We start from the raw sequence: 57188 nt of genomic DNA on the forward strand, positions 1-57188 counted from the left end.
GAACTCCACCGGACGAAGACGGTAGTGCTGATCTCAAGTACGTTCTCACTGTGGCTGCCACCATTGCCGAACATATGGAGCAGAACCAAATTATCATTAACAAATCCACCGTACCTGTAGGTAGTGCTGACAAAGTGCGTGACGAGGTGGAAAAAGTGCTGGAAAGGCGCGGACGCCATGATATCGCGTTTGACGTGGTGTCTAATCCTGAGTTTTTAAAAGAAGGTAGTGCGGTCGTAGACTGCCAAAAGCCTGATCGTATTATTATCGGCACAGAGTGCGATGCCACGATTGAAGTCATGCGCGAGCTATACGCCCCCTTCAATCGTAATCACGACAAGATCATAGTGATGGATGTAAAAAGTGCCGAACTGACCAAGTATGCAGCTAATTGCATGTTGGCTACCAAAATCAGTTTTATGAACGAAATGGCAAACCTAGCTGAGCGTCTGGGTGCCGATATTGAGGCGGTGCGTAAAGGAATAGGCTCGGATCCACGCATTGGTTACGACTTCATTTATCCCGGTGTGGGCTATGGCGGTTCGTGCTTTCCTAAAGATCTGCAGGCTCTTATCCACGTCTCGAATACCATTGATTTTGACGCCAAATTACTCAAAGCAGTGGAGTCGCGTAATAAAGAGCAAAAAAACACGCTATTCAATAAGATAAGCCAGCACTTCCATGCTGAATTAAAGGGTAAGACCTTCGCCATTTGGGGGCTTTCATTCAAGCCCAACACTGATGATATGCGCGATGCCCCCAGCAGGGTACTAATGGAGGCACTTTGGGCAGCTGGTGCCAAGGTGCAGGCTTATGATCCGGAAGCCATGGAAGAAGCTCAGCGTCTCTACGGGAGTCATGATCACTTAATCCTTTGTGGAACCAAAGAAGCAGCTTTAAAGAATACTGACGCCTTGATTATCGTCACGGAGTGGCAGAACTTCCGTGCACCTGATTTTGATCTTATTAAAGAGAAATTAACTGAACCCACTATCTTTGATGGGCGTAATATTTATGAGCCGCGCCGAATGAGGGCGAAAGGATTTACTTATTATTCAGTAGGTAGGCCCAGCCCATTAGAATCTTCATATCTAGCTTCTAATTAAATATTCCATGTATCACATGGTTTTGTTTATATTCACTACTTTAAGGATGCATTTATGTTATGCATGGGTCTTTATTATAAGTAGGCGTTTATATTTTAGAATTTATATGTTTTTAGCTGGTAATTTTTTTACTATCTGGTGTTCGTTGAGGAGGCAGCATGAACTCTAAGCTTAATAAACCAAAACGTCGCTTTTTGCTAGTGTCGGGCTCTAGCTATTCCTTAGTCAATTTTCGAGGGCCGCTCGTACAAAGCCTGATTAGTGCAGGATTAGAAGTACATGCGGCATCACCAGGGTTACATGATGATCCAAGGACATGCCGCCAGTTAGAGGCTTGGGGAGTATTTGTTCACGATATCCCCATGCAACGAACAGGCCTTAACCCGTGGTATGATTTTTTGACGCTAAAAGCACTTTACTTGTTGATGCGTAATATACGACCCGATGTCGTTCTGGCATATACCATCAAGCCGGTGGTGTATGGGATGTTGGCGGCTTGGCTGGCGAAGGTTCCTCAACGTTATGCATTGATCACTGGCCTGGGATATGCCTTTGCCGGAGAGGCACGCGGTAAGCGCGCTCTGGTTTTCCATCTGGTGCGTAGGCTGTATTCGGCAGCTTTGAATAAGGTGGATAAGGTGTTTTTCCAGAACCCCGATGATGAAAGCTTATTTCGTGATTTGGGAATACTACGCGATCGCGTACCTTCCCAAGTACTCAATGGGTCAGGGGTCGATATGGCGCATTTTGCTGCAGCCCCTTTACCTGATGGGCCGCCACGTTTTTTATTGGTTGCTCGCTTGTTGGCAGACAAAGGTGTCCGCCAGTACGCTGAGGCAGCTAGGCGAATCAAGCAGCAGCGCCCTGAGGTAGTATTTCAACTGGCTGGTGATATCGACAGCAACCCCGATACGATTTCGCAACAAGAGCTGGATACTTGGGTGGGGGAGGGATCGCTTGAACACTTGGGTTGGCTGAATGATGTGCGCCCGGCACTTGCCGAGAGTAGCGTTTTTGTACTGCCTAGTTATTACCGAGAAGGCACGCCGCGCTCAATTCTGGAAGCCATGTCTATGGGGCGAGCGGTCATCACTACCGATGCACCTGGATGTCGAGAAACCGTCACTAATGGCGATAACGGCTACTTGATACCTGTAAAAAATGTCGATGCGCTTGTTAAAGCCATGCAACACTTTATTGACAGACCAGCTTTAGTTAAAACCATGGGACAGCGCTCCCACGAGATTGCTAAAGATAAATACGATGTGCATAAAGTCAATGCCGTTATGCTTGAAGCAATGGGTATAGGAAAACCAGAGCTTCGTAATAGGGTGCAAAAACCATTTGATACTATTACTGCTAAATAAAATTGTAGCGTAGTACTGCGTGTTATCTACATTATACCCTGCAAAAGTACTAACAGCCTCGATACTAATTTCCTGATTTTATCTAATTTAATAGCTGCGGCATCTCTGATGCAATAGGTATTTCGATTGGTGGTCACCATATATCTATCTGTATCAGCTAAATGGGTGGTAGATAGCTGTTGCTGAAAATATTGAGCGAGTTGTCGGAGAAAACTTAATGCAGATTCAGTTCAAGTCATATGGTGATCTCGGCAGGGATATTACAAAGAATTTTGAAAAATTTTCTGGTGACTGGGACTTAGTCGTAGGGGTACCAAGAAGTGGTATGGTTCCCGCCTACATGATTGCACTTGCACTAAATATAAATTGTACGGATATTTCATCCTGGGTTAATAATTATCCATTGAAAAAAGGGCTTACGCGATGCGTGAGAAAAGATTTGAACTCTCCCTGGGAGGCACAAAAAGTTCTTATTGTAGACGACAGTATAATGACCGGAAATTCAATAAGAAACGAAATTAACGCGCTTCCCGATTGGTTAGCAGCACGTGCATCGACACTGGCTATTTACTCAGGCAAGCCAATCAGAAGTGATGTAGATATTATTCTTGAATTTCTTCCCCATCCAAGAGCTTTTGAATGGAATATATTTCATCATAATGTAATGAGTAGGTCTTGTATTTGTCTTGAGGGGATGATGTCAGAAAACGAACTTGGTGATGATACAGGTACTATACGCTTTCGTTACCTTCCTTCAAGAGATATCGATACAATCGTTACGTCTCAGAGTGAGTCAAACCGACATAAGGTAGAAGCTTTACTGATGGATAACGGGGTTTCGTATCGTAATCTCGTTATGAAGAAAAATAATAATAATGTCATGACTATTGATTCGCAGGTGAAATTCAAGGTTGAGACTTTTGTTGCATCCACGGCGGACTTGTTTGTCGAGTTTAATTCTTATCAAGCAAAACTAATTTGTCGAGAAGCAGGTAAGCCTGTTTTCTGTTTTAGTGATAGCCGTATATATAACCCTGAAGATAAGCTTGGGGCTCGTTTTGCCAAGAATAAAATAAAATTATTGATATGGAAAGTAGTCAATATGAAATTTCGCCGATAGAAAAGAGATATAAATTATTTTCTGGCTAAATAAATTGTTAGTTCTTTAGTTAATATGCTAGTGAGTTTTTACTGTCTATTTATGCTAATTATTATTAATAGAAAAAATTCTCATCATCAGCTTGTCTGATGCCATGGAGGTGGCCTAATGAATCAGATTGATATTTCTGTCATTATGACTGTGAAAAATGGATCCAAATACCTGGAATCAAGTCTTTCTTCCGTTTTTTCTCAAACCTATCTACCTAAAGAAGTTGTTGTGGTCAACGATGGGTCAGACGATGATACCTGGGAAGTGCTCAAGAAGTTACGTCACATGGCCCCTGTCCAGGTTCAGTTAGTGGATACGCAAGGTGTTGGTCGTGCGCGGGCGCTTAACCTTGCTGTCAACCATACTCGTTATCCGTGGCTGGCCAATATCGACGCAGACGACCAATGGCTACCCGAAAAATTGGCGCAGCAGGTCGCTACTATAAGCCTATTTCCAAATGTGGAGCTTGTCGTAACAGCTAGCCAGATCGTTTATGGAGAAGGGGAAGGGGAGTTAGTTATTAGTAGAGGATTCTCAGTCACACCAATGGGGTGTGATAGTTTTTATGTTAACAATCCAATAAATCATAGCTCTATATTGTTCTCTCGACGATTTTTTGATGAGGTTGGAGGGTACGATGAAGCATTGTTTAGACAGGTCGATATAGACCTGTGGGTACGCGCTCTGAGAAAAGGTTTTATATTTTACCAAGTGGATTTACCGCTAACAGTTAAACGACTTCATGAAGGACAGAGCTTTGAAGTCGGAAATCGATTGAGTTATACATTTAATTCATTGAAAATTAGTCTAAAAAAATTACGACAGCTTAAAGCTCCTTTCTACTATTTTCCAATTGCTTTTGTTAAATTTTTTTATAATAACATTCCAAGAAGCATCCGGCGCCGCTTGAAAAGGGTGAGCCTTTGGAAATTATAATGATGCTCATCTTTGATATGCTTTAGGGATCGCACCTGGAATAGCATAATCCTAAATAATTAGCGACATAAAGTGTGTATGTTCTCCATTTGCATTTTACGAATGCACGGAATTCCAGGCTTCTCTTTATACCAAACAAAAATGTTTATTATATTAAAATGGTAACTAAGGTCAGGTGCTGCCGTATTAATCGCATGTATATGTTAGCTAATAATTAAACGCTGTATTGAGTTTTCAAGGGCATGATTATGCAGGGGACACTATGAGCAAGGTGATCGCGGTGATACTCACCTACAATCGGCAGGATTTGCTACAGCTATGTTTAGCTGCCATTTATTCACAAACATGCATTTGTGACCAGGTGATTGTGGTCGATAATGCTAGCGATGATCATACACAAGAAATGCTAAGTAAATTGGACTATTCGAATCTAAAAGTGTATTTGCTGTCGCAGAATGTAGGTGCAGCAGGTGGATTCAATGCTGGGTTTCGTCTCGCATATAAGGAAGGAGCCGATTATATCTGGATGATGGACGATGATGTCATTCCGGAGCCGTTTGCCTTGCAAAGATTGATTGAAGCAGATAATACCTTGGATAAAAATGGTATTGACAGAGCCTACCTGATCTCTACTGCTTTTACAGAAAATGGTTATGTAACTAATTCACCTTCTATCAACAAAAAAATTAATCATATTGGATATAAAGATTGGCCAAAATTTGCTCAATATGGTGTTGTCTCCGTTGATCGAGCAACTTTTGTATCTATTCTTGTTCCCCGCGGTACCATTGACAGGTATGGTTTGCCTATTTCCGATATGTTCATATGGGGCGAGGATACTGAATATACATTAAGAATAACGGAAGATGTTCCCGGGTTTGTTGTGGGTGCCAGCAAAGTGATACATTTACGGCAGGAGAAAGGAGTGCTAAATATTATTTCTGAAAATAGTGAGGTGCGTCTTAAGTATTATAAACACTTAATAAGAAATAGAATATTTGTCACAAAAAAATATCGTCCAGCTCATGTCGTAGTAAAAATTATGTGTTTAGATTTATATATGATATTAAAATTATTACGAAGAAGACAGTTAAAAAAAGCTGGTATTGTAACAGCTGGGTTGGTTGAAGGTTTTTTGTTTTCACCTGAAATTGAATACATTGATTCACCGGTTAAAAGTCAATGTCTTCCATTGAGAATTTATAAATGTGAAAGTTTATAGTTTTTTGGATAAAGTTGGCTAATAGCTTAAGACGAGGTGAGTTTATGTATAAGTTTTCTGTCATAGTGCCTGTTCATAACAAGGCTTCAACTTTGTTGGACTCTCTCTCGTGTCTTTATAATCAGACCTTTAAGAATTTTGAAATCATTGTCGTTGATGATGCCTCTACAGATGGGTCTCTCCAGATTTTATTACAAGAGGAACGCAAGGGTAAGCTGCGACTGTTCCAGCGAGATAAGCCTGGCCCAGGCGGCTACGCAGCACGCAATTATGGAGCACAGCAGGCAACAGCTGAATGGTTGGTTTTTTTTGATGCAGACGACCTGCTTGTGTATGACCACCTTTCAAGGTTTGCTAATGCTATTTCCGTAAACCCATCTGTTAATCTTTTTGTAAATGCATTTCGGAAGATGGAAGGAAATATAGTAATTCCGAGAAGTGAACCTTTAAAAAATGGAGTCATGAGTCGACAGGAAGCTTTAGCAGCGTTCTCACGTTCTGATTTCATTCACATGAACGGCGCTTGCATACATAAAAATACATTCATGGCCCTTGGTGGTTTTCCTGTTGATCGATACCGACGTGCTGGGGATGTTTATTTTTGGTTAAAAGTTATATGCAGTCTTAAAATGGTTCACTATGATCCCATCGTTACGAGCATGTGGTTGCTTCATAATAGTGGCGTGGTAAGCGACAAAAATAATATGATTCAAATTCATCCTTGCTTAGACTTAAAGAGTGAATGTGAAGTTGGCCTAACGTGGCTTGAAAAACATTATCTAAATGCCGCCATTAATCGTAAAATATTGTCATGGGCGGTTGAAAAAAAGATAGTTGGAAGGTCGGTTAAGAAAGATATATGCTCATTAATACTATTGAGTATGCGGCCCCGCCAGTGGATGACCTTGGCGACTCTAATAATACCTCAGCCATATTACTGTAGATTACGGGATCGTGTGCTAAGTGGTTAAAAACCGTATCTTCTTTTTTATCGCAGAGATTTTTTTCGAAATTAAAGTGATAAAGTAAAGTTGACTATCTAAATAACGGCGCAATTCTCAGATGATTCGCGGGAACTGTTGTGTCGCTAACACTAACTACCCTGTCTGACGTCAGCATATCTCAGCGAATAATAATAAATCTATGCAACATCTTCCTTATTAGGTGATTAGCCATGACACAATTAGAATTCATCGCAAAAAACTGGTTAGGTCGACTGCGTACTTTTGAGTATGAGGCACATTTTTTTGTGAAAGGTGTCTTTGATTATCAGATAGAGAACGCAAATAAATCACTTTTTATAGAAGTTGTAGGGTGTCCAGGGGGGGGGAAAGAGTACTCTGATAGATTATATGGAAGAAAAGAGGTTAATTAAAGATTTTATTCGTGCAAGATTGTGGATTGCCAGACTACAACGTAATACGAACATCGATAGTGCTTATAAAAGAATTTTAGATTACAAGTTAATAAGTTTAGAGAATGAAAAATCAAGGTTTAAGTATTCCCAGTGCGCTATTACTCCAAGAGCAATAGATAAATATGTTGAAGATAAAAAAATCCCGACTGTCTTGCTAATAGACGAAGGCCTTTTTCACCACTTCAAATATGAAATTAGTGATAATTGGGGAAAAGATAAGACTTTATTTAGTAAGCTGATGGAAAAAAGGGTTATTGTGCATATGACCGCTCGGCCAGAAATTATAGCGGAGCGCATTCTTAAGCGTTATAGGAAGACTGGTAACCTGTTGCCATATTATAAAAATAAACATGAATATGAAATTGCTGAATATTGTAGAAAAGCTCAAAAAAAAAGAAATAAAATGATCGGGGAATTTGAGAAAAGAGGAGTACCAGTATTAACGGTTAATGCTGAAGATGGTGAGCAAGCGAATACGAAACACATAGATGGTTTTATCAAAATACTAATGAATGATTACTTAGGAGCTAATTGATTTAACTCGAGGTTGGTTTTTCTAGAAAATACCCGTTGATGAGTAAGAAAATTATCTATTTTTGCCGAAACTCCTTTAAGCAGACTTTAAACTCTCCTCTGGAGGCCCTCAAGGGTATCTGTGGGTAGATGTATTGAATGTTTTTGCTATTTATTAAGGAGGATAGAAGTGAACAAAACGTTTGATGTTTATACTCTCGATAACAAGTATCGTAAGGATATTCAAGGAGTTCGTGCCATCGGCGCGATGCTGGTGCTTGTTTTCCATATCTGGTTTCAGAAGGTATCTGGAGGTGTCGATGTATTTTTCGTTGTATCTGGTTTTCTAATGACCGGAATGTTGCTTCGTCAGTATGCAAGGGATGGTAATATAAAGCCCTTTCATTTTTGGGGAGGAATTATTAAACGGGTGGCTCCATCCGCTTATGTTGTACTCTTAACGACTTTCATTCTCAGTTATTTTTTCGTACCACCTGTTTACTGGGTGGCTACAATACATGAATTTATTTTTAGCGCAGGGAATTTAGAAAACTTATTGCTAATAAGAAGAGAGGTTGATTACTTACAAATTGGAGACCCAGCAAGCCCTTTTCAACAGTATTGGGCACTATCAATTCAAGTGCAATTCTATGCCTTTCTCCCTTTGCTTATTGGGCCACTATTGTATATTTCAAACAAAATGAAATCATTGATACCTTTAATGTTGGGAGTTTCTATAGTTTTTTTTATTTCTTTTTTTTACTCGTTGGTCTCTACGCATTTTACTCCTAACACAGCCTATTTTAATCCTTTGGGAAGAGTCTGGGAGTTTCTAGCCGGCGCCTTGGTTGCTATATTTATCCCTTATGTTAAGTTGAATAAAAAAACGGCATCAATCATCTCTTTTCTAGGTATTTTTATTCTCTTTAGCATCGGTATAGCATTTCCTAGCGACTGGAATTTCCCTGGATATGTCGCGCTATTTCCTGTTGTTTCAGCTGCTTTTATCATCATTTCAGGAAACGAATCTGAAAAACGTACACTGGTGAATAGGTTATTGTCAAATCGATATCTTGTCATGTTGGGTGCCATGTCTTTTACCATTTACCTTTGGCACTGGCCGATATTGGTTTTTTTTCAGCACTATTATGAAACAACAAACTTAGGCGTTGTAAAAGGTATGACCATTGTTGTATTAGGAGTTTTGCTGGCTATTATTACGACCTGGTTGATTGAAAAGCCTTTTAGGAAAATACCCAAGTCTAGGGTTTGGATCTCCTATATTGCAGGTTTTTCATTTTTCATTCCTTCGGTTACGCTTGGGTTGGGTGCTAAATACTATATTGAAAATCTGCATGATGTAAAAGTTGATTTTAAAAGATCTGCATTCGAGGGCGATGAGATTTCTATACAAGACGATGCTTCCAATTTGAACTATTGGTATGTTACCGCCATTTCTAATGACTTAGGCGAGACCATGGACAGAGATAATGGTTGTGCTACGGTCATTACAGAGTCCAAAATTTCATCTTGTGATTTTGGAGATACCTCTTCAGGAAATGTAGTCGCACTCGTAGGCGGGTCGCATATAGGTCAGTGGGAACCTTTTTTCTCGAGTCTAGGGAATGAATATGGATTTAAAGTGGTAAGTATCATAAAGAATTCTTGTTCCCTTGGCTACGAAATTGTGGAAGGTAATGATACTTGTAAGTTATGGAATGAAAATATCGTTGATTATTTAAGTGACCTGTCCCCTGATCTTGTTATAACAAATTCGACGAGGTCGAATCGTCCCCGTGAGAATAGATTAGTAGTAGGGAATCCTGTTGAGTTTGTTCCTTCTGGACATGTGGAAAAATGGAAGGAAATATCTGCTTTAGGTATTCCTGTAATGGGTATAAGAGATAACCCTTGGTTTGAAAGTGATCCAAGCTATTGCGTTTGGAAGAACCGTCATGAGGCAAGCCTATGCGCTCGACCCATTGAAGAGGTGTTGCTATCTGTTAATCCTGCAGATGCGTATGTAGGTGAAATACCTCTGTTTATCTCAATAGACTTTACCGAATTAATTTGTGTTGAGGGATTATGTCCGGCATATTTTGATGAAAGATTGATGTGGTCTGATACCCACCACCTGACACGAAATTATCTGGAATATATCACCCCAAGCCTGAAAGCTTCGCTTGAGCATCAGACGTCAATTTTTCAGGTTTTTAATAATTACGGGGAGAGCAACTAAATGTCCATTTATGAATTTGAAAAAGCGGTGAAATGTAAAAGTGCGATAGAGGATGCAGGTGGGGTTACGAAGGTTCGCAGCCCAAGAGCTTCAGTAATTGTGCCTACTTATCATGATTGGGATCGATTGAAGCTGTGTGTTAATGCTTTGAAAAACCAAACATTTCCCCAGGATGATTTTGAAGTTATTATTGTAAATAATGCACCAGAAGATACACCACCTGTTGATTTCTCTTTGCCTCACAATTTCTGTATCATTAAAGAGAGAAAGCCGGGATCATATGCTGCAAGAAATGCAGCTTTAAAATTGGCGAAAGGTGAAATTATTGCTTTTACTGATTCTGATTGTATTCCGGATCCTTACTGGTTGGAAGCTGCTGTTAACCATTTTGATAAAGGTGTAGAGCGAATAGCAGGAAAAATAGAGCTTTTTTTTAAGTCTGATAAGCTCACTCTAGTCGAAATTTATGAGAAGGCTTTTGCCTTTGATCAGGAAAAATATGCTCAGACTGGAGGAGCAGCAACTGCCAATATGATTACATTGGCGAAACACTTTGAGACGGTTGGGCTTTTTAACGATGCATTAATGTCAGGAGGCGATAATGAGTGGGGCTGGCGAGCAAAAGATAAAGGTATATCTATTGAGTATGCTCCAGACGTTATTGTAAATCATCCTGCTCGTGCCGATATGAAAGCTATGCTAAAAAAACGCAAAAGGGTGATCGGTGGGGAAGTATGCAATAAAAATAATGCTTCTAAAAATACCTTTTTGTTAATTCTTCTTAAAGGCTATTTTCCTCCACGAAGACAGTTAAATATTTTTGGTAGAAAAGGACTCTCATTTTCTAGAAAGTTTTTGGCATATTTGTTGTGTTATTACTTTAAGATTTACTCAACTACTTATAAGTTAGCCTTGCTAATAGGTATTGCAAAGCCCGAGAGATCTTGATCAATAAAATGAAATATTGTTGACTTTGTATAAGGTTCATAAAATATAAACTCTCCATAAATCTTGGAGGGTTTTTTTTGGTATAAATTTTTCTTTAATTTTTCAAGTGGTGCCTGAAAAGTAGCTTACTGTACTGTTGATCATACTCTATAGAGCGCATGGCGTCGTTGGAATCTATACTTGCACCCATTGAGCTATCGCGGTAATAAACAGATAATCTCCAATTACGGATAATGCGATGAAAATGCTACTGCGTTGGCTTCATAGTCTAGTGGCGCTGTTAGCGTTGCTGTTAGCGGGGCCTGTTTGGCTATTGGCGAGTAATCAGGTGGCGACCGATGGGCATTGGTCGTCGCTGGATCGGTCATCTGCTGGCATAGCGCCTGATCCAGCGGTGAACGCTGAAGCCGTCGTTCAGGTATATTCAGCCCGGGCTTATAACTGGCGCGGAGCGTTTGGCGAGCATATCTGGATTGCGACCAAGACTGAAAACGCCGATAGTTACCGACTGCATCAGGTGTTGAGCTGGCGGCGTCCCACGGTGGTGTCTTCAATCGACACGCCTGATCGAGCCTGGTTTGGCAGTCCTCCTACACTGTTGGCTGACTATCGCGGCGAGGCGGCTGCACAGATAATACCGCAGATAGAGGCCGCCGCCGCTGACTACCCACAAGCTGAGCTTTATCGAGTGTGGCCTGGCCCGAACAGCAATAGCTTTATTGCCTGGGTTATACGCGAAGTGCCAGGCTTTGAGGTGACGCTCCCGGTAACTGCTATTGGTAAGGATTATATTTTCAATGGCGTTTTTGCTGCTGCGCCCAGCGGCAGCGGTTACCAGCTGTCTTTGGGTGGGGTGGTTGGCATTATGTTGGCGCTTGAGGAGGGCATTGAACTTAACCTCCTGGGCTTGAGCTTTGGTATCGATGTCATGCGACCCGCTTTGAAATTGCCGGGCATCGGGCGGTTGGGGATGCCCGTCAAGGTAACAGAAGGTTGATCAATAAGAGTAAAAAACTGTGTTTGCAGATACTTTTTATTAAACTAGTAACTACTGGGCGCTGATGACACCAAGCTGCGTTGCTGACATTATCCAAACCACTTATTTGGAAATGATTTGGAACGGCGCCATTACCCAGGCGAATCAATTGCGTTTTTCCCATTGAGGACGAGCAGCGGGTTTAGTTGTTTTGCTGCTGTTCGGTAAAGCGCTGCATGATAGCGAGGGTTTCGTCGCTCACATGGTGCTCCATGCCTTCAGCGTCAATACGCGCAGTCGCATCTCTCACCCCAAGGGCGCGTAAAAAGTGCAGCACGATATCGTGGCGGGCGCGTGACGTTTCCGCCATTTTTTGACCCGCTTCGGTTAGAAACAGCGAGCGATAAGGCTTGCTAGTAACCAACTCCAGCTCATTTAAACGCCGAATCATTTTTGAAACCGTCGCCTGGCTGACCGCCATACGGCTGGCAATGTCCGCCGCGCGCGCTTCGCCGCGGTGTGCCAGCAGGTCGCCAATTAGCTCAACATAGTCTTCAATCAGTTCGGTTTCGTGGGCATTTCGCACCGTTGCATACTGCTGGGCATGCTGCTCCACAGGGGGCAGGGCATCTCCAGGAATGCTTGGGGCAGTCAATGAGGCGTTCGGATTAGAATCAGTCATTGGTAAATTATATCGGAAGCAGTGGGAACAATCATTGGATAGTCGGGGGGATAGTAACGTATTTTTGTGTAATATTGTTAGCCAAGGCTAAACTGTTCGCACAAAGCTTTCTTGCAGAGCTAAAGTCCACGTATCGGTCATGAGCAAAAAGTGAGAGGCAACGAGTAAGGACAATCTAGGTATGGCCCTGTTGGTCTTTATGGCGCTGCTGTTCTCGCCCAAGCAAGGGGTGCCTGATGCGTTTTTTTGGCGGCATCGTCACATTAAGTTAACACCACTTACTCAAGCGTCTACAACGGCGGCGACTGCAGGCATTCCCAGGTTTTCTCGGCAATACCGATGCCAGCACCGGTCATCAGCAAATACGTTTGATCTACTCCAGCGGCATGCAGCGGTTCGGCTTCATCCTGGAAGTGGATGCCCGCAATAATGTGGCCAGTGAAGCCCGCTTCGCGTAGTTCGCGGGTGGCAATAAGCTTGCTCTCAAGTTCCGGAGTGGCTAGCGTAACAGCTGTTATTTGCGCAATATCAAGATGGTGCCAAAAACCCACATCCTCGATATCACCATAAAAAACATGCCGTTGAGTATTTATTTTATTGGGATCTGAATCAATGCCCACTGCCGCCAAGCCCTTATCGGTAAAAAAGTCGTAGGCGGCGTTACCGGTTCGCCCCATGCCTAGCACTAAGATGGTGGCGTTGCCTAAATCCACAGGCTGTTCGTCAGGATGTCGGGCGTGCCGCTCAAAACAGAGCAGGTGTTTCTCCCAGCGATCAAAAAGCTGATGGGCAATGCGATTCAGCGGTGCGGCGATGACAAACGACAAGGCAACGGTAATTGCCAAAGGAACAAGCCACTCTTGCAAAATGCTCGCAGCGACGATCAGGCCAAACTCACTGTAAGCCGTCAAGCTTAAGCCTCCCAAAAAGGCGTTGCGTGCCCTGATTCGGAAGGCAATGAGTAGTGCAAAAAACAGGATCCCTTTAAGCGGAAGCAGAACTGCTAGGATAACCGCAAATAGCAGTGCGTCTTGATCAGGTAAGCCAGCCATGCCTATCTGCAGAAAGAAGCTGATTAACAATACTTCTTTCAGCCCCCAGAGCGCCTTGGATAATTCTTGCGCACGGGGGTGTTTGGCCAGCAGCAGGCCCATGACCAGGGCTCCTACTTCTGAGCTTAAACCCACTGCTTCAAAGCCCATGCCGCCAACGGCAATAGCTAATACGGCGCCTAGTAGCACCAGTAATTCATCGTGCTGCGCCGCGTTCATAAGCCAATAAAGTACCGGCCTTAATAACGGTACCAAAAAAACCAGCACGGCCCAGGGGCTAGGGGAGTTGCCGCTGTAGATGCTGAGAACGGCTAAAGCCACAAGGTCTTGAATAATCAGAATGCCAATCGCAATTCGGCCATGTAGGGCGCGTAATTCGCGTTTGCTTTCAAGGACTTTGGCCGCTAATACTGTGCTTGAAAAAGACAGCGCAGTGGCCAGCAGAATTGCTTTGTCCAGGGGCAGCGATAGAAAAATGACAAAACCAGATGTAAACAACAGGCAGGTAATTGCCAAGTGTATAAAGGAACTTCCTAGCACAACGGGCTCTGCCAGGCTGCGGATATTGAGTTTAAGACCAATGGTGAACAACAGTAGCAGAACCCCTAGATGGGCAAGGTGTTCAAGCATTGGGCCCGCATCACTTGGGAGGCCAATACTGGGCCCAAAGGCATTGAGTGCAAACCCTGCTGATAAGAACCCCACGAGTGGCGGTAAACTTAGCTGTCGTGCTGCGATACCAAAGATAAACGCTACCGATAGAATAACCACTTCAAACATGCCGGATCCCTAGAGCGCGTAACGAAGCTGATTATCTTCCAACTCGCCAGTGCTTTTGCATTTCTATAAAAGTGAATGATGCTGACCAAGTGATCAATACAAAGCCTGTTAAAGCCAGCGTGCCGTACAGAAAACGTACCGGCCCAATGGCATATATATCGCCATAGCCCACGGTGGTATAGGTCACCGCAGAGAAGAAGATATAATCAAAAATGTTGAAGCTGTCGTACCCATGTAAAGCACCAATGCTTAATTGCTCGGTAAGCCACCAGCCAGTGATGCCAAATAGCCAAATTTCGACAACGTGGGTCATCAATACTCCAAACGCCATCGCCAGGATGCGTTGCCGATGTGGTCTTCGAGATTTTTCTATTTGGTGCGAGATAAGCCACAGGGCTTCATAGTGAAGCAGCACCGCAATGACCACGGTAATAAAAGTGGTTACCACCACGGTGACATGCTCAGGGTAAGGAATAGTCATCTTAGCAAGTAGTCAACCTTTGCTCGTTAGCATAACCGGGTTCCCATCAGTAGCAAGGCAGCATCCATATGCTGCCAGCCCCACCATGCGAGTATTAAACAGCTAAACAGCAGAGTTGCCACCATGGCCTTGAGTAAATTATTGCGTGTCATGGGATCACCGTTGTTGACTGCGAGCGCTCGAGCGGCTTTTCATTGATAAACCAATGCAGTGCAGCAGCGACGACCGAGAGCACAATAGCAATTTGCCAGACCGTATTGTAGTTGCCAGTAAGGTCATAAAAATAGCCACCCAGCCATACACCCATAAAAGAGCCTAACTGGTGAAACAGAAATACGATGCCGCCCAGCATGGAGAGGTGACGAACACCAAACACGGAAGCCACAATGCCGTTGGTTAATGGCACGGTAGAGAGCCATAGAAGCCCCATGACGATACCAAATAGGTAAGCGCTGGTTGGGCTTAACGGCAAATAAACAAACGCCGTAATCACTACGCCGCGAATCAAATAGAGCCAGGTTAGCAGCTTGGGTTTTGACCAGATGCCGCCCATCCAACCCGCGGTATAAGTGCCAACAATATTAAACAGTCCCACTAAGGCCAGTACCGTCGTGCCCACCTTTACCGCCAGGCCGTTATCGAATAAGTAGCCGGGGAGGTGCACGGCAATGAACACCACCTGAAAGCCACAGACAAAAAAGCCTAAACAGAGTAGCCAGAAGCCTTTTTGGCCTGCTGCTTCGTTGAGCGCATCTTTGAGGCTTAAATCGGATGCCGTTTTGGGGGAGGGTTTGTCGCGCAGTATTGCCCCCAGGGGAATGATGATGGTCGCGATAGCTGCCATCGCCATCAGTGCTGCGGCCCAGCCGAGCCACTCGAGCAAACCCAGGGTGCCAGGCAGCATGGCAAATTGCCCGAACGAGCCCGCTGCGCTAACGATCCCCATGGCCATACTGCGTTTTTCAGGCGCCACTGCGCGCCCCACAGCACCTAAAATAACCGAGAATGTGGTACCGGAGAGGCCAAGGCCAATCAACAGCCCGGCGCTGACCGTCATGCCTAGTTCTGACGTAGAGAGGCTCATAAACAGCAGCCCCAAGGCATACAGCAAGCCGCCAACAACGATAATCCTGGCCGCACCAAAGCGATCCGCGAGCGCCCCGGTAAAGGGTTGCGATAAGCCCCAAACCAGGTTTTGTAAGGCTAGTGCAAAAGCAAATACACCACGCCCCCAGCCGAGCTCGCTGCTGAGGGGCTCCATAAAGAGCCCGAAACCATGGCGTAAGCCCATGGCCGTGGAAATAACCAAGCTTCCCAATATAATCAGCAGTAGTGAGTGGCGAAGAACGAAGGCCATGATGTTCTCTTTGTTGGCAGGCTAACAGTTAGCTCACTATCGCATGCGTTGTGCGCTTTTAGAAGCTAGGAATAGGTAAGTAAGGCAGTATTAGTTTTATGCTATTAATCTGCTAAAATCCGCCCCCTTCGCCGTTAATGACCTCTCAATAGCTCTAAGGATTTTCATGAATGCAGTAATTCTTGCGGTGCTGGTGATGGTGGCGCTATCGCTGGCGCGTGTCTCGGTGGTATTTGCGTTAGTGGTGGGCGCTTTAGTCGGCGGTTTAGTGGGCGGGTTGTCACTAGAACAAACTCTGGAAGCCTTTAATACAGGCGTGGGCGGCGGGGCCCAGGTGGCGCTGGCCTACGCCACTTTGGGGGCCTTCGCTGTGGCGATCTCTCGCTCTGGGCTACCGGATATGCTGGCTAATCGTTTGATTACGCTGCTGGGTAAAAAAGAGGCAACCGTTGCGCAGCAGACGCGGGTCAAAATGCTGTTGCTAACGGCTGTGTTGTTGGTGGCTATTTCTTCTCAGAACGCTATCCCGGTACATATTGCCTTTATACCGGTGCTGATTCCGCCGCTATTAACCGTGATGAACCGCTTAAAGTTGGATCGACGCGCGGTGGCCTGTGCGCTCACCTTTGGTTTAACGGCCCCTTATATGCTGCTGCCGGTAGGGTTTGGGGCGATCTTTCTAAACGATATTCTTTTGGCCAACTTAAATAGCGCTGGGGAACCGCTGGGTTTAGAGATCACCCGTGGCATGGTGCCGCTGGCCATGGCAGTACCGGTAGGGGGGATGGCACTGGGGCTAATCGTTGCGCTATTTTGGAGTTACCGCCGCCCGCGTGAGTATCAAGCCGAAGATATCGCTAACGCCAACGTTGCCGAAGGCCATACGCCCGCCAAACCGCATAGGCTGGGGCTTGTGATGTCGGGGGTGGCAATCGTCGCAGCGCTCGGCCTCCAGCTTTACAGTGGCTCAATGATACTGGGGGGCTTGGTAGGGATTGGCCTGCTTTCAATGGGGGGCATCTTTAAGTGGCGCGAAGCAGACGATCTATTTACCAGCGGTATGCGCATGATGGCGCTGATCGGTTTTATCATGATCTCCGCAGCGGGCTTTGCTGAAGTCATGAAAACCACGGGAGAGATTGATGCGCTGGTGTCGGGTGCTTTTTCACTCTTTGGCGATAACCGCGGCTTAGCGGCGCTGGTGATGCTGTTGGTAGGGCTATTCATTACCCTGGGTATCGGCTCGTCGTTCTCAACCATTCCCATTATTGCTGCCATCTTTGTGCCCTTGGCGGTACAGTTTGGCTTCTCTCCCATGGCCACGGTGGTGCTGGTGGGTACGGCAGCGGCGTTGGGTGATGCAGGCTCGCCTGCCTCTGACTCTACCCTGGGCCCCACTTCAGGCCTTAACGTTGACCGTCAGCACGATCATATGTGGGACAGCGTGGTGCCAACGTTTCTGCACTACAACATTCCGTTAGTCGGCTTTGGCTGGCTAGCGGCAATGATGCTCTAAAAGCCTTATCTTCAAACTAAAAAGGGACAACTTGGTTGTCCCTTTTTAGTCGCTTTAACTCTATCACTATTTAGGCAGATGGCTTTCAAACGCGCTTAATAGCCCCCGCAGAAGCGAAAGCTCTTTGCGGCTGGGTTGAGCACGGGCGAAGAGCGCCTGAAGTTGCTCTTCAGTGCGGGCGTGGGGCTGGGTTAAAAAGCCACTTTCCTGCATTAAGCGGCCCAGATGCGCTTGAAAGTGTAAGAACTGTTCGCGGCTGGGTGGCGTTGCCTCCAGCGGGCGCTGATAAGTAAAACCGCTCCCATCACCTTTACGCCAGGCGCGATGTACTTCATAAGCGAGTATCTGTACTGCCTGGGATAGATTCAGAATACCGTAATCAGGGTTGGCAGGAATGCTGACCTGATGCGTGCAGCAGCGAATCTCATCGTTAGTCAGCCCCGAACGTTCACGCCCAAATACGAGTGCCACCGACGCCGTTTGAGCGTTCTGGATGACGTCTGTTGCCATCTCATCCGGTTCGTCAAAGTGGGGAAGGGGCAGGCTGCGCAAGCGTGCACTGGCACCCACGACCTGCACGCAGTCGTTAACGGCTTCTTCCAGCGAGCTAACCACCCGCGCACTCTCCAGGACAGCAGTGGCACCTGCCGCTAGTCGAGTTGCTTCTTCATCGGGAAACAGACGTGGATTAACCAGCACCAGCTCGGTTAAACCCATGGTTTTCATGGCCCGTGCCGCCGCGCCGATATTGCCGGGGTGGAAGGTCTGAACGAGTACGATACGGATATGCTGCAACATGCGCTGGTGCCCAGTAGTGAAAATGTAGCTTAAAAAAATCGCCCAGATAGTAGCACGTTCGGCCCTGGAAATGGCTGACAAAACGCTATCGACAACCTCACGCCTGTAGGCGCCTCAAAACGCAAGAACCCCGCACAAGGCGGGGTTCTTGTTGACAGCTAAATGCTAGCCGTCGATAGAGCGAAGGGCTCAGGGTTGCATTACATCATGCCGCCCATGCCACCCATTCCGCCCATGCCACCCATATCAGGTGCAGAGTCTTTCTCTTCCGGATCTTCTGCGATCATGCACTCAGTGGTGATCATCAGGCCAGCAACAGAACCAGCGGACTGCAGTGCAGTACGGGTTACTTTAGCTGGATCCAGGACGCCCATTTCGAACAGATCGCCGTACTCGCCGGTTTGTGCGTTGTAGCCGAAGTTTCCTTCGCCATCTTTCACACGGTTAATCACAACGGCAGGCTCTTCACCAGCGTTGGAAACGATTTGACGCAGCGGTGACTGCATAGCGCGTAGCGCCATGTTGATACCGTGATTCTGGTCTTCGTTATCGCCAGTAAGGCCCTGTACTTTGGCCATTACGCGAACCAGTGCTGTACCACCACCAGGCACCACGCCTTCTTCAACTGCTGCACGAGTAGAGTGCAGAGCGTCTTCAACACGGGCTTTCTTCTCTTTCATTTCCACTTCGGTGGCAGCACCGACGCGGATAACGGCAACACCGCCTGCCAGTTTGGCAACGCGCTCTTGCAGTTTCTCTTTGTCGTAGTCAGAAGAGGTGTCTTCGATTTGCGCGCGGATCTGGCTAACGCGTGCTTCGATATCGCCTTCTGCACCAGCACCATCAATGATAGTGGTGTTTTCTTTAGACATCGTCATGCGCTTAGCGGTACCCAGGTGATCCAGGTTGGCTTGCTCAAGTGTCAGGCCGACTTCTTCAGAAATGACCGTGCCGTTAGTCAGAATAGCGATATCCTGCAGCATGGACTTACGACGGTCGCCGAAGCCCGGTGCTTTAGCAGCGGCTACTTTAACGATACCGCGCATGTTGTTCACAACCAACGTTGCCAGGGCTTCGCCTTCGATATCTTCAGCGATGATGGCCAGTGGCTTGCCTTGCTTGGCAACGGCTTCTAGCACTGGCAGCAGCTCACGGATGTTGGAGATCTTTTTATCCACTAGCAGGATGTAGGGATCTTCCAGTTCAACCGTCATGGTGTCCTGGTTGGTAACGAAGTAGGGCGAGAGGTAGCCGCGGTCAAACTGCATACCTTCAACGACTTCCAGCTCGTCTTCAAAGCCACGGCCTTCATCAACAGTGATGACGCCTTCTTTGCCGACTTTTTCCATCGCTTCGGCGATGATTTCACCGATGCGCTTGTCGCCGTTTGCAGAGATGGTGCCAACCTGGGCAATTGACTTGGTGTCGGTGCAGGGGACAGACATTGCTTTGATTTCTTTCACCGCTGCGTTGACCGCTTGGTCGATGCCGCGCTTAAGATCCATCGGGTTCATGCCCGCCGTCACGCCTTTCAGGCCTTCAGCGATAATGGCCTGGGCCAGAACAGTAGCGGTAGTCGTGCCATCGCCTGCAGCGTCAGAAGTCTGTGAAGCGACTTCTTTCACCATTTGCGCGCCCATGTTTTCGAACTTGTCTTTCAGTTCGATCTCTTTGGCAACAGAAACACCGTCTTTAGTAACGGTGGGGGAGCCGAAAGATTTTTCCAGTACTACGTTACGGCCTTTCGGGCCGAGGGTAACTTTTACCGCGTTGGCGAGAACGTCGACACCACGGGCCATGCGTTTACGAGCATCATCGGAGAACTTAACTTGTTTAGCTGACATATCTGCTACTTCCTAATATTGAATGCAAAAACGTGAAAGTAAATAGTCGAAGCACTGGTTAAATAAGTACCAGCTGCAACGATGCTTAGCCTTCAACAACGGCAAGAATATCGGCTTCACTCATGATCAAGACTTCTTCGCCGTCGATTTTTTGCTTCTCGACGCCGTAGCCATCTTTAAAGATCACGTTATCGCCAACCTTGACGTCTAACGGGCGGACATCACCATTTTCCAGAATGCGACCGTTACCGACGGCGAGGATTTCACCGCGTGTCGGTTTTTCTTGTGCATTGCCCGGAAGCACGATGCCGCCTGCAGTTTTCTGCTCTTCTTCAACGCGACGGACGATGACACGATCGTGCAAAGGACGGATATTCATTCACGTTCTCCTGAGTATGGTTGAAGCCCTGGTGAGGGCGGTTAGCCTAAAAGTGTTCTCGAGGGAGTAACCCGCGAGAAGTGAAGACCTCACGCTCTTCTTTGTTAATGGCAGCTACCGTATAGATCGCCGCCGAATTTGTGTGCTGAATGAAAAATGGGGGCTGCGGATGACCTTTCAAGGGGGCGGGTAATAAAAAAATTGCTTTTTCGTTGATTTTCTACCGAGGGAAACCTTAACGACGGCGTCGGGGCTCATCGCGACTGATAAAATCTCCCTCAATGGGGCCATCCTGTTGTGACGATTGGCGATTTTGATTTTGATTAGTCTGGGCCGATGAATCACTTGGGCCTTGCTGTTGCCCAGCAACTTTTTTAAGCCCCAGCCAAGTTAGGGCCTTGAACATCAACTGGCGTGCGCTGGGAATTAAGCATGCCAAGCCTACTGCATCAGACAAAAAGCCTGGGGCCATTAATAAGGCACCGCCGAAGATAAGTGCAGCGCCAGTTAATAGCTCGCTGGAGGGGAGCTCACCAGCCTCCATGCGCTGGCGTGCCCGCGCAAAGGTGGATACACCCTCTTTACGAATCAGGTGTAGCCCGACAAAGCCGGTGCCGAGCACCAAAAGTAGCGTCGTGAGCAGGCCAATCTGGCTGCCAATCGAAAACAGAACCACAAAATCAAGTAGAGTGAAGAGTGATATGAAAATAAGGATTGGCATGGCTAACTCCTAGCAAAAGCGACTCGAAAACCGTCGTAATTGCGTAATATGGTGACATAAATATAAATAGCAAGCAGCTGACATGGCGTATTCCAGCGATGATGTAGCTCGATTTATGTCCATAATTCTTCTATGCTGCGATGCACAATGAAGCTGGTTTAATCTTTTGTAAGGAGTCTCGAATGGTACTTACCGATAAAGTCATTGCAGTCACGGGTGGGGCGCGAGGGTTGGGTTATGCCATGGCGCTGCGCTTGGGCAGGCAAGGTGCACGCATGGCGCTATTGGATATGAGCGCTGAAGCGCTTGATCAGGCAGTATCGCAACTTGCCGCGGAAGGTATCGATGCCCAGGCGTTTGTGGTGAATGTCGCCGAAGAAGCCTCCGTGACTCAGACGTTTGCCGATATTGCGCAACGCATGGAGACTATCAGCGGTTGTGTCAATAATGCGGGCATTACCCAGGATGCGCTGCTGGTAAAAGCCAAAGAGGGGCAAGTGGAAAAGCGCATGTCCTTAGAGGCTTGGCAAAACGTTATTAATGTCAATTTAACTGGCGTTTTCCTATGTGGTCGCGAAGCCGCCACTCAGATGATTGAAGCCGGACATGAAGGCGTGATCGTCAATATCTCCAGTATTTCCCGGGCAGGCAATATGGGGCAAAGCAATTACGCTGCCGCAAAAGCGGGCGTACATGCGTTGACCGTCACTTGGAGCCAGGAGTTGGCACGCTATGGTATTCGTACCGGCACCGTAGCGCCTGGGTTTGTGGCTACCGAAATGACCGCTGCGATGCGTCCTGATATGTTGGAGCGTATCTCGTCAAGCGTGCCGTTAAAGCGTTTGGGTGAGCCCGATAATATTGCCCAAAGCGTTGCCTTTATTATGGAGAACGACTACTTCACTGGGCGCATCATTGAGTGTGACGGCGGTTTACGGCTGTAGTTTCTTGGCCGTGGTAAGACAAAGGCGTGTTGCATAGATGGGCGGCTCTAAAAGGCCGCCCGCGTTGTGTGTGTAGATGAGCGCGTGAACTCACTCATCTGTACATAACGCTTAAAAGTAGTCGCGGTTAATTTTGCGCTGAAAGTACATCTCAAGGCGCAGGGTCATCGCCCAGCGTGGGTCGTAGCTGGCATCGCGCTGGAAATGTAGCTCCGGAATCACATCGGCGAATAAAATACCTTTATGAAGATCGCGGCGGTAGCGCGTCTGAAGATAGTAATTGGTCATGCGAGGATTGGACACACTTTCACCGATGGCGATAGCCGAGTAGCGCAGTGCACTGCGGCGGTTGATGCGGTGATTGATTTCGGCAACCTCGCTGTACTCGAGTTTGTCTTCTTCCTCACGCCACTGGACGGTAGAGATAAAACGTAAATGGCGGCGTTTGCTCAACGGTCGGCCGACATCCCAGCGTGTGCGTGCTGAGTAGCCTTCATTGTTGAACCATGAAACGCGGTTATTTGACTCAAGCTGCCACGGCCCTTCACCCAGTTGCCACAGGCGCTCGCTGGTAAAACGCACGTAGGGGTCAAGAGGGAGGCGTAGGCGAACACCGGCACCCACTCGATTGCTCCAGTTTTCGCGTTTATCGCGGCTTTCTAGCCAATCCAGGCCGAGCGTAGAGCTGCGACGGTCACGCTGGTCATTGGCAAGGCGCCCAGAGCCCTGCTCTTCTAGGGTGCCTTGCGACTCTTCCGGGTCACTCTCGATGACCAGTCGCAGGCGATCTTCTGAGGTAGGTAGGTCAATACGGTAACGAAGGGTGGTGTCGCCGCGAGTGCCATCTCCCTCCATCCAATCAATCTCTTGGCCGAAACGCAGATAGGACTCGTTGTTGACCTGCATATGGTCGTCAGTGCCAAAGAATCCATCGATGCGGCGCGACGTGTTATCAACCCAGTTGCCTACGCTTTCACGAAACGGCTCAATGCGCTCTTCCGCCCACTCGGGTAAGTCACTATCTTCCTCTTCGGCATACACATTCGTCGAGACCGTAGTGAGTAGGCCAAGCCAGCAGAGGGTTAACAGTTTATGCATCGTCGATAGTCTCGGTAATGGGGCGTCGCCGCTTAACAATAGCGTTTATTTAGCGTGCTTTATGGGTCTCAATCTCTTTTGCCCACTCCAGCACACGCTTGCGTTGGCCGCGGCTATTGAGTCGATCCGTATCGACGCTCGCCGGGATAAGCTGATGATTGGGTGGCGCGCTAAGGTCGAGGTTAAAGGTTCGTGACGCGCCTGTCGGCATATCCTCGGAGCCATAAATAGCGATAACGCGAATTTCAAGCTGAATATTCTGCTCTTGCAGTAGATTATCATCGATTTCCCAATAATCTTTAACCTGATTCACAATATCACCAAACGATTGAATGTTCAGATAATCCCCGGAAGCTAGCGGGCCTTGATGAGTGCGGTAGCTGGGTTCTTGTTGCTCACCTTGTTGGCTACCCGTTTGCTGTTCACCACCGTGCTGCTGGTACTCCACTACGTCAAGGGAGTAACTGCCCTTTTGGGTATGCAGTACCGCTACCAGGTGTTGAACATAGATCGCTTCGCTGCTCATATTGCTGATTAAGCAGATGGAGTCCGCGCCGATACCCTTGCCGCGATTAATGATCACGCGGGGGCGACGCTGTCGCACATAGCCGTTATAAAGTAGCTGGGCGTAAAATACCCATACAAAGAGTGTGCAAATGCTCGCTACAGCCGAGATTGCCTGAGCATTATCGTTGAGCCATTCCATTATATGAGATCCTTCTCATTGTTATTGGTGTTAATCCCTGACGCGGGCTTTTGATGATAGCCATTGAGGGAGGTTGGGTAGCATTATTTAGGAATAGAGACTAGCGGAAAAGTGGGGGTAAGTCAGCCAAACCGGCCTTTGATAGAGGTAGTATTGAGCAAATAACAGACACCAAAAAAATGGCATTAAGCCATTGGTATTTTTCAAACGAAGAGAAGGTATTTTGCGAAGAATACTGACCAAAAAGCTATCCAGGTAGCACTAACAAAAAGCTGTTTGGAAGCTATTCAAAATACAAGGGGGTTGTGCTAACTTCTTGAAAACTAACAAGTAATTGGTGCGGATGGGGAGACTCGAACTCCCACACCTTACGGCACTAGAACCTAAATCTAGCGTGTCTACCAATTCCACCACATCCGCTAAGACGAGGCGTATATTATCAACTTTGTGATGGAAGTCAATCAATGATTTGATATTAATGCATATGGCAGTCAGGAGAGGGCATGGCATTAAAGGGGTGGCTACAGTGGGGTAGTAATTGGGTAAAGCAGGCCATGCCCGGCTACTGCGCATTTTGTTTGGCGCCGGCATCCGCAGGGCAAGGGTGGTGCGCAACCTGTTTGTACGAGCTGCCGTGGAACCTACATGCCTGCCGCCAATGCGGTGACCCCGTTGCTCATGGTACGAGCTTGTGTGGGCACTGCTTAGTTGACCCACCGGCATTTTCGACCACCCAAGCGGGGCTGTTGTATCAAGGGGCGATCAAACAGTTGGTGCATGATTTTAAATTCCATGCTTCTCCGCGGGCGGGCACGCTATTGGCTGAATTGATGCTCTTAACCCCGCCGATAGACCTGGGAAACGCACTTCTATCAGTGCCTATGACTACCACGCATGCGTGCACCCGAGGATTTAACCAGTCGCACTGGTTGGCCGAACATCTCAGCCGCCAGCTTGGGGTGCCAATGGTGACTGCCAAGCGAGTAAAGGATTCCCCCTCTCAGCGCACGCTGAACCGCCGCCAACGGGCTGCCAACCTGGCGGGTGCCTTTGTCTTTGAATCACCGCCCCCGGCGCATTTGTTAATAATCGATGATGTGGTCACCACCGGATCCACAGGCAACGCATTAGGGCGCGCTGCGCTGGAGGCAGGTGCCAAACGTGTTGATATTTGGGCGGCCGCACGGACACCGTTAGGTAAGGATTGATAGAATAGTCTTTTCGCTTATTCATTAGCTCTTTCGCCAACCCAGGAGTGGCCTATGTCACACCCGTTTAGCTCTCTTTCGCCTGATTTAGTGATGTCTGCAGTGGAGTCGCTGGATATTTGGCCTGCAGGCGAGCCTTTTGCGCTAAATAGCTATGAAAACCGTGTACTGCTATTTCGCGATGACGATGGCAAGAACTGGATTGTTAAGTTTTATCGGCCTGATCGTTGGTCAGACAGTGCGATTCAGGAAGAGCATGATTTTCTGCAGGAGCTGGTAGATCAACAGGTGTCGGTCGTTGCCCCTTGGCGTGATAAGGCGGGGACGTCTTTACACTATTTTAAGGGCTTTCGGTTTACGCTGTTCCCCCATTGCCCCGGCCAGGCGCCAGAGCTTGATAATCCATCGCACCTATTTGCCATGGGGGAGTTGCTGGGGCGGTTGCACCAAGTGTCAGCTAAAAAAACCTTTCAGCATCGCCCGCGTTTAGAAATGGCGAGCGGTATTCTTGATGCTCAGCAGCGCGTGCTGGCCAGCAATTGGATGAGCCGTCATCAGCGCCGGGCCTATGACCGTGTGATCGAAAAGGTTCACCAGCAGCTCCTAAAACATAATGTGCCCGCCAGCAGCATGATTCGCTGCCATGGCGACTGCCATTTGGGGAATGTGCTGGGGCGTGACGAGCAGTTTACCCTGGTCGATTTTGACGACTGCACCATGGCGCCCGCCATGCAGGATATTTGGATGCTACTGCCCACCGATGACCCGCAGGGATGGCGATCGCAGTTAAGTGAAATTACCGAAGGGTATGAAGAGACGTGCCCGTTTCCTAGCGAGCAGATGGCGCTTATCGAGCCGCTTAGGAGTTATCGGCTGATCAGGCACTCAGCGTGGCTCGTATCACGTTGGGAGGATCCCGCTTTTCCTCGGGCGTTCCCCTGGCTGGCGGATAGTGGCTACTGGGATCAGCATATCCGCCAATTAGAGCAGCAGTGCCTGCAGTTAGAGAACCCACGCTGGCTGGCGTAATGAGCTTTCAGCTCACCACTGACTTGTTATGGCGATATTAGAACAAGGTCAATCAGGCACGGCTTCGTCGCGCGGCACAGGGTTGGCGATACCTTCTCCGTCTGCTTGGCGACGCTGTTCGTTAAGCTCTGCAGACGGATTGTCCAGTTCTTCAATCTCTACGGGTTGATCCAGTGTGAGAAGGAATGTCTGACCAGGGGAGAGTGCGCACTGTGAACCTTCGCAGGCGATACCATATTGGCCATCTTCGCCATAAGCGCTGGCGCTAAATTCGCCAGTGAAAATATCGCTGTCAGCGTCGTGTGTTTCAATACAGGTCGCCTCTTGGGTGGTAACGCGAATGCGCTCATCAACCCGTTGCGCCCTGCCTACGATAACGCAGTATTCCGGTAAAGAGTGTGAGGCGCTAGCAGCCTGAGTAGGGTGTAGCAAAATATCGTTAAGGCGCGTTTGGTTTGATTCAAACGCAAGCTCTTCCACAACCTCTACGCCGACGGTTGCTTCATTGGGCAGCGAAAGCGTAGCGTCTGCAGCGGTAGCCAAGAGCGGTGTAGCAAGAAAGGGGGCTGCAAGGGCGGTTAACCACAAAGGCGTTGGCTTGAATGACATGGCGAGCTCTCAATGTTGGCGCCTGCAATAAAGGCAGTTAAATAAAAACGCTTTATTATATCACAGGCATTGGGGGGACAAATTGAGTGGCGCGGCGCTCTGACGCAGTTCAAGGCTGCGCAAAAAAGCCCCTGAGTGAGGGCCAGCAGTTTTCGTACAAAGCCTGGGGAGCCACAGGCAGCCTAGATGCGGTAAAATACACTCTTTGCTTAATACTCATTGTGCAGTGCTTTTTTAAAGTATACCTTTTGTACAATGAAGGTGGTGGATGACGCCGATTAATGTCCTCCTAATAATGATGTTACTTTTCATGCGCAAAAGGGGATGACCTTGGTGACCGCCTGGAAGCGATTGCGCATCGTTTTTGAGATAGCTATTGATGAGGCTAAATATGTCCGATGATATCGCCGAGCACTACCGCCAGATAATCTCAGCACTTGGGGAAGACCCCGCCCGGGAAGGTCTGCGAGATACGCCTAAACGTGCGGCCAAGGCCATGCAGTTTCTCAATGCGGGCTACACTCAGTCATTGGACGACATTATCAATGGGGCGGTGTTTGAGTCGCAAACGGATGAGATGGTGTTGGTAAAAGACATTGAGCTCTACTCAATGTGCGAGCACCACCTGTTACCGTTCATAGGCAAATGCCATATCGCCTATTTGCCTAACGGCAAAGTGTTGGGGCTATCTAAATTTGCCAGAATCGTCGATATGTATGCTCGCCGTATGCAGATTCAGGAGAACCTAACCCGCGAGATTGCAGAGGCGGTGCAGGAAGTGACCGAGGCAAAGGGCGTTGCTGTGGTTATTGAAGCGCGGCACCTCTGCATGATGATGCGTGGCGTGGAGAAGCAAAACTCCAGCATGACATCGTCTGTCATGCTGGGTGGATTTCGTCAAAACCAAGCAACCCGGCAAGAATTTTTAATGCTCATTAGCTAACGTTTACGGCTGTCATTGACCGATTATGCACGCCGTAAATTTGGTTTAAAGGGGTGTTTCGTCTTAGCATGAAGACGTTAATGAGCCTACAAGGCCATCATTTTTGGTCAGGAGCCTGTCATGGAAGCGCTTAAAGAAACACAGCTATATTGCCCCTTTGCCTATATTGACGGCAGTTGGGTCGCGGCAGATAGCGGTGAGCAGATCACGGTATTGAATCCGGCCACCGGTGAAGCGATTGGCGATATACCTCGCTTGGGTAAAGCCGAAACCGAGCGGGCCATTGATGCGGCGGACGCTGCGCTACCGGCTTGGCGGGCGTTGACTGCTCAAGAACGCGCTGACTTGCTGATGAAGTGGCACGACCTGATGTTGGAGCATCAGCAGGATTTAGCCATGCTGATGACATTTGAGCAGGGCAAGCCACTTAAAGAAGCTGCGGGCGAAATTGCCTATGCAGCCAGCTTCTTACGCTGGTTTGCCGAAGAGGCGCGGCGCGTTTATGGCGAAACGATTCCCGCTGCGAACGCCAATCAACGTATCGTCGTCACCAAGCAACCCGTTGGTGTTGTGGGTGCGATTACGCCCTGGAATTTCCCGGCGGCGATGATTACCCGTAAAGCCGGGGCTGCATTGGCCGCTGGCTGCACGATAGTGGTGAAGCCCGCTAGCCAAACGCCATTTTCCGCAACGGCCTTGGCGCTGTTGGCTGAGCGGGCAGGCATCCCACGCGGTGTCTTTAATGTGGTGCCAGGTAGCGCTAGCGATATTGCCCAAGCGATGACCCAATCGCCCAAAGTGCGCAAGATCACCTTTACGGGTTCGACCGAAGTGGGGCGCAAGCTGATGGCCCAAGCGGCGGAACATATCCAAAAAATATCGCTAGAGCTAGGCGGCAATGCGCCCTTTATCGTGTTTGAGGATGCCGATTTAGACGCCGCTGTGGAAGGCGCCATGGCCGCTAAATTCCGTAACGCCGGGCAAACCTGTGTCTGCACTAATCGCTTCCTGGTTCAGTCCAGTGTAATTAACGCCTTTTGTGAAAAGCTGGCTGTTGCCATGAACAGCGAGCTGCATGTGGGTGATGGCACCAAGCCCAATATTAATATTGGGCCGCTCATCGATGAAAATGCTGTTAAGAAAGTCAGTGAGCATGTGCAGGATGCCATTGATAATGGCGCTGAGCTGCTGTTAGGTGGGCATCCGCACCCGCTGGGCGGTAATTTCTTCACGCCTACGCTGATCAGTTTTGCCACTGACAAGATGAAGGTGGCCCACGAAGAGACCTTTGGTCCGCTAGCCGCTGTCTTCCCGTTTGATGATGAAGAGACCGCTATTGAGATGGCCAACGATACCCAGTATGGCCTGGCGTCTTATTTCTACTCCCGTGATCTTGCTCGCGTATGGCGTGTTGCCGAGGCGCTGGAGTACGGTATGGTGGGTATTAATACTGGCGCCATTTCTAACGCTGCTGCGCCCTTTGGGGGTGTAAAAGCCTCGGGCCTAGGCCGTGAAGGTGGTCATCAGGGCTTGGAAGAGTATCTGGAAACCAAGTATCTGTGTATTGATCTGGGCTGAAAGGCTCAATATTGGCTAGAAACTCGATATTGAGTTGATAGGCAGTGATCCATTAGCGTTTATTGAGATAGTAAGAAAGCCCCTTAGGCATGCTCCTATCAAAAGAGCGCCTAAGGGGCTTAGTGTTTCTAATCTGGGTTACTTGGGCTTAGTGGCGGAAGTGGCGCATACCGGTAAATACCATGGCAATGCCTGCTTCGTTGGCGGCGTCGATCACTTCCTGATCACGCATGGAACCACCGGGCTGAATAACCGCGGTAATACCTGCCGCTGCGGCAGCATCGATGCCGTCACGGAAAGGGAAGAAAGCATCAGACGCCATCACCGAGCCGGGAACCGAAAGTCCTTCGTCTGCGGCCTTGATGCCTGCAATTTTAGCCGAATAAACACGGCTCATTTGACCCGCGCCAACGCCCACCGTTTGGCCCTCTTTGGCATACACAATGGCGTTGGACTTAACGAATTTAGCTACCCGCCAAGCAAAAGCAAGGTCACGCAGTTCCTGCTCGCTGGGAGCGCGCTGACTGACCACGGTCAATTCGTCGCGGGTGACCATTCCGTCGTCACGTTCCTGCACCAGCAAGCCGCCGTTGACGCGCTTAAAGTCTAGTGCAGGCTGTTGCTCGCCGGGCCAGTGAGCGCTGACGTCCAGTAAGCGTACGTTTTGCTTATTAGCCACGATCGCGGCGGCTTCATCGCTGACGCCCGGGGCAATAATCACCTCGACAAACTGGCGGTCAATAATCGCCTGGGCGGTTTCGGCCTCTAGCGGCGTATTGAAGGCGATAATGCCGCCAAACGCGCTGGTAGGGTCGGTGGCAAAGGCTTTGTCGTAAGCTGCTAAGGCGGTTGCACCAATGGCGACGCCGCAAGGGTTGGCGTGCTTAACAATTACGCAGGCCGTCTCGCTAAACGCTTTTACGCATTCAAATGCAGCGTCAGTATCGGCGACGTTGTTATACGAGAGGGGTTTGCCCTGAAGCATTTTTGCTGTGGCAACGCTGGGTTCGCTTGCCTGGGGGTCAACGTAGAAAGCTGCCTTTTGGTGCGGGTTTTCGCCGTACCGCATATCCTGCTTTTTATCGAGCTGCAGGTTAAAGGTGCGTGGGAACGCTTCATCAGCGGCATTGACCTTACGGCCTAGGTAGTCAGCAATCGCACCGTCATAACCGGCGGTGTGCTCAAAGGCTTTAACCGCTAAGTCAAAGCGCGTAGCGCTACTGACCTGACCATCTTGGGCGGCCAGCTCGCCCAGCACTCGCGCGTAGTCACTGCTATTGACGACGATCGTGGTGTAGGCGTGATTTTTGGCGCAGGCGCGAACCATGGTGGGGCCGCCGATATCGATATTCTCGATAGCATCTTCAAGTGTGCAATCGGGCTTGGCTACCGTGGCGGCAAAGGGGTAGAGATTGACCACCACCATGTCGATCGGCGTGATATCGTTCTCAGCCATGACTGCATCATCCTGGCCGCGACGAGCCAAGATGCCGCCGTGAATTTTCGGGTGCAGCGTTTTAACGCGGCCATCCATGATTTCGGGGAAGCCTGTGTGCTCAGACACTTCTTTCACGGCAATAGCATTTTCTTGCAGTAGACGGAAGGTGCCACCAGTGGAGAGGAGTTCAACACCGTGCTCAGTGAGGCCCCGAGCAAATTCCACAATGCCGGTTTTATCAGAAACGCTCAGCAGGGCGCGGCGGACGGGAGTGGCGTTGCTGTCAGTCAGGGAAGGATTATCAGCCATGAGAGGGGTATCAGCCATTAGAGTGCTCGTGTGCAGAGTCGAGAATTAAAAACAACAACGCCCCTGGTTATGGGGCGTCACCTTCGATAAGTCCGTATAGCTTGAGTTTTTTGCGCAGGGTGCCACGGTTTAGCCCTAGCGCATCGGCGGCACGGGTCTGATTGCCGTCGGTGTGCTCCAAGACGCAGGCAAGTAAAGGCGCCTCAACTTCGGCCATCACCATGGCGTATAGATCGGTCGCCTGGCTGCCATCTAAATGTTCAAAGTAGCGTCGCATGGCCGTTTCCACTGCCTCCCGAAGCGGCTGCGGCGGTGAGTTGGCCGCAGGATCCGCTAGCGTGCCTGCTAAATGGGAGTAACTATCGCTGGAGCCGACATCATTGGAATAGCTATCGCTTGAATAGGTGTCGCTAGAGAGAAGATCGCGTTCGGTCATGCAGCAAGGTTTCCTTTGGCTAGCAAACGCGAGGCGGCGCCGGGGGCCATCGCGTTGTTGATCCAATCAAATTGCGTTTCAGGTGACGCTAACGCATTGAACTGCTGCTTAAGCGCGCGCTGTTGGGGCGGCGTAAAGCGTTGGTCATCGCTGAGGTACCAGCCGACATGCTTGCGCGCGATACGTACACCCATGGTGGTGCCATAGAACTCATGCAGCGCCTCAACGTGCCCATGGAGCACTTGGTGACGCTCCGAAAGACTTGGCAGTGCCATCCGCTCTCCATGCTGGAGGTAGTGGCTGATCTGTTGAAATATCCATGGGTTGCCCTGCGCAGCGCGGCCTACCATCACGGCATCAGCGCCGGTATAAGCGAGTACCTCGGCGGCTTTTTCCGGACTTGTTATGTCGCCGTTGGCAATCACCGGGATCGATAGGTGAGACTTAATCTCGGCAATTGTGTCGTACTCTGCTTTTCCAGTATAGCGCTGCTGGCGATGACGGCCATGTATCGCTAACGATTGAATGCCGGCTGACTCGGCGAGCCGGGCAATGCGCAGGGCGTTGTTGGATTCGGCACACCAGCCCGTGCGTATTTTTAGCGTCACGGGTATATCAACTGCTGCCACTACTGCATCGAGAATTTCGGCCACCAAGGCTTCATCTCGAAGGAGCGCCGACCCTGCCGCCTTGTTACATACTTTTTTAGCCGGGCAGCCCATATTGATATCGATAATCTGGGCGCCTAACTCGGCATTCAAGCGCGCTGCCTGGGCGAGCATTTCAGCGTCGCCTCCGGCAATTTGCACCACTCTCGGGTCAGGTTCACCGCGGTGATCCATGCGCAGCTGCGATTTACGAGTATGCCACAAACTAGGGTCTGAAGTGACCATTTCGCCCACTACCCAGCCAGCCCCAAGCCGTCGGCATAGCTGGCGAAAAGGTCGGTCAGTGACGCCAGCCATGGGCGCAAGCATTACTCGATTAGGTAATGCAAACGGGCCAATGCTGGCAGGTAGTGTGGTTAACGTCATGGCGTCAGACTTTGTTGGTTTTAAGCTATGGGTGCAGTGCTAACGGCGAGTAGGCGTTTCAAGGAGGCGTATGATACGCCTACTCGGTGGTGGGGTGAAGGCCAATTGCCGCTTTAACGTGGACGCAAGCCACTAAGCCGCACCCAGCCTTCGCGAATCACCGGTTCATCCATAGCAATGCCTTGCGCTGCATAGGCCTCGTAAACCTCATTGGCCTGGTTTGCCAACACCCCCGATAGCGCAATGCGCCCACCTGGCGCCACGTGCCCGGCAATCATTGGCGCTAGTTCGACCAGCGGCCCCGCTAAAATATTGGCGGTTACGATAGGATAGTCACCGCCGTCGCTTAACTGCTCAGGGTAGTAGAGGTTTAGGTCCGATTCGGCAATACCATTCCGTTCGGCGTTGTCTCGGCTGGCCTGCAACGCCTGGGGATCAATGTCGGTGGCGTCGGCGTGGCTAGCGCCCAGTTTGAGCGCGGCGATAGCGAGAATGCCAGAACCGCAGCCCACATCCAGTACGGTTTGCTGGGCCAAGTGGCCAGCCACGGCGAGCTCGTCCAGCCACTCCAGGCACAGCGCTGTGGTTGGGTGCGTACCGGTACCAAAGGCGAGGCCTGGGTCGAGTATCAGGTTAACGGCGTCGGCCTCGGGTGGTTCGTGCCAGCTGGGTACAATCCACAGGCGTTGACCCATGCGCAGCGGCGTGAAGTCATCCATCCACTCGCGCTCCCAATCTCGATCAGCGAGCAGCTCATACTCGATGGTCGGGCAGGGCTCACCAGGCATCTGCTCTGACCAGGCGGCCTCGATACGCTCCAGCATGCTCTCGACCCCCTCCAGGTCATCGTATAAGCCGGTAAGGATGGTATCTTCCCACAGCGGTGTGGTGCCACGCTCTGGCTCAAATACCGGATCATCGTGGGCATCCTGAAGACCAATAGCCGTTGCGCCTTCGTCAAGCAGTAGTTCTTCTAGGAACTCTGCCTGTTCGGGGGCGACGTGGGCTTTGAGTTGAAGCCAGGGCATGGAGGTTCTCCGCAAGGCGAATTAAAGATAAATACAGTACAGACACATGGAGTAAAGACACATGGAGTAAAGACAAGGACGGGGTGGACATGGCCACCCCGCTGGGTATCACACAGTGCGCTGGAAAGCGCTTGGCTGCTGCATTAGCTGCCGAGTTTCTTTTCCAGGTAGTGAATGTTGACACCGCCTTGACGGAAGTAGCTGTCGCGAACCAAATCCTTTTGCAAGTCGATATTGGTTTTAATGCCTTCCACCAGTAGCTCGTCGAGGGCGTTACGCATCCGTGTCAGGGCTATTTCACGATCCGCGCCCCAGGTGATCAGTTTGCCGATCAGAGAGTCATAGTGCGGCGGCACGGTGTAGCCGGTATAGAGATGGGAATCCATCCGCACGCCGAGGCCACCCGGTGCGTGAAACAGCGTTACCTTGCCGGGAGACGGCATAAAGGTACGCGAGTCTTCGGCGTTAATACGGCACTCGAAGGAGTGGCCGTTGAGTTGCACATCTTCCTGGCGAATCGACAGCGGCAGGCCTGAGGCAATACGCAACTGCTCTTTGACGATATCCACGCCAGTGACCATTTCGGTGACCGGGTGCTCGACCTGAACGCGGGTATTCATCTCGATGAAGAAGTATTCGCCATCTTCATACAAGAATTCAAAGGTGCCCGCACCACGGTAGTTGATCTTGATACATGCCTGGCGGCACGCTTCAAGCACCTGAGCACGGGCGTCTGGGTCAAGACCTGGCGCCGGGGCTTCTTCAAGCACTTTCTGGTGACGACGTTGCAGCGAGCAGTCGCGGTCATAAAGATGGATCGCGTTACCCTGGCCGTCGGCTAATACTTGTACTTCCACGTGGCGCGGCTTCTCAAGGAATTTTTCCATGTAGACCGTGCCGTCACCGAAGGCGGCGTGGGCTTCAGTGCGAGTAACGGTAATCGCTGAAAGCAGATGGCCTTCAGTGTGCACCACGCGCATACCACGACCGCCGCCGCCGGAGGCAGCCTTAATGATCACCGGGTAGCCAATGCGACGTGCCGTGGCAAGATTAGTTGCGTCATCATCACCCAAGGGGCCGTCTGAGCCTGGCACCGTGGGAACACCCGCTTCCTTCATCGACTGGATGGCGCTGACTTTGTCGCCCATCAGACGAATCGTCTCGGCGCGGGGGCCAATAAAAGTAAAGCCAGAGCGCTCAACCTGTTCAGCAAAGTTGGCGTTTTCAGACAAAAAGCCGTAGCCGGGGTGAATAGCGGTCGAGTCGGTGACTTCGGCTGCACTGATCAGGGCCGGAATATTTAAGTAAGACTGCGCTGACGATGCCGGGCCAATACACACGGCTTCATCCGCCAGGCGAACGTGCATCAGTTCACGATCAGCTTTGGAGTGTACCGCTACGGTTTTGATGCCGAGTTCTTTACAGGCCCGTAGGATACGGAGGGCAATCTCGCCGCGGTTGGCGATAAGTACCTTGTCCAGCATGGGAGAGTCCACCCGTGTTGAAAATGAAAGATTAAGCGATAACGATCATGGGTTGATCGAATTCTACAGGCTCGCCATCTTCCACCAGGATGGCTTCCACTACACCGTCACGGTCAGCTTCAATCTGGTTCATCATTTTCATGGCTTCAATGATGCATACAGTGTCACCTTGTTTGACGCTATCGCCGACTTCCACAAACGATTTGGCGCCCGGCGCTGGGCTGCGGTAGAAGGTGCCTACCATGGGAGAGTTGACTGCCTCGCCACGGTAGCTTGCGCCCTGAGGCTCTGCTTCAGCAGCCGGTGCTGATGCTGGAGCGCCCGCTGCGGGGGGAGCAGGCGCATAGCCAGGTTGCTGCGCATACTGCGGCATAGGCTGTGGCTGCCACGAAGCGCCATTAGGGTGACGGCTGATGCGTACTGACTCTTCGCCTTCCTGAATTTCAATCTCGCTAATATTGGACTCTTCGAGTAGCTCAATCAGTTTTTTAACTTTGCGGATATCCATGGCATAGCCCCATCAATGTCATAAAGGTAGTCACAAAGCGCGCGAGCATAAGTGCAGGAAGCTCTTTATGGCGCGTACGTTGCGCAGTAAACCAAATTTAAAAATGAAGAGAACGCTGCATGTTAGCGAACGTTACCCCGTTCTCACCGTTAAAAAAGCAAGTTTTTAGCTAATATGGGAGCGGAGTTTGCCGAAAAAGTGCCAGGATGTCCAGCAACTGCCTACGCCAACATCCAAGCCACCCTGTAGTTAAGAATTAAACAATTGTTTGACGATATTCGCGTCAGAAAGCGGCAGTAGTGCCTCAATGAGTAGCCAGCGTAGGGTTTGAACTTAGCTATTTGCTAGCCACTGGCTAACTGACTCCAGATGTTCGCGCAACTGATCGGCGGTCACTTCGCCTTGAATGCGTGCATCGCGAATCTCCTCACCCTGGCTGAAAAAGAGCAGGCTGGGTGGGCCGAAAAGATTATATTGGTTGAGCAACTCACGGCTTTGAGAGTCCGTGCGGGTGACGTCGGCGGCGATCAAGGTGTAATCATTAAGCGCTGCGACGACCTGCGGGTCGGGGTAAACATCCCGCTCCAGCAGCTTGCATGAAATACACCAGTCGGCGGTAAAGTGGACAAAGACGGGCTGGTTGGCGTCTTCAGCTTGTGCAATAGCCGCTTCAAGCTCAGTTAAACTGTTTACCTCGATGAAGTCGAGTGCTTCTGCCTGAGGTTCGCCGGAAATGCTGGAGGTTGCCGCCAGGGGGCGCAAGGGGTTACTGCCCCCCTGAGCGGCGCCAATCACCAACACTATCCCCCAAGCTAGCAGCATAAGCCCCAGCGTTTGGCGTGCCCGCGGCCACCCCTGCGGCTGATTGAAATTCAGCGCCCCAAGTGCCAGTGCCGTGCCGATCGCAAGGGCTGCCCATAGCAGCAGCGCAATAGGCGCGGACACTAAACGCTCGACCATCCAAATCGCTACGCCCAGCAGCAAAAGGCCAAAGGCAATTTTTACGCCGTTCATCCAGGCGCCGGAACGGGGCAGCAGTGTGGCACCAAAGGTACCGACCAAAAGCAGCGGCACGCCCATGCCCATGCCCAGCGCAAACAGCACTGCGCCGCCCATCGCGGCATCCCCTGTTGAAGAGATAAACACCAGCGCACCGGCCAAAGGCGCCGTTACACAGGGTGATACCACCAATACCGAGAGGGCACCAGCCAGCGCTAGGCCGGCCGGGCCACTGCGCTGAGCGCGTGCCTGCCAAGCGTCAACACGGTTGGCTAAACGAGGCGACAGATTGAGGTTAAATGCCCCAAACATGGCCAGGGCAAAGAGCGTGAAGAGCACTGCAAAGATGATCAATACCGGTGCTGACTGCAGTCGCGCCTGAAGATTAAGCCCGGCGCCAAACAGTCCCATTAACACCCCGACCAGGGCGTAGGTCAGCGCCATGCCAAGCACATAGCTTAACGAAAGGGCAAAGGCGCGGGGGCGGGTGGGGTTCTGGCCAACCACGATCGATGACAAAATTGGAATCATCGGCAACACGCAGGGGGTAAAGGTAAGCCCCAGGCCAGCAATAAAAAACAGCCCCAGCGCCAGTGGTAGGCTAGCATCGCTAATCAAAGCGCTAAAGCGGCTATCTTCGCTTTTGGGAGCGGCGAAACCAATCTGTTCAGAGGTGTTAGCGGCTGGAGTGTTGGCTGCTGGACTGGATGCCGTACTATCGGCTTGCCAATCGGCAAACTGGCTGGGGGGTTGGGTTTCGCTGGCCTCTAGGGTTGTTTGCTCTGGAGGGTAGCAGAGCCCGGCATCTGCGCAGCCTTGAAAGGTCAGGGCAATATTGAGCGGGCCTGAGTAGGGTGCTTCCAGCGGTACTTCAAACACTACCTGATCGCGGAACACATACACATCGCCCATAAACTCATCGTTGGTAAAGATGCCTTGGGGGATAATGGGGTCGCCGAGACTGACATCCTCAGTTTGGCTGACTACCGCGAACTGGTGGCGATATAGGTAGTACTCATCTGCGATATCCATGCCGATATAGAGCGTATCGCCATCATGCCAAGCAGTCGGCTGAAAGGCTTCCATAACCGGCAAAAATTCGTCTTGGTTGCTAGACGATGAAAACCATTGGGCGTTTGCACTTAGCGGTAGCAAGCCAAGAAAGAAAATCAATAATGTAAACAGGCTCAGGCGTTTAAGAGATAACACGGTGCGTCCTTAATCAATGGCATCGCAATGAAAGGCGAACAGCATACCGCAACCTTAAGTCCCTGGCGTATACGCTGCGGTGACGTGACGCGGCCGTTAATAATGCGTTAATCCTGCGCATATAAAAAGACCGCCCAGAAGGCGGCCTCTTATCCCATTGGCGGCGGAGAAATACACCGCAAGGAGATTTTTACGCTTTTTGATAGGCGGTTACGGACTTTTCAATCGCCTTACGCGCAGCGTCAGCACCTTCCCATGACTCAACCTTTACCCATTTGCCTTTCTCGAGATCTTTGTAGTTCTCAAAGAAGTGAGCAATTTGCTGGCGCAGTAGCTCAGGCAGGTCGGTAACTTCGTGGACATCGTCGTAGAGCGAGCTTAGCTTGGCATGGGGTACGCAGATCAACTTCGCATCTTCACCGGCTTCGTCGGTCATGTTCAGAATGCCTACCGGGCGCGCGCGAATAATGCTGCCAGGTTGAACCGGGTGCGGGGTAACCACCAAGGCGTCCAGCGCATCGCCATCGTCGGCGAGGGTATGCGGGATAAAGCCGTAATTGGCGGGGTAGAACATGGGAGTGGCCATAAAGCGGTCAACGAGTAGCGCGCCCATGTCCTTATCAATTTCATATTTGATCGGGTCGTGGTTGGCTGGAATTTCGATCACCACGTAAACGTCGTTGGGGAGATCCTTTCCAGCAGGGATATTATCGAAGTTCATCGTTGATTCCTTGGTAGTGCTGTGGCTAGAGTCGTGCCGTGGTTAGGCAAACGTGTCAGAGTCGTTTATGGCGGAGAATTATACGAACATGACTGCACGATTACCAATGCGACATAGGTTGTTCGTGGGTGATCATTCATATGTCCTGCCATTTGGACGAATACGATAGAGACGTTTGGTGGGCATCGTTTCTGTTCCGCTGCGTGTATCATAGCCAGAGTTTATCAATAGTGTTGGTTGGCAGTGATGTCCCTCGATCGAGTCGGCAGCCTAGGAGGATGACTTGTCGCACGCCCAGTTGCTCATTAGTTATGGTCAAGCGTTTGTCGCGCCCGATCGGCGCCTGCATCGCAGCTCAATGTCAGTTCGCTTTCCTGAAGCGCCGCTGCTTCGCGCCAAAGGCGGCTGTGCGGTGATCAGCGACTCCATTTCACGCAATACCATGGCCAAACAGGCCGGTGATATCAGCGTGCGCGGCTTCCTGGCCGATTACTTCTCCACCCCCGATCACTGGGACGTAAAAACCTCTGCCACCCGCGTACTGCGCGCGCTTAATAGCTGGTGCTACAGCCAAAGCCAGCATGTGAAAGAGGGGAGTTTTGTTTCATCCATGTCGGCGATGGTGTTTCGTGGCCGTGAAGCCCACCTGTTCCATATGGGGGATACGCTGGTCTTTCGCTTACGGGGTGCCGAGTTTGAACAGCTAAGCCGCGACCATGTGACTGATTTAGGCGGCTATCGTTACCCTTCACGGGCACTGGGTCTGGATGGCAGTGTCGATATCGATTACACCCACATTGCGCTTAAGCAGGGCGATCTGTTCCTGTTTACTACCCAGGGCGTGCGCGGCACGCTGCTACCTTCCGACTATGTGCGCTTGATTCGCCAGGATGCCAGTGATCTGGATGCCGCCTGCGAGCGGCTAGCTGATGAGGCGAAGCAGCGCGCCCAGGAGCGTGGCTATGGCGGTGATCAGTTCTGCTTTCAGCTGGTACGTATCGATGAATTACCCGATGAGGTCGCCGAGCACCCGGGGCAGCTCTACGGTGATCTACCCATTCCCCCTGAGCTGGCGCCGGGTGAGCGTTTAGATGGCCTGGAGGTTCTCGCCGTGCTATCGCGAACGGCGCAGTCGCGGGTGTACCGTGTCCGTGATGTGCATAGCGAACGGGAAATGGTCATGAAAGCGCCCAGCCCCGAGCTCTCGTTGCGCAATGCCTATCTTGAGCACTTTCTGCTCCAGCAGTGGGTAGTGGAGCGGGTTAACTCGCCCTTTGTGGTTAAGGTGATGGAGCCATCTCGGCCACGACGCTACCTCTATTATCTGATGCAGCATATTGAAGGCGAGACGCTGCGACAGTGGGCAGAGCGCCATCCTCAAGCCAGCTTGACCCAGCGCCTGGACATTGCCAATCAGTTGGGTAAAGCGGTGCAAGCGCTGCATCATCGGGACATTATTCATCAGCAGATCAATCCCGATAATATTTTGATCGACCCACATGGCAAGCTCGTGCTCACCGATTTTAGTGCCTGCCATATGCGTGATGGGGAAGGGCATCGCCACTCAGGTGAGTTGCTCAGGCAGATTGGCTTTAACGAACACAGCGCACCTGAGTATGCCTTGGGCGACAGCATCGGTCGGCGTAGTGATCAGTACTCGCTAGCCTCCACTACTTACTGGCTTTTGACCGGCGCGTTACCTTACACACTGACACCCAACAGGCTGCGCAGCCATACCGACCTCGAAGAGTTGACCTATCGTAGTGCGCGAACAACCAATCCTGAAATCTCCCAGGAATTAGACGATGCACTACGCCGCGCCTTGGATCCACAAAGGGCGTTGCGGTTTAGGCGTATGTCTGAGTTTTTGCATGCGCTTAGGGTGCCGCTCGGGCGGCTGCCCAATCGGGAAGAGAGCCGCCAGGAGCCGCGGCGTTTCTGGCAGGGTGTGGCGGGAATTCTGTTATTGCTGTTAGTGCTTTCCTGGTTGCTACGCTAACTCCAAGTAGTAAAGGTGGATAAATAAGATTATGTCATTGCGAGGAGCGAAGCGACGCGGGAATCTAAGTGTATTGTGGCAGCCAACCCCGAGATTGCTTCACTGCGTTCGCAATGACATAAGGGTAGGTCATTGCGAGGAGTGAAGCGACGAAGCAATCTCAGTTCGCAATGACCGGTGATCCGTTAACCGTTTACAGCGTAAAAATGGGCAACTTGCGTTCTGCTTTGGCCAGTTTCAGTTTGGCGACTTTGGGTAGGCCATTCTCGAACGGTGGGAAGTCCTCGCCCTGAATCAGCGGTGAGAGGTAGTCCCGGCAGGTCTGGGTAATGGCAAAACCGTTTTCGCTGATAAAGTCCCGGGGCATAAACTTCTCTTGGTTGGCCACCTGGGAGAGCGGGGCAGAGATCACATCCCACTGGTAGGGCGCCTGAGAGATGCGGCGAATGGCGGGCATCATGGCGTTTTTACCCGCCAGCGCCAAGGTTACCGCTTCGCGACCCACCGCATAGGCTTGTTCAACGTCGGTTTTAGACGCCAGGTGACGCGCCGCGCGCTGCAGATAGTCGGCCACTGCCCAGTGATACTTGTAGCCCAAATCCTGCTTGATCATACCGGCAAGTGTTGGTGCCACGCCGCCAAGCTGGCGGTGGCCGAACGCATCGGTGTTACCTGCATCGGCCAGGAAAGTGCCATCTTCGTAGCGAGCGCCTTCAGAGACCACAATAACGCAGTAGCCATACTGTTTAACGCTCTCTTCAACCCGCGCCATGGCGGCCTTACGGTTAAAGGGGATTTCCGGGAAGATAATCATATGCGGCGGCTCGCCTTCGGCTTCGCCGGCTAAACCACCTGCAGCGGCAATCCAGCCCGCGTGGCGGCCCATCACTTCGAGCACAAATACCTTGGTGGAGGTAGCGCACATGGAGGCGATATCCAGCGATGCTTCCAGCGTTGAGGTGGCAATATACTTGGCTACGCTGCCAAAGCCCGGGCTGTTATCGGTAATCGGTAGGTCGTTATCGACGGTTTTAGGCACGTGGATAGCGGTCAGCGGATAGCCCAGCTTCTCGGAAAGTTGAGAGACCTTTAAGCAGGTGTCGGCGCTATCGCCGCCGCCGTTATAGAAAAAGTAGCGAATATCGTGGGCTTTGAAGACTTCGATCAAGCGCTCGTACTGGGCACGGTGGGTGTCGATGTCTTTGAGCTTATAGCGGCAGGAGCCAAAAGCGCCGCCCGGCGTATGGCGCAGCGCTGCAATTGCCTCATCACTCTCCTGGGTAACGTCGATAAGGTCTTCCGTTAAGGCACCGATAATGCCGTTATGACCGGCGTAAACCTTGCCTATTTGATCGGGGGCTTGACGGCAGGCTTCGATAACGCCGCAGGCGCTGGCGTTGATCACGGCGGTGACGCCACCTGATTGGGCGTAAAAGGCATTATGCTGGGCCATGGAAACGTCTCATCTCCTAAAAACGGATAGTTTTAATCGATATATTTATCACCGCCAAATACCCGCTACCCGGCATTGTCGGTGCTAAACCAGATTGCTGTAATGGGGCGAAGTTTAGCGTAAAGCCCAGTTCTCTGCATCAATGGCTCTCTGCATCAGCGGCTACGTTGTTGACGGCGAGGTGTTAATCCGCACCATCCATCTCTTGCTCGCGCTGGGCAAGCTGCCAGCCACCCAGGTCTTTATAGCGATTAACCATCGCGCAAAACAGTTCGGCAGTGCGCTCGGTGTCATAACGAGCGGAGTGAGCGGCTTTGTTGTCAAACTCGATGCCTGCGGCACGACAGGCCCGGGCAAGTACCGTTTGACCATAGACCAGGCCTGCAAGGGTGGCGGTATCAAAGCTTGAGAATGGGTGAAAAGGATTGCGCTTAATGCCGCAGCGATTGACCGCCGCGTTCAAGAAGCCTTGGTCGAACGCCGCATTATGGCCGACTAAAATAGCGCGCGTGCAGTCGTGGGCTTTGATCGATTTACGAATCGGACGGAAAATTTCGCCCAGCGCTTCAGACTCGCTCAGCGCCACCTGGCGACGCAGGGGGTCGTCCAGGTTGATACCGGTAAAATCGAGCGCAGACTGCTCTACATTCGCCCCTTCAAAGGGCTGAATGTGGTAGGCATAGGTGGCATCAGGAAGCAGGTTGCCCTCCGGATCCATGGTCAGCGTGACGGCGGCTATCTCGAGTACAGCGTCGCCTTGGGCATTAAATCCCCCGGTTTCTAAATCAACGACCACAGGCAGGTAACTGCGAAAACGTTGGGCCATTAATTCGCGGGCAATAGCCTCGCTCATGCAGCTCTCCTTGGTTTAAAGCGAGTAATAGTAAAGCGAGTCATCAGTCAACATCAGCGGCAAACCACCGCTTTGAATGGGGAGATTCTAGCAGCTTTAGCCCCCAGGCGTCGTTGACGGTATTCGCTGGGCATTGAGAACGCTATACTCAACGTCAGTCTCAACGGTTTACTCCAACGAGCTATCAAATACGAGCTATCACATTCGCCAGGCGCTAGTGGCAAGTGTAGTTTTTACTAATGAATATCTTATGGTCAACGAGGAGCAAAGAATGTCCGATGTCAAAAAGGTTGTGCTGGCATATTCAGGCGGCCTGGACACATCCGTTATCGTTAAGTGGTTGCAAGAAACCTACAACTGCGAGGTAGTGACCTTTACTGCCGACATCGGTCAGGGCGAAGAAGTCGAACCGGCGCGAACTAAAGCGCAAGCGCTTGGCGTGAAAGAGATTTACATCGAAGACTTGCGTGAAGAGTTCGTGCGTGACTACGTCTACCCGATGTTCCGCGCCAATACTATCTATGAGGGCGAATACCTGCTGGGTACCTCTATCGCTCGTCCGCTGATTGCTAAGCGGTTGATCGAAATTGCCAATGAAACGGGTGCCGACGCTATTTCCCATGGTGCTACGGGTAAAGGCAACGACCAAGTGCGTTTCGAACTTGGCGGCTATGCCCTGAAGCCCGGCGTAAAAGTGATCGCCCCTTGGCGGGAGTGGGATTTAACTTCCCGCGAAAAGCTAATGGCGTATTGCGAAGAGCATAAAATTCCGGTCGATTTTTCTAATAAAAAGAAAAAATCGCCCTACTCAATGGATGCCAACCTGCTGCACATCTCCTATGAGGGCGGCATTTTGGAAGATCCCTGGGCCGAAGCTGAAGACGATATGTGGCGCTGGAGTGTCTCTCCTGAAGCCGCGCCCGACCAGCCCACCTATGTTGAGCTGACGTTTGAAAAGGGCGATATCGTGGCCATCGACGGCGAGCCGTTGAAAGCCCATGAAGTGCTCGAAAAGCTCAACAAACTGGGTGGCGACAACGGTATTGGCCGTTTGGATATTGTTGAAAACCGCTACGTGGGCATGAAATCTCGTGGCTGTTATGAAACGCCAGGGGGCACTATTATGTTGCGTGCTCACCGTGCCATTGAGTCGCTCACCCTAGACCGCGAAGAAGCCCACCTAAAAGATCAGTTGATGCCGAAGTACGCAGAAGTGATCTACAACGGTTACTGGTGGAGCCCTGAGCGTCGCATGCTGCAGGCGGCCATTGACGAGACCCAAAAGAATGTAGCGGGTGTCGTGCGTATGAAGCTCTACAAAGGCAGCGCTACCGTAGTGGGCCGCAAGTCCGATGAGTCGCTGTTTGATGAATCAATCGCTACCTTTGAAGATGATGCTGGCGCTTACAATCAGAAAGATGCCGAAGGCTTTATTAAGCTAAACGCGCTGCGTTTGCGCATTGCCGCAGGCAAGGGTCGTAAGCAGAGCTAATTAAGCGCTGATAAAAGCAGCTTATATCTTGCAGGGTGGCCATCTCCTTGCCGCCCTGCAAGCAAAGGAGCCATTATGCTTAAGAAATTATTTTCCGGTCTCTTCGGTAGTGATCGTCAGGCTGAGCCAGGTGCTACCACCAAAGCTGCTGAGCCGGTGGAATACAAAGGTTACGAGATTGTCTCTCAGCCAGACAATCAGAGCGGTCAGTACCGCGTCAGTGGCTGGATTCGCAAGGCCGACGCCAGTGGTGAAACTCTTGAGCACCGCTTTGAGCGTTCCGATATGCTCCCAGGGCGAGAGGCCTGTGATGCCATGATGATCACCAAAGCGCAACGCTATATTGATGAAGTAGGTGAAGCGATGTTCGAGCCAGACCCGCGCAGGGCAGGCGAGGGCGAGTAGCAACAACGCCATCATATCATTCTAGTAAAGGAGAGGCGTATGCGTTTAGTACACCAAGCCTCACCCTGGCGCTCTCTGTTCCATGAGGATGGAACGTTTAATGCCTCGGCGCTTAATGCGCCGTTAGATCATCTCTTCTCGAAACTCTTCTCTACATTCCCCTCGCCGCAAACCTCATTAGCTGACGTCTATGCGTGGCAACTGCCGCTGGTCGAAACGTTGGTGCATTATGATTTACCCGCCTGGCGTATTAGCCAAATCATCAGCGACCACAATGCTTTACTTTATCGTCAGGCTATTGCGCAATCCCTGGACGAAATGCAGGCGCAGGGGTGGGGCGCTCCGCCAGTCGACTACTGCATACTGCTACTAGGTTCCGCGGCGCGTTTTGAGAGCCTGCTAGGCCCCGACCAGGATAATGCGCTGATTATTGACGATTATCCTGACCATCGCCACGTAGAGATCGACGGCTACTTTCAAGCGCTGGGTGAGCGGTTTACCCAGCGCCTGGATGAGGCCGGTATTCCGCTCTGCAATGGCCATGTCATGGCGCGATGGCCGATGTGGCGCAAACGGCTGAGTGAGTGGCACGCGCAGCTAGACATTTGGAGCGCTGACCGCCGGGTAAAGCGCGTACAACAGACTAATATCTTACTCGATTTTGCCCCGATCGCTGGTAATCCGGCGCTTGCTAAGCAGTTGGGTGAGAGCATCGCTTCGACACTTCCCAAAGCGCCACTGTTTATGGATGAAATGGCGGCGCTACTGGATGAGTTGCCGGTGGCGCTGGATCGCTTTGGGCGGCTTGCCTCAAGCCCGGGCCTGGATGCCCCTCACGAACAAGCCCTTAATCTTAAGCATCAAGGCTTGTTGCCGTTGATTAGCGCTGCACGCTTACTCTGCTTGCGGTACGGGCTGCGCGATATACCCACACGCGAGCGATTGATCGCGCTAAGCCATGCAACGGATGCGCTAACGTCGACTGAATCGGCGTTGCTTGTAGCCGCTTTTGAGCGACTGCAGCAGCGCCTATTGGATCAGCAGCGGTATAACAAAGCTCGCGGTCAGGCTGCAGATGGCTGGGTTGACCTGCGGCGCCTGCGCGAAGACGAGCGATTACTGCTGAAGTTTGATCTACAGCAGATTAAACGTTTGAGTGCTAGCGCTCAAAGCAGCGTATAAAATAAATCAGCTAGCGTCGGTATAAACAAGCGAGCGCGCTTTAGAAGCCGCTTGGAGCATGACGTCGGATGGAAAATCTAGAGGAGAAAATTGACTCTCTGCGGCCTCCACATCATTAAGTAACTTACCTAATGAGCCTATACGCTGATTGATAGCATCTTCAATAAAGCGCCCAAGCCTGATTTCATTCTTCATGAGTTCGGCACTAATCCCCAGGATGGTAGGCATTAGCGAGAATAAACCCGCGATAAAGCTTTCCTGTTCATCGAGTCTACGTTGGTCGGCCATCATTTCACATGCAAATGCCCGGGTTAACCCTTTGATAAGGTTAAGTTTGCTCACAGGGCTGTTGTTAGCGAGCATAACAATGGTAACCAGGGTACGTAGCTCCCTCAGCCCTATAATATGTAAACAATCAATCAGTTTCGTCGTGGGACGACGTGAGCCCTTCTCCGCGGAGTTTGCGCGCTTGAATATTGCGCTCAGTAAGTAAGGATCCCTAGCCACTAACGTACTGATTTCAGAGAGACGCACATTGTCACTATACAGTGCGGAGAGTAGCTGCATTTGATTGGCGCGTGACGTTGAGAGACGAGCTGTTTGAGTTAGTTGGGTTTTGGGGCGCTCATAAAAATAGCCCTGGAAAAGAGTAAAACCTAGCGCTTTACACTGCTTGAACTCTTCCTGTGTCTCAACTCGTTCAGCCAGAAGCGTAATCCCTTCTTTGTGTAGCTTTTTTATTAGGTTTTTAGGTAAGTCGTTGGATATGTCAAATTTGACGATGTCGCAGAAGGGCAGAAATGCATGGTTATGTTCATCTAGGATAAAATCATCTAACGCTAATTTATACCCTTGGCTTTTAATGTAGTGCAAGGCATCAATAACTTCTTTAGTAGGCGAAGTATCCTCGAGAACCTCAATGACTATTTGTTGACTAGGTAGCCCAGTCAGGTCTGGATTGGTGAGCCAGTCTGCAGAAGCATTAATAAACAGCTGGCGTGTGCCGCAAAGTTTATCCAGGCCAATTTCATAGACAGCAATAGCACATGCTCTGGCGGTGGCTTGGACATTATCAAAAACGTTAGCAGTCTGATTCGTTTCATTAGCCCGATAAAGAAGTTCATCGGCGACATGACGTAGCTGAGCATCCACTATTGGCTGGATCGCAATAGTGTACTCATTTGTGTTCGCTTTTTGAGGAAGGTGACACTCATTTTTCATCGGCTCATCCACGACATGCTTCTTTAGGCGAAAGTAGAACTCTGGAGTAAAGAATAACTTAGTTTTAGTGAGCAAGGCTAGCCGTTGTCACCAATAAGGAATCAACGCTTTATGTTGGAGGCGCAGCGGGGAGTTCTAGCGTTAAGCAGGCACCGCCTAAGGTTTTAGCATCTTCGACCCAAAGCCGTCCCCCCAGGTGGGCGATAATGCCCCGGCTAATCGGTAGCCCTAAGCCACTGCCCCTTGGCCGACCACGGGGAATATCATCGCCTTGCTGAATTTGATGGAATTTTTCAAATACCCGCTCACGCTCATCTTCGCTAATACCCGCACCGTTATCCTCTACACTCAGACGGAAATGACGCCGATGACGATAAAGCGTGAGGCGCACTTTTGGCTGCTCCCGATCGGCAAACTTACCCGCGTTATCAAGCAGGTTAATAATCACCTGTTCTAAACGGTCATGATCGCCAACCACCATCGCAGGATCAGCTTCTAAGCTAACGTCTAGCACTATGCCGCGCTCCTCATGCAGATGCGCAATAGCATCAATGCTATGCCGAGTCAAGGCGGCAAGATCAAGAGGAACGGGGTTAAGCGTTAAACGGCCGCTCTCCAGACGGGCAAGATCCAGAATTTCTTCAATTAAACGTGACAGGCGCTGGCTCTCGTGGACGATCACGCCAAGAAAATGCTGACGTTTTTCATCAGGCAGTTGGCTGCTATCGCGCAATATTTCGGCAAAGGCGCGAATCGAGGTGAGCGGCGTGCGTAGCTCGTGGCTGACCATGGCGACAAACTCATCTTTCAAGCGATCCAGCTCACGCAGGCGCTCATTGGCACTACGCAGTTCTTCGCCAATTTGCACCAGCTCCTGAGACTTCTGCTCCAAGCGGCGGTTGTACTCCAGAGTTTGTGAGGTCGTGTCCAGAATGCTCAGAATCGACTCAATATCCAGTGCTTCGCCGCGTACCACCGAGTTGATCAATACTCGCGCTGAGGAGCTACCCAACGCCCCCGCCAGTGCCTGTTCGGCGCGAGTAATCAGCTCCGCGGTGGCGGGCTCGTCCGCTGCATAAGCGCTTTTGGCTCCGCTATGGCTAAATACACGGCGGGTGGTCGGGGTGCCAAGATAGCGAACGAGTAGTTCTTTGAGTGCACCCTGGGTAGTTTGCCCGCGCCATAGTGATGTAGATAGTGAGGTGGTTTGCAAATTGGGGTGCATCGCTTCGGTGAACAGTGCCGCCTGGGTTTGCTCAAGGGGCGTGGGGCGGGTAAATAGCGATACACCCACCAATAACCCCACGTTGGCCAACATGCTCCAGAGCAACGAATGGGTGTAAATATCCCAGTTCTCCAGACCGAATAAACCATAGGGCATCAGCCAGGCAATTCCCCAGGGGCCTTCAGTGAGCAGCGAAGCATCTAGCCAGCCGGACTGGGCAAACCCGGGAAGCAGCAGCGTATAACACCAGATTAAGAAGCCGGCGATTAAGCCAACAGTGGCGCCTTGGCGAGTAGCGCCGCGCCAATACAGGCCAATTAACAGCGCCGGGGCGAACTGGGCCGCTCCGGCAAAGGAGACCAGCCCAATCGTCACTAAACTATAGGAGTCACCAATCAACGCGTGGTAGAGATAGCCAAGCAGTAGAATCAGCACGATAGCGATGCGCCGAATACCCAACAGCCAGCCGGCAAGCTCCCCTTTGGTACTCAGGTGCAGGCGCCGTGAGCGCAGCAGCAGTGGCATCACCAACTGATTGCTAACCATAGTGGAAAGCGCGATTGTCTCCACAATCACCATGCCTGTCGCCGCAGACAAACCACCAATAAAGACCAGTAGCGGCAGCCCTTCTAAACCAGCTGAGAGCGGCAGCGTGAGTACGAAGCTGTCTGGATCACCTGCGCTTACGCCTAACAGCAGGCCAGCCAGCGCAATGGGAATAACGAACAGATTAATCAGCAGCATGTAGAGGGGGAATAGCCAGCTTGCTCTGGCTAAGTGCTGCTCATCGACATTCTCCACCACCAATACCTGGAATTGGCGAGGCAGAGTTAAGAAGGCCAAAAAGGCCAGCACCAGCATGCCCACCCAGCCGGTGACCCCACCAGGAACACTATTCAACCGCATGCTATCGACAAGGGCCGGCGTGGCCGCTACCTGGGCAAACAGCGCGGCGGGGCCTTCAAACATCACAAACACCACGAACACGCCAACGGCCATAAAGGCTACCAGCTTAACGATAGATTCCACGGCGATCGCTGCCACCATGCCTTCATGGCGCTCGCTGGCATCCAGGTGGCGTGTGCCAAACAGAATAATAAACACCGCTAACACCAGGGCGACCCAGAGGGACTTATCCATCCAGAAGTGTTCATCCACCAACGTAGTGTCGGCCGCGCGGGGATAATTGATCAGTACCGCATGGCTAACAGTGATGGCTTTTAACTGCAGGGCAATATAGGGGGTGATGCTAATCAGCGCCATTAGGGCAACCAGTGCGCCTAAACTGGTGCTTTTGCCGTAGCGGGCACTGATAAAGTCGGCAATTGAGGTGATCCGTTGCCGCGCTGCAATGCGCACCATCTTGCGTATAACAAAAGGGGCCAACAGCATCGCCAGCGTCGGCCCCAGATAGATGAGCATAAAACTGGGGCCATACTCAGTGGCGCGCCCTACGCTGCCGTAGAACGTCCAGGCCGTGCAGTAAACAGCAATAGAAAGGGCATAGACCGTTGGCGAGCCAATGATGGAACGACCCTGCTCTGCCCGCCGGTCGCCCCAGGCGGCGACCACAAACAGCAGCGCCAAGTAGCCAAAAGCGGTGCCGAGGATAATCGCCTCACTACGCATGGTTAGCGGCCTGCACGCTGTTCCATCAGCCAGGCGGTTAAGCCGATCACCCCAGCCCAGGCGATAAATAGATAGAGCGGTAGCCAGCCCACGCTAAACGCGGGAAGGCGATCCACCACGATAATCAGCGGCGGGCAGAACAGTAGTAGGGCAATCGCCACCAGAGCCATTAGGCGCTCTGTTTGGCGTGATTTCATACCGAAAGGTTTCATCAGGCGCTGGCATCCTGTCGGTCGAAGGCGTTGGCTTGCAGCGCTAACAACTGCTCAAGCGTATCGACGCCGCGGGCTTCTAAGCGTGGCAGTAGGGCTAGCCATAGCTCGGCGGTGACGCGGGCATCGCCTAATGCAGTGTGGCGTGTCCCTGGTGGAAAAGCCAGATCGTAGCGCTGGGCAAGGCTATCCAAATCATGCCCGTCGAGTGCTTCGTCAAGTGCCCGTGAAATCAGCAGGGTGTCGATCACAGGGATATCAAAGGCGACCCCTTTGTGGCTAATGGCAAGTAGATCAAAGGCGGCATTATGGGCCAGCAAGACAGCTTCGCCGACATAATCACGAAAGCGGGTAAGCACAATATCCAGCGGTGGCGCACCGATCACATCGGCATCGGTAAGGCCGTGAATCGCGGTGCTAGCCGGCGGGATCGGCCGCTGCGGATCAACTTTTTGATCGAAGACCTCGCTTGCCAATAAACGGGCGTTGACCACGCGGCAGGCGCCAAGACTGATGACGGTGTCGCCTCGGCGTAGCTCAAGCCCGGTGGTTTCCGTATCAAAGGCGACTATTTCCAGGCTGCGCAGTGTTCGGCTGGCCAGCGCTTCATCTGGTGGAGGCAGGTCGGCAATGCCAAAGTCATGGAATTCAGGGCGCGGCGGGGCGGTTTCGCGTGGGGCGCCGACGCGCTCCATGGCGGGCAGGGGGAGTCGCAGGCGTGAATGAACGCCGTCATCGTCGGCAAGGCTCCAGATGTCGCTGGCGTGTTGACGCAGCACATCCGCGACGCTTGGCGTCAATGGCAGGGAGTTTAGCGGCTGCTGGCGCCACTCCGCCAGTTCGTGTTCAGGGATTGCTTTGCCACGCCAAATAAGGTCGAGATAGACGCGCTTATTGCCCAGGCACATCTCACCCTCAAAGCCACTGTCAGGCAGATGGGTATTGAGGTGTTTGACTAAAGAGTCGAACAGCGCAATGAGTGCCGGAGCGTCGCCTTTAAACCAGGCTGGCATGCCCACCGGGGTGATTAGGCGGTGCTCCGGATCAAGACGCTCATCCAACGCTTGCCAGAAATCGTTTGACCACATGGGCGTCAAGCGCTCGCCCTGGTGTTGCATGTCGTCGAGTAGCTGGCCGATTTTAGCCACGTTGTCGCCAAGCGTAACGCCTTCCTCGTGGATTACCCGCTCAAAACGCTGGCGTAAAGAGGATGTACTGGCGTCATTTTGATCGCGCAGCTGTATCAGCGCATCAGCAGCGCTGGTCAGGCTGGCGGTATGCTGGCGAAGCGGGGTCAGCATGGCCGCCAGTTCCGCTCTAACGCCCATTTCGCTCGACCAAGAGGCGGTGGCGTCACTAAAAGTCAGCAGTGTTTCGCCATCGCTACCCGGTACGCGGCGTAAAATGACTTTGAGCCAGCGGTCATCACAGGGAGCGAGTAACTCCCGCGGGGAGCCGTCATTAGGCAGTTGACCGAGCATTTGCTGTAAGCTTACTACTGGCAGCAGCGCCTCCAGGCGTTTACCCAGCCCTAACCCGGTATTACCCTCAAAGAAGTCCTCGGCTGCCTGATTGAACAGCATGAGCCGGCGGTGGTGATCACACAGTAGCAGCGGTGTTTCGAGCACTTGCAGCAGCGTTTCCAGCTCCTGACGAATACGTGCAGCGCTGCGGGCGCCGTCAGCGTGGGCAGTGGCAAGGCGACTGCGATCTGATCGCCAGCTTTCGCGTACTCGACGTAGGTCGGGCCCCAATCCTTTTAACCAACCTTCGGGTGGGTGCTCGTCTCGGGCGTCCGGGTTGGCGACCAGGCGTGCCAGCTGCACCTGTAAATGGCGCAGCGGGGTAAACAGCATGCGCTCAAGCAGCAAACCGACTAAAAAAATCGTCGTGCCACCGGAGAAACTGCCTAGCCAGAGAGCGATGCGCGTTACGCCTGTGGGAGCAAGCTTGGCATCCAGCCAAGCGGCGAAAATGGCTCCACCCAGCAGGCTGATGCCGCTAAGTAGCAACCAGAGGCCAATCAGGCGCTGACGCTTGGGCAGCCCGCCTCGGGTCATGGCTGCTCCTCAATCAGTAGCGCTTTGACTTTTTCGACCAGCGACTGAGTAGAGAAGGGCTTGGTGATGTAATCATCGGCGCCCAGCGCCATGCCTTTTTCCCGCTCAACGTCACGCCCGTGAGCGGTCAACATAATAATGGGGAGCTGGGCGGTAGCCGCTTCGCTCCGCAGTCGCTCTAAAACGTCAAAACCGCTAATCCCCGGCAAGCTAATATCAAGTAGCAGTAGATCAGGCTGGCTATCATTCACTCTTGCCAGGGCCTGTTCACCATCTTCGGCAGTGACGACCTCAAACCCTGCTTGCTCCATCAGGAATTCTAGCGATAAAACAATGTTGGGTTCGTCATCGACGACGAGCACTTTAGCCATGGAGCTCTCCTGCTTTTATTTGTTTTAACGTTTATTTGTTTTAAAGCTGCATGGATGCAGTCTAGATAGATCTAACAGGTCAGCCAAGACGACCTTGGCCGAATGCATGCAAGTTCAGGGAGCTATTGCAAAAGAGCTAGTAAGCGCGCTTTGTTACACTGCTCGCCTCTGTGCCATTGCTTAACATGTTATGGCGTTCCACTGATCTGGCTGTTAGGGCTGACAATGCGCGTTCTCCTGTTATCTGCCTACGAGGCGGTGAGTCATCGCTACTGGGCACAAAGTTTAATGGCGCAGCTTGAGGAGGTGTCGTGGACGCAGTTGAGCCTGCCGCCACGACATTTTGCTTGGCGTATTCGTGGCAACCCGCTGAGTTGGATGCTCAAAGAGCACGATACTCTCAGCCAGTCGTTTGATGTAGTGCTAGCCACTTCGATGGTTGATCTGGCAACGCTGGTAGGGCTGTTCCCGCATCTGGGTCGAGCAAAAAAGGTTGTCTACTTTCATGAAAACCAGTTCGCCTATCCTGAGTCGAGCGATCAAATGCCACAAGTAGAGGCCAAAATGGTCAATCTCTATACGGCGCTGGCGGCGGATAGCGTGGTGTTTAACAGCGCCTATAACCGTGACTCCTTTATTGATGGCGCGCGAGCTTTTTTGAAAAAAATGCCGGAAAACCTTCCGGCAGCTAAGCCATTAGAAGCGATACGCGAGCGGGCTATGGTATTGCCGGTGCCCATTCCTGATAGCACAGCCCCTGAAAACTTAGCACCTGAAAACGTAGAGCTTGAAAACTTAGCATCTAAAAACTTAGCACCTTGCCAGCAAACGGCTTTTCAAAAAATGGTGCCACAGCGAATTATCTGGAATCACCGCTGGGAGTATGACAAAAATCCCGACGACTTCTTCACCGTGTTGTTTGCGTTAAGCGAAGCCGGTGTAGCGTTTGAACTGGCGGTGCTTGGTCAGCGTTTCCGCCAAGTCCCCGCTATTTTTGCCGAGGCCGAGCAGCGCTTAGCCAAGCATATTGTGGCTTGGGAGCCACAGCCGGAGGAGGCCTACCGTGAGTTGTTGGATAGCGCGGATATTGTGGTTTCGACCACTTGGCATGAATTTCAGGGGTTGGCGATCATGGAGGCGGCCCAGCGCGGGGCGTTGCCGCTGGTGCCTCATCGGCTCTGCTTCCCGGCGCTTTATCCGCCTGCCTATCGCTATGACGGTACCCGGGAAGGGCTTTACGACCGGCTCAGTGCTTGGCTTAACGATCCAGCGACTCGCCCTGAACTACTTGATACTACCGTTTGGGAGTGGCCCGCTTGGCGTGAGGCTTACCGCCAGTTGCTGATGAGTTCGACTTGATGGCCTAGCCGTTAAGCAAGTTCGGTTTTGTCTTTGTAGTCGCACAGATCCTCGATAATGCAGCTACCACAGCGGGGTTTGCGCGCGATACAGGTGTAGCGGCCGTGCAGAATTAGCCAGTGGTGAGCATCGTGCAGAAACCCTTTTGGCACATGGCGCAGCAGTTTTTGCTCCACCTCAACGACATCTTTGCCTTTAGCGATGCCGGTGCGATTGGATACCCGGAAAATATGCGTATCCACCGCCATGGTGGGCTGACCGAATGCCGTGTTGAGAATCACATTGGCAGTTTTACGGCCTACGCCGGGTAAGGCTTCCAACGCTTGGCGGGTGTCGGGCACTTCGCCACCGTGCTGATTAACGAGGATGTGGCAGGTTTTCATCAGGTTTTCGGCTTTGGTGTTGTACAAGCCGATGGTTTTGATATGCGCTTTAAGCTCATCGATACCTAAATCAATGATCGCTTGGGGCGTGTTAGCGACCGGGTAGAGCCGCGCCGTGGCTTTATTGACGCCTACATCGGTGGCTTGAGCAGAAAGCAGTACGGCAGCCAGCAGCTCAAAGGGCGTGTTCCAGTTAAGCTCGGTGGTGGGGTGCGGGTTCTCTGCCTGAAGGCGAGCAAAGATTTCATGACGCTTTTGGGCATTCATGGCGGGTCTCTTAATAAATACGCGTTATAAATACAAGCAGTTGCTTACATGTGTGCTTTCGGCATCTTGCCAACTATTTAATCGTGCCAGTAACCCGTACGCGGCGCTCAGTTCGGGGTGCTGCCGCGACTGGCTTGGCACGGGCAGCATTGCGTTGATCGATAACGTTTTTCAGCGCGATTAACAGGCCCGCCACCAAGAACGCGCCGGGCGGCAGCACGAAAAACAGGAACTGGTAGTCGTCGGCAATCGTCAGCTGCCAACTGGCCGCTTGCGGCCCAAACAGTAGCGCCATATCGCTAAACAGCGTGCCTTGGCCCAGCAACTCGCGCAGAGCGCCAAGTAACACCAGTACCGCAGCAAAACCCAACCCCATCATAAAGCCATCAATGGCCGCTGGAAGCACCGGCTGGCGGGAAGCAAATGCATCGGCTCGGCCAAGAATGGCGCAGTTGGTCACGATCAGCGGAATAAAAATCCCCAATACCTGATAGAGCGGGTAGGCGTAGGCGGCCATGAGCAGTTCAGCGCAGGTAACAAAAGCTGCAATTACCATTACGAAAGCGGGCAAGCGCACCGCGCTGGGCACCTGGTGACGAATCAGCGAAATCGCCGTGCTGGCGCCTACCATTACCAGTAGCGTGGCCAGCGCCAGCCCCAGCGCATTGACGACATTTCCACTCACGGCTAGCAGCGGGCAAAGTCCCAGCAGTTGCACCAGCGCGGGGTTATTCGACCAAAGGCCGCTTTGGGCTAGTTCGCGCCACTGGCTCATAAGGTGGGCTCCTCAAATGATATCGGTAGCGGTGTATCGGCGGCGTACTGAAGCGCTTTATGGACAGCGTTGACCACGGCGCGGGGCGTAATCGTTGCACCGGTGAACGCATCAAAGTGACCGCCATCTTTAGCTACCGCCCAGCCTTCTGGTGGCAAGCTATCTAACCTTAAACCATTAAACCCGGTGATCCAGTCGCTGCGGCTGCGCTCAATGTCATCGCCTAGCCCAGGCGTTTCCTGGTGCTGGGTAACGCGCACGCCGCTGATACGCTGGTGCTCATCAATGCCAATCAGTAGGTGGATTTTGCCGTTATATCCCTGGCGGGTTACCACCGGCAAGATCACTGCGCTGCTTCCGTTTCTGCTCGGGTTATTGTTCTCGCTGCCACTTACCCACCAGCCTTGGCTATCACTCGCCAGCCCTAGCGCTTGTGGGTTGGGAAGGGTAAAGGTGCTCTCCAGTACCTGGGTGACGGGGGTATTCGCCAGCGCTTGGGGCAGTACTTCCTGCAACTGGCGGTGTTGGTAAGCCAACTGATGTGTCTCTATACGTTCGGCGGTTAGCGCGCGGGTAAGCGCGACACTGCCGGCGGTAATCAGTGCAAAGGTGCCCAGCGCGAAGGCGCCACGCCGCATGGCCTGGAGCAGCGTCATGGCTGTTCTCCTGGCTTACCCGGTGAAGCTTTTTGCTGGCCAGTGGGCCGCGGCACGCTATATATATCCAGTAATGGTACGCACAGGTTCATCAGTAAGACCGCAAACGCCACAGCATCGGGGTAGCCGCCAAAGGTGCGAATAATGATAACCAGCGCACCGATCCCCGCGCCATAAATAAGTTTGCCGCGTTGGCTGGTGGCAGCGGAGACCGGGTCGGTGGCAATAAAGAACGCCCCGAATAGCGTTGCCCCGGTGAGCAGGTGAAACAGCGGTGAAGCAAAGTGGCTGGGGTCGCTGAGATAAAACAGCGTGTCCAGTAGTACTAGGCTGCCAAGCATCGCGATCGGAATATGCCAACTAATAATCCGCTTCGCTAACAACACCACACCACCTACTAGCCAAGCAAGTGCTACCCATCGCCAGGCAGTTAGGGTTCCATTCGGCAGTGGGTTAGCCGCCCAAAACTCGCTGGCAAGCACGGCGTCCCCTTTGTGCTTAAAAGCATCTAGCGGTGTTGCGCCGCTCAAACTATCTAGTTGGGCGGTCGGTAGAGTTCCGGTGATTTGCGCCCATAAATCATTAGGTAGCATTTCCTGGGGCGGTGCCCATAGCGTCATGTAGGTAGGAAACGACACCAATAGCAGCGCATAGCCCACCATGGCGGGGTTAAACGGGTTATGCCCCAAGCCGCCGTATAGCTGCTTGGCGACTACAATTGCCGCGATCATACCCACGCCGACAAGCCACCAGGGGCTAGCGGGTGGCAGTGACGTGCCCAGCAAAACGCCGGTAAGCAGGGCACTTGAGTCATTCAGCGTCACACGAATGGGGCGCTTGCGTAGCCGTAGCACGGCGGCTTCAAGCGCAACACCAAAAGC

Annotated in this window: 53 protein-coding genes and 1 tRNA gene (2 of these 54 running past the window's edge); 22 read left to right on the forward strand and 32 right to left on the reverse strand. The window is 51.3% G+C overall.

The genetic code is table 11. The features are described 5' to 3' along the window. From E0L35_RS11040 to E0L35_RS11090, 11 genes are all read left to right on the forward strand, one after another. Positions 1-1106: the 3' portion of a UDP-glucose/GDP-mannose dehydrogenase family protein gene (locus E0L35_RS11040; RefSeq protein ID WP_138800305.1), read on the forward strand. The gene continues 253 nt to the left of window position 1, outside the view; the window shows 1106 of its 1359 coding nt (coding positions 254-1359); the start codon falls outside the window, past its left edge; it ends in the stop codon at positions 1104-1106. A 158-nt stretch (positions 1107-1264) separates the two neighbouring features. Further along, positions 1265-2473: a glycosyltransferase family 4 protein gene (locus E0L35_RS11045; protein WP_138800306.1), complete on the forward strand. Its 1209-nt coding sequence runs from the start codon at positions 1265-1267 to the stop codon at positions 2471-2473. Positions 2474-2690: 217 nt separating this feature from the next. Beyond that, positions 2691-3593, forward strand: a complete 903-nt coding sequence (locus E0L35_RS11050; RefSeq protein WP_138800307.1) for a phosphoribosyltransferase — start codon at positions 2691-2693, stop codon at positions 3591-3593. 147 nt (positions 3594-3740) lie between these two features. Further along, a complete protein-coding gene (locus E0L35_RS11055) occupies positions 3741-4559 on the forward strand; it encodes a glycosyltransferase family A protein (RefSeq protein ID WP_138800308.1) in 819 nt (272 codons plus the stop codon). Between the two features lie 262 nt (positions 4560-4821). Continuing rightward, entirely contained in the window at positions 4822-5781 is a 960-nt protein-coding gene (locus E0L35_RS11060) for a glycosyltransferase family 2 protein (protein ID WP_249362131.1), read from the forward strand. A 44-nt stretch (positions 5782-5825) separates the two neighbouring features. Beyond that, positions 5826-6752 carry a glycosyltransferase family A protein gene (locus tag E0L35_RS11065; RefSeq protein ID WP_138800310.1) on the forward strand — a complete coding sequence of 309 codons (927 nt, stop codon included), beginning with the start codon at positions 5826-5828 and terminating at the stop codon, positions 6750-6752. A 203-nt stretch (positions 6753-6955) separates the two neighbouring features. Further along, positions 6956-7156: a hypothetical protein gene (locus E0L35_RS11070; protein ID WP_138800311.1), complete on the forward strand. Its 201-nt coding sequence runs from the start codon at positions 6956-6958 to the stop codon at positions 7154-7156. After that, positions 7134-7733: a hypothetical protein gene (locus tag E0L35_RS11075; RefSeq protein WP_138800312.1), complete on the forward strand. Its 600-nt coding sequence runs from the start codon at positions 7134-7136 to the stop codon at positions 7731-7733. The genes E0L35_RS11070 and E0L35_RS11075 overlap by 23 nt, the downstream gene beginning before the upstream one ends. Positions 7734-7901: 168 nt before the next feature. Then, entirely contained in the window at positions 7902-9950 is a 2049-nt protein-coding gene (locus tag E0L35_RS11080; protein ID WP_138800313.1) for an acyltransferase family protein, read from the forward strand. Further along, on the forward strand, positions 9951-10898 hold the full coding sequence (locus tag E0L35_RS11085) for a glycosyltransferase (RefSeq protein ID WP_138800314.1): 948 nt from the start codon (positions 9951-9953) through the stop codon (positions 10896-10898). 238 nt (positions 10899-11136) lie between these two features. Continuing rightward, on the forward strand, positions 11137-11895 hold the full coding sequence (locus E0L35_RS11090) for a DUF3750 domain-containing protein (protein ID WP_027959267.1): 759 nt from the start codon (positions 11137-11139) through the stop codon (positions 11893-11895). Positions 11896-12076: 181 nt separating this feature from the next. Here E0L35_RS11090 and mntR read toward each other — a convergent pair whose 3' ends face one another. The 5 genes from mntR to E0L35_RS11115 all read right to left on the reverse strand — a co-directional run bounded on the left by mntR (position 12077) and on the right by E0L35_RS11115 (position 16226). Next, entirely contained in the window at positions 12077-12556 is a 480-nt protein-coding gene (gene mntR, locus E0L35_RS11100) for a manganese-binding transcriptional regulator MntR (protein ID WP_138800315.1), read from the reverse strand. 290 nt (positions 12557-12846) lie between these two features. Continuing rightward, positions 12847-14388 carry a cation:proton antiporter gene (locus E0L35_RS11105; protein ID WP_138800316.1) on the reverse strand — a complete coding sequence of 514 codons (1542 nt, stop codon included), beginning with the start codon at positions 14386-14388 and terminating at the stop codon, positions 12847-12849. A 31-nt stretch (positions 14389-14419) separates the two neighbouring features. Further along, positions 14420-14869, reverse strand: coding sequence for a potassium channel family protein (locus tag E0L35_RS11110; RefSeq protein ID WP_041158426.1), 450 nt, complete (start codon positions 14867-14869; stop codon positions 14420-14422). 26 nt (positions 14870-14895) lie between these two features. Next, positions 14896-15021, reverse strand: a complete 126-nt coding sequence (locus tag E0L35_RS26855; protein ID WP_268747805.1) for a hypothetical protein — start codon at positions 15019-15021, stop codon at positions 14896-14898. Beyond that, positions 15018-16226, reverse strand: a complete 1209-nt coding sequence (locus tag E0L35_RS11115) for an MFS transporter (RefSeq protein ID WP_138800317.1) — start codon at positions 16224-16226, stop codon at positions 15018-15020. The genes E0L35_RS26855 and E0L35_RS11115 overlap by 4 nt, the downstream gene beginning before the upstream one ends. A 166-nt stretch (positions 16227-16392) precedes the next feature. Here E0L35_RS11115 and E0L35_RS11120 point away from each other — a divergent pair, with 166 nt between their 5' ends. Next, on the forward strand, positions 16393-17742 hold the full coding sequence (locus E0L35_RS11120) for a Na+/H+ antiporter NhaC family protein (protein ID WP_027959271.1): 1350 nt from the start codon (positions 16393-16395) through the stop codon (positions 17740-17742). Between the two features lie 66 nt (positions 17743-17808). Here the strand turns inward: E0L35_RS11120 and E0L35_RS11125 are convergent, their stop codons facing one another. The 4 genes from E0L35_RS11125 to E0L35_RS11140 form a co-directional block, all read right to left on the reverse strand. Next, positions 17809-18540, reverse strand: a complete 732-nt coding sequence (locus tag E0L35_RS11125) for an RNA methyltransferase (RefSeq protein ID WP_138800318.1) — start codon at positions 18538-18540, stop codon at positions 17809-17811. Positions 18541-18740: 200 nt separating this feature from the next. Next, complete coding sequence (gene groL / locus E0L35_RS11130; protein ID WP_022523672.1) at positions 18741-20384, reverse strand: chaperonin GroEL; 1644 nt, start codon at positions 20382-20384, stop codon at positions 18741-18743. An 85-nt stretch (positions 20385-20469) separates the two neighbouring features. Further along, entirely contained in the window at positions 20470-20763 is a 294-nt protein-coding gene (locus tag E0L35_RS11135) for a co-chaperone GroES (protein ID WP_022523671.1), read from the reverse strand. Positions 20764-20998: 235 nt separating this feature from the next. Next, positions 20999-21484 (reverse strand): FxsA family protein, encoded by a 486-nt coding sequence (locus E0L35_RS11140; RefSeq protein ID WP_022523670.1) that lies wholly within the window; start codon positions 21482-21484, stop codon positions 20999-21001. 182 nt (positions 21485-21666) lie between these two features. Here E0L35_RS11140 and E0L35_RS11145 point away from each other — a divergent pair, with 182 nt between their 5' ends. After that, positions 21667-22428, forward strand: coding sequence for an SDR family oxidoreductase (locus tag E0L35_RS11145; protein ID WP_138800319.1), 762 nt, complete (start codon positions 21667-21669; stop codon positions 22426-22428). A 111-nt stretch (positions 22429-22539) separates the two neighbouring features. Here E0L35_RS11145 and E0L35_RS11150 read toward each other — a convergent pair whose 3' ends face one another. The 3 genes from E0L35_RS11150 to E0L35_RS11160 all read right to left on the reverse strand — a co-directional run bounded on the left by E0L35_RS11150 (position 22540) and on the right by E0L35_RS11160 (position 24652). Then, on the reverse strand, positions 22540-23526 hold the full coding sequence (locus E0L35_RS11150; protein ID WP_022523668.1) for a hypothetical protein: 987 nt from the start codon (positions 23524-23526) through the stop codon (positions 22540-22542). 49 nt (positions 23527-23575) lie between these two features. Then, positions 23576-24232, reverse strand: coding sequence for a hypothetical protein (locus tag E0L35_RS11155; RefSeq protein ID WP_138800320.1), 657 nt, complete (start codon positions 24230-24232; stop codon positions 23576-23578). Between the two features lie 335 nt (positions 24233-24567). Continuing rightward, positions 24568-24652 (reverse strand) — tRNA-Leu (locus E0L35_RS11160). 83 nt (positions 24653-24735) lie between these two features. On the opposite strand from E0L35_RS11160, the gene E0L35_RS11165 reads away from it, so the two are divergent. Next, a complete protein-coding gene (locus E0L35_RS11165) occupies positions 24736-25440 on the forward strand; it encodes a ComF family protein (protein ID WP_041158431.1) in 705 nt (234 codons plus the stop codon). A gap of 54 nt (positions 25441-25494) precedes the next feature. Further along, complete coding sequence (locus tag E0L35_RS11170; RefSeq protein ID WP_041158432.1) at positions 25495-26469, forward strand: serine/threonine protein kinase; 975 nt, start codon at positions 25495-25497, stop codon at positions 26467-26469. Between the two features lie 48 nt (positions 26470-26517). On the opposite strand, the gene E0L35_RS11175 is transcribed toward E0L35_RS11170, so the two are convergent. Further along, on the reverse strand, positions 26518-27078 hold the full coding sequence (locus tag E0L35_RS11175; RefSeq protein WP_009286567.1) for a hypothetical protein: 561 nt from the start codon (positions 27076-27078) through the stop codon (positions 26518-26520). A 391-nt stretch (positions 27079-27469) separates the two neighbouring features. Here E0L35_RS11175 and folE point away from each other — a divergent pair, with 391 nt between their 5' ends. Both folE and E0L35_RS11185 read left to right on the forward strand, forming a co-directional pair. Continuing rightward, the gene (gene folE / locus E0L35_RS11180) at positions 27470-28021 is read left to right on the forward strand and encodes a GTP cyclohydrolase I FolE (protein ID WP_022523664.1); all 552 of its coding nucleotides are present in this window, start codon (positions 27470-27472) and stop codon (positions 28019-28021) included. Between the two features lie 120 nt (positions 28022-28141). Beyond that, the gene (locus E0L35_RS11185; RefSeq protein ID WP_041158433.1) at positions 28142-29599 is read left to right on the forward strand and encodes an NAD-dependent succinate-semialdehyde dehydrogenase; all 1458 of its coding nucleotides are present in this window, start codon (positions 28142-28144) and stop codon (positions 29597-29599) included. A 148-nt stretch (positions 29600-29747) separates the two neighbouring features. On the opposite strand, the gene purH is transcribed toward E0L35_RS11185, so the two are convergent. From purH to ppa, 8 genes are all read right to left on the reverse strand, one after another. Further along, complete coding sequence (purH, locus tag E0L35_RS11190) at positions 29748-31364, reverse strand: bifunctional phosphoribosylaminoimidazolecarboxamide formyltransferase/IMP cyclohydrolase (RefSeq protein WP_171051139.1); 1617 nt, start codon at positions 31362-31364, stop codon at positions 29748-29750. Between the two features lie 49 nt (positions 31365-31413). Beyond that, positions 31414-31782, reverse strand: coding sequence for a DNA-binding transcriptional regulator Fis (fis, locus tag E0L35_RS11195; protein WP_022523661.1), 369 nt, complete (start codon positions 31780-31782; stop codon positions 31414-31416). Further along, on the reverse strand, positions 31779-32816 hold the full coding sequence (dusB, locus tag E0L35_RS11200) for a tRNA dihydrouridine synthase DusB (RefSeq protein ID WP_081742526.1): 1038 nt from the start codon (positions 32814-32816) through the stop codon (positions 31779-31781). Before dusB ends, fis begins: the two co-directional genes overlap by 4 nt. A gap of 113 nt (positions 32817-32929) precedes the next feature. Beyond that, the gene (gene prmA / locus E0L35_RS11205) at positions 32930-33844 is read right to left on the reverse strand and encodes a 50S ribosomal protein L11 methyltransferase (protein WP_041158434.1); all 915 of its coding nucleotides are present in this window, start codon (positions 33842-33844) and stop codon (positions 32930-32932) included. A gap of 143 nt (positions 33845-33987) precedes the next feature. Then, a complete protein-coding gene (gene accC / locus E0L35_RS11210) occupies positions 33988-35328 on the reverse strand; it encodes an acetyl-CoA carboxylase biotin carboxylase subunit (protein ID WP_022523658.1) in 1341 nt (446 codons plus the stop codon). 31 nt (positions 35329-35359) lie between these two features. Further along, the gene (gene accB / locus E0L35_RS11215; RefSeq protein ID WP_022523657.1) at positions 35360-35836 is read right to left on the reverse strand and encodes an acetyl-CoA carboxylase biotin carboxyl carrier protein; all 477 of its coding nucleotides are present in this window, start codon (positions 35834-35836) and stop codon (positions 35360-35362) included. Positions 35837-36169: 333 nt separating this feature from the next. Then, positions 36170-38044 (reverse strand): protein-disulfide reductase DsbD, encoded by a 1875-nt coding sequence (dsbD, locus tag E0L35_RS11220; protein ID WP_041158435.1) that lies wholly within the window; start codon positions 38042-38044, stop codon positions 36170-36172. Positions 38045-38234: 190 nt separating this feature from the next. Then, on the reverse strand, positions 38235-38765 hold the full coding sequence (gene ppa, locus E0L35_RS11225) for an inorganic diphosphatase (protein WP_022523655.1): 531 nt from the start codon (positions 38763-38765) through the stop codon (positions 38235-38237). A gap of 283 nt (positions 38766-39048) precedes the next feature. Here ppa and E0L35_RS11230 point away from each other — a divergent pair, with 283 nt between their 5' ends. Then, entirely contained in the window at positions 39049-40764 is a 1716-nt protein-coding gene (locus tag E0L35_RS11230; protein WP_009286572.1) for a bifunctional protein-serine/threonine kinase/phosphatase, read from the forward strand. A gap of 193 nt (positions 40765-40957) precedes the next feature. Here the strand turns inward: E0L35_RS11230 and E0L35_RS11235 are convergent, their stop codons facing one another. Both E0L35_RS11235 and rnt read right to left on the reverse strand, forming a co-directional pair. Next, positions 40958-42217 carry a 6-phosphofructokinase gene (locus E0L35_RS11235; protein WP_009286573.1) on the reverse strand — a complete coding sequence of 420 codons (1260 nt, stop codon included), beginning with the start codon at positions 42215-42217 and terminating at the stop codon, positions 40958-40960. Positions 42218-42401: 184 nt separating this feature from the next. Then, the gene (rnt, locus tag E0L35_RS11240) at positions 42402-43070 is read right to left on the reverse strand and encodes a ribonuclease T (RefSeq protein WP_009286574.1); all 669 of its coding nucleotides are present in this window, start codon (positions 43068-43070) and stop codon (positions 42402-42404) included. 271 nt (positions 43071-43341) lie between these two features. Between rnt and E0L35_RS11245 the strand changes: the two genes are divergently transcribed. The 3 genes from E0L35_RS11245 to E0L35_RS11255 all read left to right on the forward strand — a co-directional run bounded on the left by E0L35_RS11245 (position 43342) and on the right by E0L35_RS11255 (position 46149). Then, positions 43342-44562 (forward strand): argininosuccinate synthase, encoded by a 1221-nt coding sequence (locus E0L35_RS11245; RefSeq protein ID WP_027959286.1) that lies wholly within the window; start codon positions 43342-43344, stop codon positions 44560-44562. Positions 44563-44637: 75 nt separating this feature from the next. After that, a complete protein-coding gene (locus E0L35_RS11250) occupies positions 44638-44967 on the forward strand; it encodes an HlyU family transcriptional regulator (RefSeq protein WP_022523652.1) in 330 nt (109 codons plus the stop codon). A 39-nt stretch (positions 44968-45006) separates the two neighbouring features. Next, positions 45007-46149, forward strand: a complete 1143-nt coding sequence (locus E0L35_RS11255) for a DUF294 nucleotidyltransferase-like domain-containing protein (RefSeq protein WP_041158436.1) — start codon at positions 45007-45009, stop codon at positions 46147-46149. 6 nt (positions 46150-46155) lie between these two features. Here the strand turns inward: E0L35_RS11255 and E0L35_RS11260 are convergent, their stop codons facing one another. The 5 genes from E0L35_RS11260 to E0L35_RS11280 all read right to left on the reverse strand — a co-directional run bounded on the left by E0L35_RS11260 (position 46156) and on the right by E0L35_RS11280 (position 52867). Continuing rightward, positions 46156-47382 (reverse strand): EAL domain-containing protein, encoded by a 1227-nt coding sequence (locus E0L35_RS11260; protein ID WP_235270503.1) that lies wholly within the window; start codon positions 47380-47382, stop codon positions 46156-46158. 97 nt (positions 47383-47479) lie between these two features. Further along, entirely contained in the window at positions 47480-50224 is a 2745-nt protein-coding gene (locus E0L35_RS11265; RefSeq protein ID WP_041158437.1) for a sensor histidine kinase, read from the reverse strand. Between the two features lie 2 nt (positions 50225-50226). Next, positions 50227-50436 carry a hypothetical protein gene (locus E0L35_RS11270; protein WP_138800321.1) on the reverse strand — a complete coding sequence of 70 codons (210 nt, stop codon included), beginning with the start codon at positions 50434-50436 and terminating at the stop codon, positions 50227-50229. After that, positions 50436-52496, reverse strand: coding sequence for a 3'-5' exonuclease (locus E0L35_RS11275; RefSeq protein WP_138800322.1), 2061 nt, complete (start codon positions 52494-52496; stop codon positions 50436-50438). The genes E0L35_RS11270 and E0L35_RS11275 overlap by 1 nt, the downstream gene beginning before the upstream one ends. Next, the gene (locus E0L35_RS11280) at positions 52493-52867 is read right to left on the reverse strand and encodes a response regulator (RefSeq protein ID WP_022523646.1); all 375 of its coding nucleotides are present in this window, start codon (positions 52865-52867) and stop codon (positions 52493-52495) included. The genes E0L35_RS11275 and E0L35_RS11280 overlap by 4 nt, the downstream gene beginning before the upstream one ends. Positions 52868-53092: 225 nt before the next feature. On the opposite strand from E0L35_RS11280, the gene E0L35_RS11285 reads away from it, so the two are divergent. Continuing rightward, positions 53093-54226 (forward strand): DUF3524 domain-containing protein, encoded by a 1134-nt coding sequence (locus E0L35_RS11285; RefSeq protein WP_138800323.1) that lies wholly within the window; start codon positions 53093-53095, stop codon positions 54224-54226. An 11-nt stretch (positions 54227-54237) separates the two neighbouring features. Here E0L35_RS11285 and nth read toward each other — a convergent pair whose 3' ends face one another. The 4 genes from nth to E0L35_RS11305 all read right to left on the reverse strand — a co-directional run. Beyond that, positions 54238-54876, reverse strand: coding sequence for an endonuclease III (nth, locus tag E0L35_RS11290; protein WP_009286578.1), 639 nt, complete (start codon positions 54874-54876; stop codon positions 54238-54240). A 73-nt stretch (positions 54877-54949) separates the two neighbouring features. Next, positions 54950-55651, reverse strand: a complete 702-nt coding sequence (locus E0L35_RS11295; RefSeq protein WP_138800324.1) for an electron transport complex subunit E — start codon at positions 55649-55651, stop codon at positions 54950-54952. After that, a complete protein-coding gene (rsxG, locus tag E0L35_RS11300) occupies positions 55648-56307 on the reverse strand; it encodes an electron transport complex subunit RsxG (RefSeq protein WP_138800325.1) in 660 nt (219 codons plus the stop codon). Before rsxG ends, E0L35_RS11295 begins: the two co-directional genes overlap by 4 nt. Continuing rightward, positions 56304-57188, reverse strand: partial view of an RnfABCDGE type electron transport complex subunit D gene (locus tag E0L35_RS11305; protein WP_138800326.1) — the 3' portion only. 165 nt of this gene lie beyond the right edge of the window; only the last 885 of its 1050 coding nucleotides appear in the window; its start codon lies beyond the right edge, outside the window; the stop codon is at positions 56304-56306. The genes rsxG and E0L35_RS11305 overlap by 4 nt, the downstream gene beginning before the upstream one ends.

Origin of the sequence: Halomonas sp. ATBC28, from assembly GCF_005937175.1 — a bacterium.
GTDB lineage: Bacteria > Pseudomonadota > Gammaproteobacteria > Pseudomonadales > Halomonadaceae > Vreelandella > Vreelandella titanicae.

What these genes read in the sequence shown, in the direction of transcription:
- E0L35_RS11055 (WP_138800308.1), top strand. Translation starts at nt 3,741, where the DNA reads ATGAATCAGATTGATATTTCTGTCATTATGACTGTGAAAAATGGATCC.
- ppa (WP_022523655.1), bottom strand. Translation starts at nt 38,765, where the DNA reads ATGAACTTCGATAATATCCCTGCTGGAAAGGATCTCCCCAACGACGTT.
- E0L35_RS11140 (WP_022523670.1), bottom strand. Translation starts at nt 21,484, where the DNA reads ATGCCAATCCTTATTTTCATATCACTCTTCACTCTACTTGATTTTGTG.
- E0L35_RS11060 (WP_249362131.1), top strand. Translation starts at nt 4,822, where the DNA reads ATGAGCAAGGTGATCGCGGTGATACTCACCTACAATCGGCAGGATTTG.
- folE (WP_022523664.1), top strand. Translation starts at nt 27,470, where the DNA reads ATGTCCGATGATATCGCCGAGCACTACCGCCAGATAATCTCAGCACTT.
- E0L35_RS11070 (WP_138800311.1), top strand. Translation starts at nt 6,956, where the DNA reads ATGACACAATTAGAATTCATCGCAAAAAACTGGTTAGGTCGACTGCGT.
- E0L35_RS11145 (WP_138800319.1), top strand. Translation starts at nt 21,667, where the DNA reads ATGGTACTTACCGATAAAGTCATTGCAGTCACGGGTGGGGCGCGAGGG.
- E0L35_RS11185 (WP_041158433.1), top strand. Translation starts at nt 28,142, where the DNA reads ATGGAAGCGCTTAAAGAAACACAGCTATATTGCCCCTTTGCCTATATT.
- E0L35_RS11110 (WP_041158426.1), bottom strand. Translation starts at nt 14,869, where the DNA reads ATGACTATTCCTTACCCTGAGCATGTCACCGTGGTGGTAACCACTTTT.
- E0L35_RS11265 (WP_041158437.1), bottom strand. Translation starts at nt 50,224, where the DNA reads ATGCGTAGTGAGGCGATTATCCTCGGCACCGCTTTTGGCTACTTGGCG.
- E0L35_RS11065 (WP_138800310.1), top strand. Translation starts at nt 5,826, where the DNA reads ATGTATAAGTTTTCTGTCATAGTGCCTGTTCATAACAAGGCTTCAACT.
- groL (WP_022523672.1), bottom strand. Translation starts at nt 20,384, where the DNA reads ATGTCAGCTAAACAAGTTAAGTTCTCCGATGATGCTCGTAAACGCATG.
- fis (WP_022523661.1), bottom strand. Translation starts at nt 31,782, where the DNA reads ATGACCGAACGCGATCTTCTCTCTAGCGACACCTATTCAAGCGATAGC.
- E0L35_RS11115 (WP_138800317.1), bottom strand. Translation starts at nt 16,226, where the DNA reads ATGGCCTTCGTTCTTCGCCACTCACTACTGCTGATTATATTGGGAAGC.
- E0L35_RS11125 (WP_138800318.1), bottom strand. Translation starts at nt 18,540, where the DNA reads ATGTTGCAGCATATCCGTATCGTACTCGTTCAGACCTTCCACCCCGGC.
- E0L35_RS11085 (WP_138800314.1), top strand. Translation starts at nt 9,951, where the DNA reads ATGTCCATTTATGAATTTGAAAAAGCGGTGAAATGTAAAAGTGCGATA.
- E0L35_RS11120 (WP_027959271.1), top strand. Translation starts at nt 16,393, where the DNA reads ATGAATGCAGTAATTCTTGCGGTGCTGGTGATGGTGGCGCTATCGCTG.
- E0L35_RS11285 (WP_138800323.1), top strand. Translation starts at nt 53,093, where the DNA reads ATGCGCGTTCTCCTGTTATCTGCCTACGAGGCGGTGAGTCATCGCTAC.
- accC (WP_022523658.1), bottom strand. Translation starts at nt 35,328, where the DNA reads ATGCTGGACAAGGTACTTATCGCCAACCGCGGCGAGATTGCCCTCCGT.
- E0L35_RS11280 (WP_022523646.1), bottom strand. Translation starts at nt 52,867, where the DNA reads ATGGCTAAAGTGCTCGTCGTCGATGACGAACCCAACATTGTTTTATCG.
- accB (WP_022523657.1), bottom strand. Translation starts at nt 35,836, where the DNA reads ATGGATATCCGCAAAGTTAAAAAACTGATTGAGCTACTCGAAGAGTCC.
- E0L35_RS11170 (WP_041158432.1), top strand. Translation starts at nt 25,495, where the DNA reads ATGTCACACCCGTTTAGCTCTCTTTCGCCTGATTTAGTGATGTCTGCA.
- E0L35_RS11135 (WP_022523671.1), bottom strand. Translation starts at nt 20,763, where the DNA reads ATGAATATCCGTCCTTTGCACGATCGTGTCATCGTCCGTCGCGTTGAA.
- E0L35_RS11295 (WP_138800324.1), bottom strand. Translation starts at nt 55,651, where the DNA reads ATGAGCCAGTGGCGCGAACTAGCCCAAAGCGGCCTTTGGTCGAATAAC.
- E0L35_RS11155 (WP_138800320.1), bottom strand. Translation starts at nt 24,232, where the DNA reads ATGGAATGGCTCAACGATAATGCTCAGGCAATCTCGGCTGTAGCGAGC.
- dusB (WP_081742526.1), bottom strand. Translation starts at nt 32,816, where the DNA reads ATGACGTTAACCACACTACCTGCCAGCATTGGCCCGTTTGCATTACCT.
- mntR (WP_138800315.1), bottom strand. Translation starts at nt 12,556, where the DNA reads ATGACTGATTCTAATCCGAACGCCTCATTGACTGCCCCAAGCATTCCT.
- E0L35_RS11275 (WP_138800322.1), bottom strand. Translation starts at nt 52,496, where the DNA reads ATGACCCGAGGCGGGCTGCCCAAGCGTCAGCGCCTGATTGGCCTCTGG.
- E0L35_RS26855 (WP_268747805.1), bottom strand. Translation starts at nt 15,021, where the DNA reads ATGACACGCAATAATTTACTCAAGGCCATGGTGGCAACTCTGCTGTTT.
- rsxG (WP_138800325.1), bottom strand. Translation starts at nt 56,307, where the DNA reads ATGACGCTGCTCCAGGCCATGCGGCGTGGCGCCTTCGCGCTGGGCACC.
- E0L35_RS11050 (WP_138800307.1), top strand. Translation starts at nt 2,691, where the DNA reads ATGCAGATTCAGTTCAAGTCATATGGTGATCTCGGCAGGGATATTACA.
- E0L35_RS11090 (WP_027959267.1), top strand. Translation starts at nt 11,137, where the DNA reads ATGAAAATGCTACTGCGTTGGCTTCATAGTCTAGTGGCGCTGTTAGCG.
- E0L35_RS11045 (WP_138800306.1), top strand. Translation starts at nt 1,265, where the DNA reads ATGAACTCTAAGCTTAATAAACCAAAACGTCGCTTTTTGCTAGTGTCG.
- E0L35_RS11245 (WP_027959286.1), top strand. Translation starts at nt 43,342, where the DNA reads ATGTCCGATGTCAAAAAGGTTGTGCTGGCATATTCAGGCGGCCTGGAC.
- purH (WP_171051139.1), bottom strand. Translation starts at nt 31,364, where the DNA reads ATGGCTGATACCCCTCTCATGGCTGATAATCCTTCCCTGACTGACAGC.
- E0L35_RS11235 (WP_009286573.1), bottom strand. Translation starts at nt 42,217, where the DNA reads ATGGCCCAGCATAATGCCTTTTACGCCCAATCAGGTGGCGTCACCGCC.
- E0L35_RS11105 (WP_138800316.1), bottom strand. Translation starts at nt 14,388, where the DNA reads ATGTTTGAAGTGGTTATTCTATCGGTAGCGTTTATCTTTGGTATCGCA.
- E0L35_RS11165 (WP_041158431.1), top strand. Translation starts at nt 24,736, where the DNA reads ATGGCATTAAAGGGGTGGCTACAGTGGGGTAGTAATTGGGTAAAGCAG.
- E0L35_RS11075 (WP_138800312.1), top strand. Translation starts at nt 7,134, where the DNA reads ATGGAAGAAAAGAGGTTAATTAAAGATTTTATTCGTGCAAGATTGTGG.
- prmA (WP_041158434.1), bottom strand. Translation starts at nt 33,844, where the DNA reads ATGCCCTGGCTTCAACTCAAAGCCCACGTCGCCCCCGAACAGGCAGAG.
- E0L35_RS11250 (WP_022523652.1), top strand. Translation starts at nt 44,638, where the DNA reads ATGCTTAAGAAATTATTTTCCGGTCTCTTCGGTAGTGATCGTCAGGCT.
- E0L35_RS11255 (WP_041158436.1), top strand. Translation starts at nt 45,007, where the DNA reads ATGCGTTTAGTACACCAAGCCTCACCCTGGCGCTCTCTGTTCCATGAG.
- rnt (WP_009286574.1), bottom strand. Translation starts at nt 43,070, where the DNA reads ATGAGCGAGGCTATTGCCCGCGAATTAATGGCCCAACGTTTTCGCAGT.
- nth (WP_009286578.1), bottom strand. Translation starts at nt 54,876, where the DNA reads ATGAATGCCCAAAAGCGTCATGAAATCTTTGCTCGCCTTCAGGCAGAG.
- E0L35_RS11150 (WP_022523668.1), bottom strand. Translation starts at nt 23,526, where the DNA reads ATGCATAAACTGTTAACCCTCTGCTGGCTTGGCCTACTCACTACGGTC.
- E0L35_RS11270 (WP_138800321.1), bottom strand. Translation starts at nt 50,436, where the DNA reads ATGAAACCTTTCGGTATGAAATCACGCCAAACAGAGCGCCTAATGGCT.
- E0L35_RS11175 (WP_009286567.1), bottom strand. Translation starts at nt 27,078, where the DNA reads ATGTCATTCAAGCCAACGCCTTTGTGGTTAACCGCCCTTGCAGCCCCC.